This window comes from Anaerocolumna sp. (genome assembly GCF_032079385.1).
Lineage (GTDB): Bacteria > Bacillota > Clostridia > Lachnospirales > Lachnospiraceae > Anaerocolumna.
On the sequence record NZ_DAMAUC010000009.1, the window covers coordinates 1 to 57,671 of the forward strand.

General features: G+C 36.0%; 44 protein-coding genes (1 of these 44 running past the window's edge). 9 read left to right on the top strand and 35 right to left on the bottom strand.

All coding sequences use genetic code 11. From position 1 onward, the window contains the following. Positions 1-208: 208 nt before the first annotated feature. From RT261_RS08830 to RT261_RS08865, 8 genes are all read right to left on the bottom strand, one after another. The gene (locus tag RT261_RS08830; RefSeq protein WP_313131908.1) at positions 209-2,080 is read right to left on the bottom strand and encodes an alpha-amylase family glycosyl hydrolase; all 1,872 of its coding nucleotides are present in this window, start codon (positions 2,078-2,080) and stop codon (positions 209-211) included. A gap of 64 nt (positions 2,081-2,144) precedes the next feature. Then, complete coding sequence (locus RT261_RS08835; protein WP_313131909.1) at positions 2,145-2,996, bottom strand: carbohydrate ABC transporter permease; 852 nt, start codon at positions 2,994-2,996, stop codon at positions 2,145-2,147. A 7-nt stretch (positions 2,997-3,003) separates the two neighbouring features. After that, entirely contained in the window at positions 3,004-3,891 is an 888-nt protein-coding gene (locus RT261_RS08840; protein WP_313131910.1) for a carbohydrate ABC transporter permease, read from the bottom strand. Positions 3,892-4,098: 207 nt separating this feature from the next. Next, positions 4,099-5,412 (bottom strand): extracellular solute-binding protein, encoded by a 1,314-nt coding sequence (locus RT261_RS08845; protein ID WP_313131911.1) that lies wholly within the window; start codon positions 5,410-5,412, stop codon positions 4,099-4,101. Position 5,413: 1 nt separating this feature from the next. Beyond that, positions 5,414-7,213, bottom strand: coding sequence for an alpha amylase N-terminal ig-like domain-containing protein (locus tag RT261_RS08850; protein WP_313131912.1), 1,800 nt, complete (start codon positions 7,211-7,213; stop codon positions 5,414-5,416). A gap of 22 nt (positions 7,214-7,235) precedes the next feature. Continuing rightward, a complete protein-coding gene (locus RT261_RS08855) occupies positions 7,236-8,255 on the bottom strand; it encodes a LacI family DNA-binding transcriptional regulator (RefSeq protein ID WP_313131913.1) in 1,020 nt (339 codons plus the stop codon). A gap of 306 nt (positions 8,256-8,561) precedes the next feature. Further along, a complete protein-coding gene (locus RT261_RS08860; protein WP_313131914.1) occupies positions 8,562-9,158 on the bottom strand; it encodes a biotin transporter BioY in 597 nt (198 codons plus the stop codon). A 176-nt stretch (positions 9,159-9,334) separates the two neighbouring features. After that, the gene (locus RT261_RS08865; RefSeq protein ID WP_313131916.1) at positions 9,335-10,333 is read right to left on the bottom strand and encodes a biotin--[acetyl-CoA-carboxylase] ligase; all 999 of its coding nucleotides are present in this window, start codon (positions 10,331-10,333) and stop codon (positions 9,335-9,337) included. A gap of 487 nt (positions 10,334-10,820) precedes the next feature. Here RT261_RS08865 and abc-f point away from each other — a divergent pair, with 487 nt between their 5' ends. The 3 genes from abc-f to RT261_RS08880 all read left to right on the top strand — a co-directional run bounded on the left by abc-f (position 10,821) and on the right by RT261_RS08880 (position 15,679). Continuing rightward, entirely contained in the window at positions 10,821-12,311 is a 1,491-nt protein-coding gene (gene abc-f, locus RT261_RS08870; protein ID WP_313131917.1) for a ribosomal protection-like ABC-F family protein, read from the top strand. A gap of 208 nt (positions 12,312-12,519) precedes the next feature. Next, positions 12,520-13,398, top strand: a complete 879-nt coding sequence (locus RT261_RS08875; protein ID WP_313131918.1) for a MerR family transcriptional regulator — start codon at positions 12,520-12,522, stop codon at positions 13,396-13,398. A gap of 820 nt (positions 13,399-14,218) precedes the next feature. Next, positions 14,219-15,679, top strand: coding sequence for a uracil-xanthine permease family protein (locus RT261_RS08880; protein WP_313131919.1), 1,461 nt, complete (start codon positions 14,219-14,221; stop codon positions 15,677-15,679). A gap of 155 nt (positions 15,680-15,834) precedes the next feature. Here RT261_RS08880 and RT261_RS08885 read toward each other — a convergent pair whose 3' ends face one another. The 11 genes from RT261_RS08885 to RT261_RS08935 form a co-directional block, all read right to left on the bottom strand. After that, positions 15,835-17,229: a sensor histidine kinase gene (locus RT261_RS08885; RefSeq protein ID WP_313132078.1), complete on the bottom strand. Its 1,395-nt coding sequence runs from the start codon at positions 17,227-17,229 to the stop codon at positions 15,835-15,837. Beyond that, positions 17,222-17,929, bottom strand: coding sequence for a response regulator transcription factor (locus RT261_RS08890; protein WP_313131920.1), 708 nt, complete (start codon positions 17,927-17,929; stop codon positions 17,222-17,224). Before RT261_RS08890 ends, RT261_RS08885 begins: the two co-directional genes overlap by 8 nt. Positions 17,930-17,933: 4 nt before the next feature. Then, positions 17,934-18,056, bottom strand: a complete 123-nt coding sequence (locus RT261_RS08895; RefSeq protein WP_313131921.1) for an LDCC motif putative metal-binding protein — start codon at positions 18,054-18,056, stop codon at positions 17,934-17,936. Between the two features lie 257 nt (positions 18,057-18,313). After that, positions 18,314-18,529 (bottom strand): heavy-metal-associated domain-containing protein, encoded by a 216-nt coding sequence (locus tag RT261_RS08900; RefSeq protein ID WP_313131922.1) that lies wholly within the window; start codon positions 18,527-18,529, stop codon positions 18,314-18,316. Between the two features lie 89 nt (positions 18,530-18,618). Continuing rightward, complete coding sequence (locus RT261_RS08905) at positions 18,619-21,066, bottom strand: heavy metal translocating P-type ATPase (RefSeq protein WP_313131923.1); 2,448 nt, start codon at positions 21,064-21,066, stop codon at positions 18,619-18,621. A 57-nt stretch (positions 21,067-21,123) separates the two neighbouring features. Beyond that, positions 21,124-21,390, bottom strand: a complete 267-nt coding sequence (locus RT261_RS08910; protein WP_313131924.1) for a metal-sensing transcriptional repressor — start codon at positions 21,388-21,390, stop codon at positions 21,124-21,126. A 207-nt stretch (positions 21,391-21,597) separates the two neighbouring features. After that, positions 21,598-22,953, bottom strand: a complete 1,356-nt coding sequence (locus tag RT261_RS08915) for an urease accessory protein UreH domain-containing protein (RefSeq protein ID WP_313131925.1) — start codon at positions 22,951-22,953, stop codon at positions 21,598-21,600. Continuing rightward, entirely contained in the window at positions 22,953-23,582 is a 630-nt protein-coding gene (locus RT261_RS08920) for a DUF2318 domain-containing protein (protein WP_313131926.1), read from the bottom strand. The genes RT261_RS08915 and RT261_RS08920 overlap by 1 nt, the downstream gene beginning before the upstream one ends. Before the next feature lie 277 nt (positions 23,583-23,859). Next, complete coding sequence (mobA, locus tag RT261_RS08925; RefSeq protein WP_313131927.1) at positions 23,860-24,462, bottom strand: molybdenum cofactor guanylyltransferase; 603 nt, start codon at positions 24,460-24,462, stop codon at positions 23,860-23,862. A gap of 13 nt (positions 24,463-24,475) precedes the next feature. Continuing rightward, on the bottom strand, positions 24,476-27,169 hold the full coding sequence (gene fdhF / locus RT261_RS08930; RefSeq protein WP_313131928.1) for a formate dehydrogenase subunit alpha: 2,694 nt from the start codon (positions 27,167-27,169) through the stop codon (positions 24,476-24,478). Position 27,170: 1 nt separating this feature from the next. After that, positions 27,171-29,015, bottom strand: coding sequence for an NAD(P)-binding protein (locus RT261_RS08935; RefSeq protein WP_313131929.1), 1,845 nt, complete (start codon positions 29,013-29,015; stop codon positions 27,171-27,173). A gap of 276 nt (positions 29,016-29,291) precedes the next feature. On the opposite strand from RT261_RS08935, the gene cls reads away from it, so the two are divergent. Then, positions 29,292-30,827 (top strand): cardiolipin synthase, encoded by a 1,536-nt coding sequence (gene cls, locus RT261_RS08940; RefSeq protein ID WP_313131930.1) that lies wholly within the window; start codon positions 29,292-29,294, stop codon positions 30,825-30,827. Positions 30,828-30,869: 42 nt separating this feature from the next. On the opposite strand, the gene RT261_RS08945 is transcribed toward cls, so the two are convergent. The 10 genes from RT261_RS08945 to RT261_RS08990 form a co-directional block, all read right to left on the bottom strand. Then, positions 30,870-31,670: a response regulator transcription factor gene (locus RT261_RS08945; protein WP_313131931.1), complete on the bottom strand. Its 801-nt coding sequence runs from the start codon at positions 31,668-31,670 to the stop codon at positions 30,870-30,872. Positions 31,671-31,729: 59 nt separating this feature from the next. Continuing rightward, positions 31,730-33,067: an ABC transporter substrate-binding protein gene (locus RT261_RS08950; protein ID WP_313131932.1), complete on the bottom strand. Its 1,338-nt coding sequence runs from the start codon at positions 33,065-33,067 to the stop codon at positions 31,730-31,732. A 208-nt stretch (positions 33,068-33,275) separates the two neighbouring features. Continuing rightward, positions 33,276-35,210, bottom strand: coding sequence for a sensor histidine kinase (locus RT261_RS08955; protein ID WP_313131934.1), 1,935 nt, complete (start codon positions 35,208-35,210; stop codon positions 33,276-33,278). A 169-nt stretch (positions 35,211-35,379) separates the two neighbouring features. Then, complete coding sequence (locus tag RT261_RS08960; RefSeq protein ID WP_313131935.1) at positions 35,380-36,792, bottom strand: phosphoglucomutase/phosphomannomutase family protein; 1,413 nt, start codon at positions 36,790-36,792, stop codon at positions 35,380-35,382. 88 nt (positions 36,793-36,880) lie between these two features. After that, positions 36,881-39,271: a GH36-type glycosyl hydrolase domain-containing protein gene (locus RT261_RS08965; protein ID WP_313131936.1), complete on the bottom strand. Its 2,391-nt coding sequence runs from the start codon at positions 39,269-39,271 to the stop codon at positions 36,881-36,883. Between the two features lie 205 nt (positions 39,272-39,476). Continuing rightward, the gene (locus tag RT261_RS08970; RefSeq protein WP_313131937.1) at positions 39,477-41,372 is read right to left on the bottom strand and encodes a TRAP transporter permease; all 1,896 of its coding nucleotides are present in this window, start codon (positions 41,370-41,372) and stop codon (positions 39,477-39,479) included. 35 nt (positions 41,373-41,407) lie between these two features. After that, the gene (locus RT261_RS08975; protein ID WP_313131938.1) at positions 41,408-42,460 is read right to left on the bottom strand and encodes a TAXI family TRAP transporter solute-binding subunit; all 1,053 of its coding nucleotides are present in this window, start codon (positions 42,458-42,460) and stop codon (positions 41,408-41,410) included. Positions 42,461-42,513: 53 nt separating this feature from the next. Next, on the bottom strand, positions 42,514-43,218 hold the full coding sequence (locus tag RT261_RS08980; protein WP_313131940.1) for an RraA family protein: 705 nt from the start codon (positions 43,216-43,218) through the stop codon (positions 42,514-42,516). Between the two features lie 16 nt (positions 43,219-43,234). After that, entirely contained in the window at positions 43,235-43,963 is a 729-nt protein-coding gene (locus tag RT261_RS08985; RefSeq protein WP_313131941.1) for a PIG-L deacetylase family protein, read from the bottom strand. Between the two features lie 47 nt (positions 43,964-44,010). Next, positions 44,011-44,895: a DUF6282 family protein gene (locus tag RT261_RS08990; RefSeq protein WP_313131942.1), complete on the bottom strand. Its 885-nt coding sequence runs from the start codon at positions 44,893-44,895 to the stop codon at positions 44,011-44,013. A 405-nt stretch (positions 44,896-45,300) separates the two neighbouring features. Between RT261_RS08990 and RT261_RS08995 the strand changes: the two genes are divergently transcribed. Further along, positions 45,301-45,942 (top strand): GntR family transcriptional regulator, encoded by a 642-nt coding sequence (locus RT261_RS08995; RefSeq protein WP_313131944.1) that lies wholly within the window; start codon positions 45,301-45,303, stop codon positions 45,940-45,942. Between the two features lie 130 nt (positions 45,943-46,072). Here the strand turns inward: RT261_RS08995 and RT261_RS09000 are convergent, their stop codons facing one another. Together RT261_RS09000 and RT261_RS09005 are read right to left on the bottom strand one after the other, a co-directional pair. Continuing rightward, positions 46,073-47,407: an HAD hydrolase family protein gene (locus tag RT261_RS09000; RefSeq protein WP_313131945.1), complete on the bottom strand. Its 1,335-nt coding sequence runs from the start codon at positions 47,405-47,407 to the stop codon at positions 46,073-46,075. A gap of 100 nt (positions 47,408-47,507) precedes the next feature. After that, the gene (locus RT261_RS09005) at positions 47,508-48,350 is read right to left on the bottom strand and encodes an AraC family transcriptional regulator (protein ID WP_313131947.1); all 843 of its coding nucleotides are present in this window, start codon (positions 48,348-48,350) and stop codon (positions 47,508-47,510) included. A gap of 257 nt (positions 48,351-48,607) precedes the next feature. Here RT261_RS09005 and dapA point away from each other — a divergent pair, with 257 nt between their 5' ends. Next, positions 48,608-49,474, top strand: coding sequence for a 4-hydroxy-tetrahydrodipicolinate synthase (dapA, locus tag RT261_RS09010; protein ID WP_313131948.1), 867 nt, complete (start codon positions 48,608-48,610; stop codon positions 49,472-49,474). A gap of 82 nt (positions 49,475-49,556) precedes the next feature. Here dapA and RT261_RS09015 read toward each other — a convergent pair whose 3' ends face one another. The 4 genes from RT261_RS09015 to RT261_RS09030 form a co-directional block, all read right to left on the bottom strand. After that, positions 49,557-50,933 (bottom strand): sensor histidine kinase, encoded by a 1,377-nt coding sequence (locus RT261_RS09015; protein WP_313131949.1) that lies wholly within the window; start codon positions 50,931-50,933, stop codon positions 49,557-49,559. After that, the gene (locus RT261_RS09020; RefSeq protein ID WP_313131951.1) at positions 50,924-51,583 is read right to left on the bottom strand and encodes a response regulator transcription factor; all 660 of its coding nucleotides are present in this window, start codon (positions 51,581-51,583) and stop codon (positions 50,924-50,926) included. The genes RT261_RS09015 and RT261_RS09020 overlap by 10 nt, the downstream gene beginning before the upstream one ends. A 146-nt stretch (positions 51,584-51,729) precedes the next feature. After that, positions 51,730-52,578: a TraX family protein gene (locus RT261_RS09025; RefSeq protein ID WP_313131952.1), complete on the bottom strand. Its 849-nt coding sequence runs from the start codon at positions 52,576-52,578 to the stop codon at positions 51,730-51,732. Between the two features lie 115 nt (positions 52,579-52,693). Next, the gene (locus RT261_RS09030; RefSeq protein ID WP_313131954.1) at positions 52,694-54,460 is read right to left on the bottom strand and encodes a Na/Pi cotransporter family protein; all 1,767 of its coding nucleotides are present in this window, start codon (positions 54,458-54,460) and stop codon (positions 52,694-52,696) included. A 660-nt stretch (positions 54,461-55,120) separates the two neighbouring features. On the opposite strand from RT261_RS09030, the gene RT261_RS09035 reads away from it, so the two are divergent. The 3 genes from RT261_RS09035 to RT261_RS09045 all read left to right on the top strand — a co-directional run. Continuing rightward, a complete protein-coding gene (locus RT261_RS09035) occupies positions 55,121-56,407 on the top strand; it encodes an MBOAT family O-acyltransferase (RefSeq protein ID WP_331665440.1) in 1,287 nt (428 codons plus the stop codon). Between the two features lie 88 nt (positions 56,408-56,495). Then, positions 56,496-57,617 (top strand): DHHW family protein, encoded by a 1,122-nt coding sequence (locus RT261_RS09040; RefSeq protein WP_313131956.1) that lies wholly within the window; start codon positions 56,496-56,498, stop codon positions 57,615-57,617. Positions 57,618-57,651: 34 nt separating this feature from the next. Next, positions 57,652-57,671, top strand: the 5' portion of a protein-coding gene (locus tag RT261_RS09045) for a GDSL-type esterase/lipase family protein (RefSeq protein ID WP_313131957.1). It continues 1,093 nt past the right edge of the window; only the first 20 of its 1,113 coding nucleotides appear in the window; its start codon is at positions 57,652-57,654; the stop codon falls past the right edge of the window.

Genomic DNA, 57,671 nt, shown 5'->3' on the forward strand with positions numbered 1-57,671 from the left:
ATCGTATTAGAACCATCGAATTTCTATATGGAACAAGCAATATACAATATCCCCCGCTCTCTATGGTCTGAATACCTCATATTGGGCAAAGCGTACTATTGTTAATAACCTAACTTTTTATTATGCTACTAACGAGGATTGAATCCTGTATTGTACAGGGCTCATTCCATTTAGTTTATTTTTAGTGTAATACAACAATAAAACCACCTTAAAAATTCGGATAAATATCGATTGTTTGTCCGCCTACACCAATAAAATTGTTTCCGATTGACCATGTGGTATCATTAATCAATGGTTTGAACTCAAAGACCTCTCCTGCAGCGTAACGCTCAATTTCATAAACCCATACATCCGAAGAAATATTAAGCATAGACCTGCCTTTGTCCCACCAGAGCGGATAAATGCCTCCTCTAAGGTACATAGTATTACCAAGACCAACGTCATAATGCACGCGGATTGTTGTAATTGTTTTTGCCGGCGGTGTATATGGCGATACATTGTCCGTAGTAAATACATAGGCTGTTTTTGCCGGGATGGTCAATGAAATCTGTTTTCCGGTAACAGAGCCGCTTATGACATTTGTTGTGACAGCAGTATCCAATAGGTTGGTAAGCTTGGTTCCGATGGAAATAGAGCTTTCTGCCCGGATTGGAATGTTTCTTGTCTCATTGCTTGTCCCATTGTTAATTACAGTAATGATTTCCTGACCTGTACTGTCATCCCTTCTGGAATATGCATAAATATTATCTTCCACCCACATTTCCCTTTGGGTTCCATTGCTTAAGCAGGCATAGTCCTTCCTGATGCTGGTCAGCTTCTGGATATACTTAAAAATTTCTCCATCCTCTGAAAACCCTGGCATGACTTCCCTGTTTTCCTTATTTGCGATTCCAGCCCATTCCGTTGGCTTTCCTCCACCATAGCACTCTTGCTCCGTGCCATAATATACATCCGGGATTCCCCTTGTGGTGAACAAAAAGGTCAAAGCTAGACGGAGCTTTTGGTAATTATCATTTGCAAGGCATAAAAAGCGGTCCCTATCATGATTATCAATAAATGTTACCAAGCGATTTACGTTATTATACTTGTAATCCTGGTCTAAAATAGCCTTCACATTATAAAAACTTGCATCATTTGCAAATACTTCCCGTGCCTGGAAAAACAGTGGAAAATCAAGCACACCCCATTCATAGTTCTGATAATCGCTGACATAGTCAACATCTCCCACGAAGATTTCTCCGAAACTTGGAACACCAAGATATTCCTCAAACTCCCTCAGGAAGTTCTTGTCCACTGATCTTGCCGCATCTACTCTGACGCCATCCACTCCCGTGTCGTCAACCCACATCTTATACACATCTTTAATTGCCGCCCGTGCATCCGGATTAGAATGGTCGATGTCATCAAGTCCACCCAGATCACAGTTCTGCACCTGCCACTCATTGTTCCAATCTAGGATATCTCCGTTTTGATGGAACCAGGATGGATTATTAAAAGGCGCCGCAGGCTGATAGCTGGGAGATGAATAGGAAGAAGCATAAGGTTCCAGATAATCTGCCATATGATTTGGTACCACATCCAAAATCACCTTAAGTCCCAGATTATGTGCCTCATCTACCAGGTCAATCAGATCTTGTTTAGTTCCGTAATGAGGATCCGGGTTGTAATAGTCCTTTGTAAAATATCCATGGTAACCGGATTCGCTTCCGTCCCGGCTAAACAGCTCATTTTCAGATGGCGGTGAAATCCAGATTGCCGTTACACCAAGATTCTTGATGTAATTAAGCTTTGATTTTAATCCTACCCAATCCCCTCCCTGAGTGTATTTTAACTCACCCGGGCGGTACTCTGCATTCAGTGTTCCATTGTTGGCTGGGTTCCCATCATAAAAACGGTCTGTTAAAACCATGTAAACAATATCTGTCTCATTTAAAGCACTTTTGTTGGTAACTCCTAAGGCCTGTGCAGATACAACCGCACCTTCCGCTGCTGTATTGATTGGTAAAGGATTAATAAGCAAGGACGACAATGAAAGTACCACTACCATTAAAGCAGCTGATATTCTTTTCCTTAAGTTCATAAAAGCCCCTTTCCACCCAAATATGGGATTTCTCTGGCCCGCATACCTGCTGCGGGATTATACGTTACCCTTTTACACTGCCGGTTGTAAGACCGGCCACAAAAAACTTTTGACAAAAGATAAAAACCATCAAAATTGGAATTAAGCTAAGAACAGAAAGAGCAAAAACATATCCCCATTGGGTAAATTGATGCTGTCCAAAGAAGCCTGAAATTGCAATAGGCAATGTCCGCTTTGCATTATCATTGATTACCGTATTTGCCCAGGGAAACTCCTCCCAGGCTGTTAAAAAATTGAAGATGGATACGGAGGCAATCCCCGGTTTTGTTAAAGGCAGTATAATCCGGAAGAACACTGTAAAAACCGATCCTCCATCAATATAAACTGCTTCATCCAACTCCCTCGGTACGGTTTCAACAAATCCTTTAATCATAAAAGTGGAATAAGGGATCACCCATGCAATATAAAAGGGAATCAGCCCCGTAAGCTTACCTATTACCTTGAGCCATACAGCCAATTCGTATTGGGGAACAATCAGCGTCATACCAGGGATAATCATCGTTAGTATGATGAATACGAATAACAGGTTCTTTCCTAAAAAATCAAACCGGGCAATGCAAAATCCCAAGGCTGCTGCTATTAAAGCTGCCGCTGCCACCGTTGTAACCGAAACAACAATGCTGTTCACAAAATTTATGTAGAATCTTCCTTCTCCGATAATATACTGATAATTTTCTAGGGTTACCTCCTTAATCCTTGGGAAAAACCGTGGAGGAAATTCATATAAGGCTCCATTTGGCTTTAAGGAGGTACTTACCATATATATCATGGGCATCACAACGATAAGAAGTCCCGCCGTAAGTAAAAGGAAGAGGAGGATTTCTTTTACTATTTTATGTTTTAACTTTCTTTTCATTTTTTTCCTACCCCTCTTCCCTGTTCTTCATTAACCGGAACTGAACTGCCGCTAAAATCGCCAGGCAAACCGCAACAATGAAGGAAAGCGCCGCCGAATAGCCAAACTTACCGGTACTGAAAGCTTTGTAATACATCCAGGTGAGTATGGTGTCGGTCTGATGCCCCGGTTCGCCCCCGGTTATCATTTTAATGGAGGTAAATACGTTAAAACCTCCGATTGTCAGCATGACCAGAGCAAACAGTATGGTTCCCCTAATGCTTGGAATGGTTACATGAAAAAACTTTTTAACAGCACCTGCACCATCAATTCCTGCAACCTCATAAAGCTCCGTGGGAACAGTCTGTAAGGCCGCCAGAAAAACCACCATATTCCAGCCGATTCCTTTCCATGTCCCAAGCAGCATGGCAACGCTCAGCCCTCCCCATCTGCTGTCCAGCCACCGGATATTATGCTCCGTAAGATGCAGAACATTAAATAGAATATAGTTAAGCATACCTTCGGTGTTGAAAATATACTTAAATACCAGGGACGCAATTACCCAAGAGGTAATTACCGGCAAATAGTAAAGAACCCGGAAGGTCACCTTTAGATGGGTAATGCTATTGATACAAAGTGCTACCAAAAGACCAAGTGCCATCTGTGCCGGTACAGTTACAAGAGTATATACCAGCGTGTTCACAAAGGAAATGCGAAAATAGGAATCCGATATAACCTCTTTATAATTTTGCAACCCGATAAATTGCTGCTCCAGCATAGAACCGAAGTCCCATTTAAAAAAACTCATGATAAAAAGCTTTATGAGAGGGTATACTGTAAACACCCCAAAAACCAAGAACCCGGGAAGGAGCAGCATCGCAATCTGCCACTGCTTCCCCTTTGCTGTCTTATTCATATTTCATCTTTCTCCATTTCTTATGCATCAGTTATACTTACTGCCCTGTTCTGTCTGTTGCATCCGTTCTTCCTCTTTCATCCAGTCTGTCTATGCTTATTACGCCTTCTACTTTGCTCTTCTGTTCCCTTCTCTGCCCATTATGTTTGCCATTTCACATTGACTTGAGGTTTCTATCATAGTATAATGAAATGAGAAAACTCATGTTCATTCAGCTGTAAGCAATGCATCTACCTTTACGGCAAGCTCATCCATTGCTTCTGTTGCAGTCTTATCCCCGTTCATAACGGCTGTGACTGCAACAGACAATTCATTGTCGATTTCAGACCAGCTTGCAACGGTAGGACGTGATTTTGCATTTTTAATGGCTTCCAGGAACGGAGCAAAGTCGGCCTGCTTTACCATATCGTTTTCCAATGCTTTTTTGTTAACAGGAATCTGTCCGCATTTTGCCATCGCTATCTGGGCATATTCATCTGTCATAAATTTCATGAATTTCCATGCGGCCTCTTTGTTGGCCGAATTAAACATAGCAATATCCTCACCTCCAAGTACCGAGTGTGACCCCCCATCGCCGGCCGGCATATCAACAGTTCCATACTTCATATCCGGATATGCTCCTGCCAGCTCTGCAACTTTCCACGGGCCTTCCAGCATCATCATATACCGGCCGGTACCAAACCCATCGGTCATTGGGATATCCCCGCTGTTCCATCCGGTAATTGCCCCGGCTTTATAAAGGTCGGCAAGCATCTGGATTGCTGCAACGGTTTTATCACTGTTAATATATCCGCTGGCCTTTGTTTGTTCCGGGTTGGTCAGTTCCCCGCCGAAACTCCAGATAAAGGGGCAGAGATTCCAGCCTACAAGTGCCGGTTCATTATAACCCCATACTGTCTGCCCATTTTCGTTGGTGCCGGATAATGTCTTTATCGCATTCACAAAGTCCTCCATATTTTGGGGTGCATCCAGCCCCGCTTTCCGGAAGGCTTCTGTATTATAAAATAAGATTTTTGTATTTGTATTTAACGCCAGCCCATATGCGTGCCCGCCTATGTTTGCTGTAGCCATGGCACTTTCCAATAATCCATCTGCCACGGATGAAAAGTCGCTTATTTCTTCATCCAGCGCTACAAGGGTTCCCATTTTGTGGAATTCCGGAATCCATGCGCTGTCAAGCCTTGCAACATCCGGCAATGTATTTGATTTTGCACTGATTAATATTTTTTCATGCAAATCTGCCCATTCATGAGATACCGGGTTTACCTTTATCCCTGGATTCTCTTCTTCAAACTTGGGAATTAAAACTGTCTCAAGAGTTGTATTTTCTGCTGATTGGGCGCTATAATGATGCCAGAAGTTAATTGTAACTTCTTTTTGCCCTGTTTTTTTTGTTTCCGCTGATTCCTTGGTCGTCTGGCCAGTTTCAGATATTACTGGTGATTTTTTGCAACCTGTGAGTGCCGCCAAGCCTATTACGGTTGTCATTATAATTGCCAGTATTTTTTTTCCTTTTTTCATATTACCTACCTCCATTAATTTTTTTTATGATCTTTACAGCATATGGTTCCATGTATATTCCTATCTTTCCCTCATACGCCATAACATCCCCATTATAGAAATGCTCTCCCTTAATGATTTCCTCGGATACAGCCTCTTCACCGGTAACCAGGTCCTGGTAATTCCCTATCTTTCTGACAGGAATGTAATTCCGGTTTTCTTCTTCACTGCGGTTAAAGACAACATAAATGCAGTCTTCTTCATCATAACGGATGAACCCGAACACTCCCTCTTTTTCACCGCACAGGTTCGTTACATAATTTCCTTCCCGGATGCATCTTTCTTTCTTCCTGAGTGCCGCCATCCGGCAGTACCAGCTATAAAGTTCCCTATCCTGCTCTTCTTGCTCCCACTTCATTGCTTTCCGGCAATCAGGATCATTTTCTCCTGTCATGCCGATTTCATCTCCATAATAAATGGCCGGAGCTCCCGGAAATAAAAACTGGAATGCAGCAGCGAGCTTCAATCGCCGCTTATCTTCCTTGCTCATAGTCAAAAAACGTTCCGTATCATGGCTGTCCAGCAGATTATACAATCCATGCTTCGCTTCCCCAAAATAAGCTGAAAGCATCTGGTTTATCCTGTGGTCAAGCTCCCTTGCATCGATAGCTTCATATGCAAAAAAATCTCTGGTAAAATCACGGAACACATAGTTCATCACGCTGTCCATCTGATCTCCTTGCATCATATTCAGCCCATATCCCCAAGTTTCTCCCAGCAAAAGACAATCAGGATATTTTGCTTTTAAGCAAGCCCTTGCTCTTTGCCATACCCTCTTATCCACCTCATCAGCTACATCCAGACGCCATCCGTCAATATGATACTCCCGAATCCAGTACTCCATCACTTTTAATATGTATTCCACCACCTCCAGGTTTGAGGTATTCAGCTTGGGCATCCATTTGTAAGCTCCCACACACTCATAATTGTGGTGGGAAATACTGACCGGATATTCTGTGATATAAAACCACTCTTTATACCTGGAGGCTTCCTGATTCTTTAAAATATCTTGAAAAGGTTCAAAATGAATCCCTGTGTGGTTAAAAACTCCATCCAATATTACTTTGATTTTTCTTTCATGGCAGGCTGCTACCAGCTCCCGGAATTCTTCCTCCGTTCCAAGCATGGGGTCAATCTTATAATAGTCCGTGGTAGCATATTTATGGTTAAAGTCACCCTTGAATATAGGGTTAAAATAAATGCACCCAATCCCCAGCTCTTTTAGATAGTCCAAATGCCGGCGAATTCCGGCAATATCTCCTCCCATGTAATTTTCCCGGGTCGGAGTGCTGCCCCAGGACACACAGCCCTCCGGGTCATTGTCCTTTCTTCCGTTAGCAAAGCGTTCCGGAAAAATCTGATAGAAAATCTGTCCCTTTGCCCAGCCTGGTATCTCATAAATATCTCCTTCATTGGCATAAAGAAACTCAAACAATCCATCCTCCGGTTCTGTGCCGGTAAAACCATTCACTCCCAGATATTCCACTTCGCCCCTTCTGTCTTCAAGGCAGAAATAATATTTTTGGTACCTTGCAACTTTCTTAAAACAAACCTCCGCCTCATAATAATCAAACCACCGGTCCCTGTACTTCCAAATCATATCTACTCGTTTTTTTTCATCCGGATTGGTTCTTGAAAAATATATGAGCTGGCATCGTTTCATATCCTGCCTTCCGACCCGGATGCGAAAGTTTAAGCACTCCCTTGATTTTGCATGTACAAAGCGTATGGTATTTTCATGAGAAATTGCTTCTTTTAACATATCCTATCCTTTCTTTACATCCTTATTTTTTTCTTTTCGTAGATTCTCTAAAGATTAATTCGGTTGCAATCATGGTTTGCTGATTTTCATAATCCGCATTTTGAATCTTTTTTATTAAATCCGTTGCCGCTTGTTCACCTAAACGGAATGTGTCTACATCCACCACAGAAAGAGGTGGATCCATATATTCCGCAAAGGGATAATTATCAAAGGACATAACTGCCATATCCTCAGGCACCGAAATTAAATTATCCCTGAGTGCACGTAATACCTGATAGGCAATCATATTATTTGCACATAAAACCGCATCCGGTTTCTCCTGTAAGGATATCAATTCCCTGACTGACTCATAGGCTGCCTCGCAATTTCCTTTGCAATCAATGATATAGTCCCCATTCACCTTACATCCATTCTCCTCCAATGCTTTCCTATACCCCTGCACACGGTTTCTGGCAAATACCGTAGCCTGGTTCTCCAGAATAAAGGCAATGGACCCATATCCCTGACCCAGCAAATGTTTTGCTGCCATTTCGCCACCCAGCAGATTGTTTACATCCACCCAGCTGGTTTCATTCTTTTCAATCTCCGGTTCTCCCAGGATAATGAAAGGAAAGTCATTTTTCCGTAGCAAATCAATAAGCTTTTGTGTCACGCTGGAACTTGGTAAAATAACTCCGTCCACTCTTTTTTCCAAAATTAGCTTTTCTACGGGAGAACAATTTTTATCCTCCCTATCATTGGTAATTAGCAGGTTATACCCATTTTGCTGTAGAACTGTTTCTATTGCATATACACTTCTATTAAAAAAAGCATTTGAAAATGTATTATCATCCTGTGCGTCAATCACCAGTCCGATTGTATGGGTACTGCCGTTGGCCAAATTCCTTGCAAGGCTGTTTGGATGATAGTCCATCTCCTTCATCGCCGCAAAAATCTTATCCCTTGTTTCTTTTGATATCAGAGTATTTCCATTTACCACCCGTGATACCGTGGATGGAGAAACTCCCACTTTCTTTGCAATATCTTTAATTGTAACTGCCATTTTATCCTCCGTCTCTTTATGCAACCGTTTGCATAAACTTATTCTAACCCTTTTTTCTATTTCTGTCAATAGTTCTACTAAATTTTCTCATTTTTCACAATATTTTCTTCATGCAAAAAAATTTCCCTCAAAATGTAAAGGACGGCTCCTCACAATTCTTGGGAAATGCAGTTTAAACCTATTTAATTTTTCTTATTTTATAACATGAACCACTTCCATCGGAAATACTGGTCAAGGGAACAATGTTTTCAATTGCTACGTACAGCACCAAGATAGAACATCAAATACGTATATGTGTCATTCTATTTATCGTTTATATCCATAATTTCCAATGGATTTTTTCACTTGTATTCCTATCACAAAAGCCAATACTATAGATACCACATCTTTTATGAGGTATGGAATAGAAACCAGTAAGGCCGATTTCCAAAAGGATATATTGCTTAAGAAAGCATAATGGTTAATTCCTAATGCATGACATCCCATAAGCCCCACTAGTCCAATTAAGATTCCCTGTAATATGTTTTTTCTTTTGGCACCTACTCCGCAAAGTATAACCATTAAAAGAAATCCATAAATGAATCCTCCTGTAGGTCCGGCAATTGCTTGTAATCCTGCTTTAAAATTCGCGAATACCGGCAGTCCGGCAATACCTAATAATATGTAAATCAAAGTTGATACAAAGCCAAACTTCCAACCTAAAATGACACCTGTAATTGCCACTGCAAAGGTTTGTAATGTAATGGGTACACCGGTAGGGGTCGGAATAGATAGCTGCGACAGTACAATTAGCAAAGCGGAAAACATGCCTGTCATAACTAGATTTAATGTAACATTTCGGTTTCTACTATTCTTTTTTCTGTTATTTATAAGACTTCTATTCTTTTTCTCTATATGTTCCATTTGCAACTCCAATCCTATGTTCTTGATTTAATTTTCAATACTAATAATTCATGTTACTTAGAATTTCAGATTCATAAGAATCTTGATTTTTATAAATCTTTACATTGACTTTTACATTTTTTGTTATGGTTCTTGCTATTCTACTTAGGCTAATGAAGAAGGCTTTGCATCTAACTTTAATATGGATGTTTTGAGGTTTCCAACATCTGTCTGCTGCCTATACTTACTTCACCAGATTGTATAACGTAGGTTTCTCCTTGTTCATTTTCAACAACCAGATTACCCTGATTATTTATGTCAATGGCTTTGGCGGTATAGGATTCTCCATTCTTATAGTAATTGATTACTTTTCCAAGCACTAAAGAATACTCTTTATACTCTACTATTAAGGATTTATCCTCAAGATTTTCGGACAGATTCATAATTTCATTGATAATCTCTGCCGCAATCTGATTCCGGGTTATACCCTCCGGAAATAGTGAACCTGCTATTTCACGCAATTCTTCTGGGAATTGATTCTCATCAGTTTTAATATTTAATCCAATTCCCAATATAACACTTTCTACCATACCAATTTCAAAATTACTGACTGCTTCCGTAAGGATTCCGCATATTTTCCTATTATCCAGAAATATATCATTAACCCATTTTATTTGAGGTTCCCTACCTGTTAATCTCTTTATTACCCTGCATACTCCTACCGCTGCTGCAACTGTAATCAACAAAAAATCATTCAGTGATTTTTGAGGTTTTAAAATAATACTCATATAAATTCCAGTTTGTGCAGGAGAAAAAAAGTTTCTTCCAAGCCTGCCTCTTCCTTCTGTCTGCTCTTCTGCTAATATAACGGTTCCATGTTTTGTACCGGTGGCAGCTATTTTTTTCCCTTGCAGGTTAGTAGAATCAATCTGTTTGTATACAATAATCGGATTATTTTGATATTCCGGCCTCAAATAAGTTTTAATTCCCTCTCCTGACAATATATCGTTGTTATCCAAAAGTAGATAACCCTTATTGGTTGTGGCTTCGATCTGATAGCCTTCTTCCTTTAAGGAACGAATCGCTTTCCAGATAGCTGCCCGGGATACAGACAAGTAGTCTGCCAATTCTTGTCCTGATATGGCTTTGGAACGATTCTTCTCCAGTACTTCTAATACTCTGCTCTTTACCGACATCTTTATTTCCTCCAATAAGGAAATTATAACATTAACTTTTTAAATTGTAAACCATTTTTTTATTTTGGTTTACAATACTGTGTTATAATTTATATTGACTTCATATTTATTCTTTGTTAAAATGACCATAATGATATAAAATGATTGGAGATGAAAAGATGGAGAATACTTCTTGCAAATAATGAATGAAATATAGGAGCATATTTGATAGCAGATACCGCTGCTTCTCTTTTTATGCTTATTGCAAGAAACTGTCTTCTAATCTTTTCATAAATAAATATATATATATATTACGAATATATAGTTTGGTAATTTACATGGTTCAATATTTTATTTAGTGTAAATATAATGACTGTGTAAATCCTTTATGAAACCTCAACATGGATTTATAAGACCTTATTAGGATGCAGATTCTTCTTGCATCCTATTTTTTATTCTAATAATCAGAATAAAATAAAAGGTGTTAAGCACCGGAATCGAGGTTATTATGTCACAGATTAATGTAAGCAATTTAACATTCTGCTATGATGGCAGTTATGATAATATTTTTGAAAATGTTTCTTTTCAGATAGATACAGAATGGAAACTTGGATTTATCGGGCGAAACGGAAGGGGTAAGACCACTTTCCTAAATCTACTTTTAGACAAATATGAATATAGCGGCCATATCAGTGCCAGCGTTTCTTTTGATTATTTTCCTTTTAAAATACCAGAAGAAAATAAGAAGAATAATACCATTGATATTATAGAAGAACTTTATCCCGATTATGAATTATGGAAAGTCTGCAGGGAACTGACACTAATTGAAGTGGATGCTGAGGTTTTATATCGTCCTTTTTCCACGCTAAGTAACGGAGAACAGACAAAGGTTATGTTAGCTGTTTTATTTTCCAGAGAAAACCAGTTTTTACTGATAGATGAACCTACCAATCACCTTGATATGCCCACAAGAGATGTGGTAAAAGACTACCTTAACAGCAAACAAGGTTTTATCCTGGTATCTCATGACCGAGATTTCTTAGACTCTTGTATCGACCATGTGCTGGTTATTAATAAAGAAAATATAACTGTAGAACAAGGTAATTTTAGCTCCTGGTGGGAAAATAAGAAAAGGCAGGATGAGTTTGAACTAGCTGAAAATGAAAAACTAAAGAAAGAAATCCGACGATTGAATCAATCCGCCAAAGCTGCTGGTAATTGGGCGGATAAAGTAGAAGCAACCAAAATCGGCCGGGATCCAAATACAGAAAAAAACATTGACACCCGTTGTTATATTGGTGAAAAATCAAGGCGAATGCAGCAGCGACGAAAAAATCTGGAACGCAGACAGGAACATGCAATAGAGGAAAAATCTAAGTTATTGAAAAACATTGAAACGGTTGATAATTTAAAGATTATCTCATTAATCCATCACAAAGATATTCTGGTAATGGCAAAAGACCTTGCAATATATTATGATGATAAGAAGATAACAAGGGATCTGAATTTTTCCATTGGTAATGGTGATCGTGTTATTTTACAAGGCCGGAATGGATGCGGCAAATCCAGTATTATTAAGAAGATTTTAGGTGAGGACATTAAAACTACCGGCACCCTGGAAATAGCAAGTGGACTTAAAATCTCCTATGTATCTCAGGATACTTCTCACCTAAAAGGAACTTTAGACGATTTTATTTATAATAAGGAATTAGATGAAACCCTGTTTAAAGCCCTTCTTAGAAAACTGGATTTTGAACGTGTGCAGTTTGAAAAACCAATGGAAAACTATAGTGGGGGGCAGAAGAAAAAAGTCTTAATTGCAAAAAGCCTTTGTGAGCAGGCACATCTGTATATATGGGATGAACCTTTAAACTTTATAGACATCTTCTCACGTATGCAGATTGAACAGCTAATTAATGAATTTCAGCCAACTATACTGCTAGTAGAGCATGATAGAATCTTTACAGAAAATATTGGGACGAAATTCGTTGAATTTTAAAATCCTAAAACTACTATTAATCTAAAAGTACAAAAAACATTTAAATGTTTTAAATGTTTAAATGTATTTAAATGTATTAAAAGTTGTTGACCCTCACGTTGCGTGATAGTGTATTATATGAATTGGGATGGTTAACCAATAGAAGACTTAAAGCCGGCAAAGCCTTTTATGGTTTGAAATCCTAAAAATTAGTTTAGGAGTGATGAGCATGAAAACAGTGAAGCAAGTTTCACAGTTAACCGGGATTAGTATCCGAACATTGCAATACTATGATGAGATTGGTCTATTTAAACCAAGTCAAGTTACCGATGCCGGATACAGACTTTATAATGACGATTCACTTGAGGTTTTACAGCAGATTTTATTTTTTAAAGAACTGGATTTTCAGTTAAAAGATATAAAAGAGATAATAGAAAATCCAAATTACGATAAAATACAAGCCTATAGACAACAAAAAGAGCTTATTCAGGCAAAGAGAGATAGGCTTAATGGATTATTGGAATTATTAGAAAGACTGGAGAAAGGAGAAAAATGTATGAGTTTTAAAGAATTTGATATGAGTGAATATTTTAATGCATTGCAAAAATTTAGAGAAACCCACACAGACGAGATTATTAAGCAATGGGGAAGTGTAAAAGAATTTGATAAAATGACAGAGCTTTTCGAAAATAAAGAATCAGAAATAGCCAAGATAGCAATAAAGCAATATGGCAGTATTGAAAAATATACAGAAGCAATGAAGAAAAATCTAGATAACTTTTCAGAAACAATAGAAAAAATAAATTCTTTAAAAAATAGCGACATTGATTATGTAGCTAAAAATACAGAGTTAAATAAGAAACTCACTTCGGATTTGACAAGAGATGTTTCATCGAAAGAAGTACAGGATATTGTAAAGGATATTGTAGACTTATTCAATGAAACTACTTTTGGCCTTGATATGGGAGATAATTATTGGGATATGGTGGCGGAAGGCTATCTTACTAATGAGGCGATTATTGAGGCTAATGACAAAATATATGGTGAAGGCGCCGCAAAATTTGTGGGTAGTGCAATAAAATCATATATCAATTTATGTCCTTTATAAATCTTTGTTTTTAATTTATGTCGTTATAAATCTTGTTTTTAATTTATGTCGTTATAGATCTTGTTTTTGGCAGATATCCTACTTTTTGAAGCAGGATATCTGTCAACTGTTTTTCATATCTCATAGGTTAATCAACTCTCAAAAAGTCAGAAAAATCGAATACTTTTCTTTTTCATTCTTTTCTTATCTATCCTATCTCATATATTTATAATAGTTCTTTTAAATCAAATCACTAAAAAAGCAAAAACCGTTAAGCATAGTAGTAAGATTAGACCAACATTGTGAATATTCCTTTCGTTCTAACAATTAATATATTTAAAATAATATTTAAATAATATTTTTTAAACCCATAAGTGATTGCTTTTATTAGCATAAATACACCATTATCATTTCATTTACCAATAACAAGATTATTTTTTGTATTAAATGGTAAGATTATCCCCTTTCGGATTTTTACCAATGTGATATAATTAACATGATATTCTTAGGGGGAATTTAGTAAAAATGTTATTACAAATTGTGTTTTAAGGAAATACTTGTTACAGAAAAGACACAAAACTTAATATTATGGAAGGAGGTTATATACTATCTGCATATATTGCAGGAATTTTTTGGGGCATTCCGTATTAAACCAAATATGAAGTCATTAAATATTGGGAAAAGTCATATTAGAAAGTTTTTAGATGATTTATGTATGTTAAATACTTGTCAAAAATCATCATATTATACATGGTTAGATAAATAAACGGATGATATAAAGAAAATATTAGAGATAGAAAGATAGAAAAGGTATTTTTTTGTTTGAAAGGAGAAGCTTTAAATGGGTAATTCAGAAGATAAAAAATTGATCTATCAGATGGAGGGGAAACCTAGTTTATCAGTAGCATTTCCACTCGGTCTTCAGCACATCCTCGCGATGTTTACAGGTAATTTGGCACCCATACTTATTATTGCAAGTATATGCGGTCTTGCACCAGAAGATAAGACTATTATGCTTTCTTCGGCTATGATAGTTTCAGGACTTACAACATTAATTCAGTTATATCCTATTAAACTTGGAAAAAGCTATAGGATTGGTGCTAACTTGCCAATTGTAATGGGAACCTCCTTTGCTTTCGTAGCAGTAGCAAGTATAGTCGCAACAGAAATAGCTCCATCCATAGGGCTTACCGATCCTAGAGATATATATGCTTTAGTTCTGGGATGTTCAATTGTTGGTAGTATGACAGAAGTTTTGATGGGGTTCTTTTACAAAAAACTTTCAAATTTATTTTCTCCAATTGTTGTTGGAACTACCCTTATTGCTATAGGACTTAATCTTTTAAGTGCTGGTGCAAATTATTTTAACGGCGGTTCAGCCGCAGCGGCAGACAGTGCTGCTTTTGCTGCTAATCCAGATAAATATCGATTTACAGGTATATTTGGATCGGCACGAAATTTGGGGGTTGCATTTTTTGTATTTGTACTTGTACTTGTGCTTCAAAAGTTTGGAAAAGGAATTGTAAAGAATTCTGCTCTTCTTATCTCTTTAGCTGTTGGATACATTGTAGCAATACCTCTTGGAATGGTTGACTTTAGTGCTATCAATGCAGCAGGGATTGTAGCAGTACCCCTTCCTTTCCACTTTGGATTGAAATTTTCTATTTCCGGCATATTGAATTTCGCATTGTTCTATGTAATTTCAGGGCTTGAAACTATAGGAAATACAGGTGGTATCACTATAGCCGCTTTTGACCGTGAGCCAAGTCCAGAAGAAACATCAGGAGCTATTTTAGCAGATGCACTTGGTTCGACATTAGCAAACTGCTGTAATGCTATGCCTAATACCGCTTTCGGACAAAATGCCGGAATCATTGCAATGACTAAAATCGTAAACAAATGGTGTATTGCTGTTGGTGCAATCTTTCTCGCAATTTGCGGTTTGTTTCCAAAACTTGCAGCTGTGTTTCAGACAATACCGGATGCTGTATTGGGTGGTGCTATCATATCCGTATTTGCTATGATTACATTAAATGGTATTAAAATGATAGCTAAGGCAGGCTTCTCTGAAAGAAACGCAACTATAGTTGGTATTACATTCTCTTTTGGTATCGGCCTTACCGCTATGAATCTTGCTATTGATACATTTCCACAGTTTTTACAGCCATTCCTTGTTGCAGTACAACCTCTTATAAGTTCACCAGCGGCTGTATGTTGTATTGTTTCAATTTTAGCAAGTCTTCTTTTCCCAGCGAGTAAAGAAGATAAAGAATTAGCTAAATCAGCGATGCAGGAAGATTAAAAATATAAGTAATTAACTTAATGTAGCAGCTAATAAGTGTCATTCTAAACCTGATTAAATGAAATTTATTAATTAAGATTTTCATCTTACAGGTTAAGAATGATACTTATTTATTTACAGTCTCTATTACTTTTATTTATTCTTTAGTTTATTTCTCAACGTTGAAGTATTATGATAAATTCCGTTCCTTCTCCTAACTTACTTTCAACATCTATAGTCCCTTCATGGGCTTCAATAATGGTTTTGGTAATAGTTAAACCTATACCTATACCGCCCGTATTTCTGTTTCTTGATTTATCTGCACGGTAGAAACGTTCAAATATATGTGGAAGATCCTCTTGGCTGATTCCTTTTCCGATATCTTTCACCCTAATCTCAACCTTCTTATGAGAATCGGAAATATGGATTTGGATTTTGCCCCCTTTATCAGAATACTTGATTGCATTGGATATTAGGTTATTGAATACCTGGCTCATTTTGTCCTGGTCAGCATTAAGGTATACCGATCGGCGGTCATAATCCACACTTATATCCTTTTCCGCTAATTCACTTTCAAAATTATTTAACAGCCTTATAAGTAAGTTTGATAAGTCAAAGTTTTCTTTATGAAGAAGTGCATTTTCATTTTCCACTTTGGATAAATCTTCGATACTTCCTATTAGTCGTTTGATTCGCATGATTTCATCATAACAGCTTGTCAGTCTTTCTTTATCCACTTCCCAGATTCCATCTAACATGGCTTCCATCGTACCCTGTACAGAGGTGAGGGGAGTCCTTAATTCATGGGCAACATCCTGAGTCAGCTGTTTACGTAATTGCTCTTTATGTTCTAAAGCATCGGAAAGATTGTTGATGGTGTTCATTAAAATACTTATTTCTTTCGTATTGGATGCATCCGTAAGCTTCTCCTTATATTTCCCCTGCGATAGTAATGCTGCTTTATTGGCTGCCTTATTGAGAGGTTTGCTGATTCGATAGGACATAAGTATTCCCAAACCAAAGGCTAATACCAGAGAACCGATACCGATCCCTATGAATAAATGATTCAATGCTTCTATAAATATTAATTCTTCATCCGTAAAATAATAAGGTCCTACAAAACCGGTTGTAAGGGTACCGATGGTTTCACCCTTACTGATAATTGGATATACCTTTTCCTGGTATCTGCCTTCCCATTTACCAGAATATTGGTTCATATTACTCCACATATTTGTTATCATATCCTGGCATAAACCATGATTATGTTCATTGGCTGACCAAATACTTTGATTATTATTATTTTCTACTTTAATAATCAGACCGTTTTGCAAAGCATTCATTCCTACAATTCCAATGTAGTTGGTGTCCCAGTCCAAATTTTCATCATAGCTCAAAGAAATTTGTTCCAAAATCTCCTGGGTCTGTTTATTCTGTTTGTGTATTACAAAATCCTGAAATTTGTTCTGTACGCTGATATTAGCCATTAAGCTTATAAGGCCTACAACTGTTACAACAATGAATATATAGGATATTGTTAATTTACTTCTTAATGAGAAACCCAGTTTAGTCACCTCCAAATTTATAGCCAACACCTCGGACAGTTAATATATACGTACATTCTTTTGAATTATCTTCTATTTTAGCACGCAGATTTTTAATGTGAGAGTCTATGGTTCTGTCGTATCCCAGATAATCGTCATCAAAAGCAATATGGATTAACTCTTCTCTGGTAAATACTTTGTTAGGGCGGTGGGCTAAAGTATACAAGATCTTAAACTCACTGGGTGTAAGGCTGATAGTTTCTCCTGCCTTTTTAACAGTATAATCAGAGTGATTGATAATTAAGTCATCTTCATGAAAGGCTAAAATACATTTCTTTTGGTCTGAAGCAATTTCTTCCTGAACTCTTCGCAGCAAAGCATTTACCCTTGCAACCATTTGCCTTGGGCTAAAGGGCTTCGTCATATAATCGTCTGCACCAATATCCAGTCCATGAATAATATTTTCATCACCGGATTTTGCTGTAAGCATAATAATAGGAACCTTGGAAATCCTCCTAATCTCATTACAGATTTGCTCACCACTAATATCCGGCAGCATTAAATCTAATAATACAAGATCAATTTTTTGGGTTTGAAATAAGGCAAGGGCTTCCTTGCCTGTGTATGCTTTATATACTTCATAACCACTGTTAATAAGGTAAACTTCTGTAAATTCAACAATTTTGACTTCATCATCTACAACTAAAATTCTTTTGGAACCGGTACCCATAGGATTACCCCTTCTTGGATTTATTCAATTTACAGCAATCCATTCTTTCTTTTCCATAGAGCTGTTCATTTTCTTTCGCCATATCTTGAAAATATTTATCGATTGCCTGTTTTATTCTTTTAAACATAATTTTCCCCTTTCTTAAACTGCCATAGAACTATAAACTATCCTTGCAAAGATATAATTAAAGCTGAAACATAACACCATAAACTTTCTTTAAGAAATTAAAAAACACTGCTTTGCCATTCTAAGCGTGTACCTGAAACAGAATCGTGAAAATTAAGCCAATCAAAACTTTATAATTTCCAATTCAATCTCGTAAAACTTTACTTAGAATGACAAAACAGTAAGAATGACACCGGGGCAATGCCCACATCTACTTTTTTACATGTTTTCTATATTTACAACTTCATATCCAGCATCATCTACTGCAAATTTAATATCCTCATCCTTTACTTCTTCGGATGCTTCTAAAACAGCAGATTTTCCTTCTAAATTAACCTCTACACTTGTAACTCCATTTAGTTCACTTAATGCTTCCTTTACGTGGCTGACGCAATGCTGACAGCTCATTCCTTCAATTGCTATTTTCTTTGTCATAGTAATGTCCTCCTGATTTTAAATTATATAACTATTTAGTGCATCTATATGAACCCTTAATAAAAGGATTTATTTTTACTGGTTTAAATTTATTTTATCGGTTTAAAATTCTTTAATCTTAATGCGTTAGTGAGTACGGATACGGAACTAAGGCTCATGGCTGCTGCTGCAATCATAGGATTTAATAGCGGTCCTCCAAAGAGATGAAGAACACCCATCGCAACTGGAATTCCTAATGTATTATATCCAAACGCCCAGAATAGATTCTGTTTGATGTTTCGTATGGTGCTCTTAGAAAGCTGAATGGCAGTTGGAACATCCATTAAATCACTTCTCATTAATACAATATCTGCAGATTCCATAGCAACATCGGTGCCGGAACCGATTGCAATACCGATATCTGCCTGTGCTAAAGCAGGAGCATCATTAATACCGTCACCAACCATAGCAACCTTCTTGCCTTCTGCCTGAAGTTTTTTCACTTCGTTTGCTTTATCCTGTGGTAATACTTCCGCTAATATTCTGTCAATACCTACTTGTTTTGCAATTGCTTCTGCAGTTCTCCTGTTATCACCGGTAATCATGGCAACTTCAATTCCCATCTGGTGGAGTCTGCCAATTGCCTTCTTACTGTTTTCTTTTACCGTATCTGCAACTGCTACGATTCCAGCTATTTTTTCATCAATTGCAATATACATAGGTGTTTTACCTTCTGAAGCAAGTTTATCAGAGATTTCCTCCAAGCTTTCTAAGGATATATTTCTATCCTGCATTAGTTTTATATTACCAAGAAGAAGTTTTTTAGTTTCTACTGTAACTTCAATTCCTAATCCAGGAATTGCTTTAAAAGCATCCAATTTCTTAAAGGTAAGGCCCTTCTCTTCTGCACCTTTTACAATGGCTTCACCAAGGGGATGTTCCGAACCTTTTTCAGCAGAAGCTGCTAATTGTAATAAATCATCTTTAGTAATGCCATTTGTCACCACTACATCAGTTACCTTAGGTTTACCCTCTGTAATAGTACCTGTTTTGTCGAATACGATTGTTTGTATCTTATGTGCTGTTTCTAAGGCAACACCGCTTTTAATTAATACTCCATGTTCTGCGCCTTTACCGGTACCTACCATGATAGCCGTTGGTGTAGCAAGACCTAAAGCACATGGGCAGGCTATAACAAGAACAGATATAAATATAGTAATTGCAAATATTGCTGATTCGCCGCCAAAGAAATACCAAGCCAAACCGGATATTACAGCTAATGTGATAACAATTGGAACAAAGTATCCGGATATAATATCCGCCATTTTAGCAATAGGGGCTTTGGAGCCCTGAGCATCTTCTACCAGTTGAATGATTTGTGCAAGTGCGGTATCTTTACCGACTTTAGTTGCTTTATATTTGATGGAACCATTTTTATTAATACTTGCGCCTATGATTTTATCACCAACATTTTTTTCAACGGGAATACTTTCACCGGTTAACATGGATTCATCAACGGAAGTCATGCCTTCGATTACTTCACCGTCTACCGGCATCTTTTCACCTGGTTTTACGACGATAATGTCTCCTGCTTCCACTTCATCAATAGGCATCTCAACTTCTACTCCATTTCTGATGATAATGGCTGTTTTAGGCTGAAGTCCCATAAGTTTCTTAATAGCTTCTGAGGTTTTGCCTTTTGACACCGCTTCCAAATATTTACCCAGTGTAATTAAAGTAATAATAACACCTGCGGATTCAAAGTATAAATCCATTGCATAGTGACTTTCTCCTCCCAGTATTTTGTAGGTAGCAAATATACCATAAAGGATAGCGGCGGAAGTACCGATTGCGATCAGGGAATCCATATTGGGGCTTCCTCTGAATAAGGATTTAAATCCAACTCTGTAATATTTGTTGCCTGCAATAACAACCGGAATTGTTAATGCTAATTGCACTAAAGCAAAGGTTACAGGATGCATATCCGGATGTAGGAATCCAGGAAGGGGAAGACCTACCATATGACCCATGGCTATATAAAGCAATGGCACAGTAAATATGGCAGATACAATAAATTTCTTCCATAATGTCTTTATCTCTTTTTCTTTTCTTTCCTTATCTGCGTCTACTGAAGTTTCTTCTTCTATCAGCTTATACCCTGCCTTCTCAACAGCCTTTTTTATATCTGACATTCTGAGTTTAGAAGAGTCATAACTGATGGTTAGTTTCTCAGTGGCATAGTTAACATTGGATTCTTCTACACCCTCCAGTTTTCTTGTAACCCTTTCAATGTTCTTAGCACAGGATGCACAAGTCATTCCCTGTACTTTTAATGTCTTGGCAGCATTATCGTTTAATGCCTTATAGCCTGCTTTATCAATTGCTCCCTGAATATCTTCAACAGTAACTTTAGCTTCATCAAAGCTGATACTTAACTTTTCTGTTGCTAAATTAACGCTTGACTCTGTAACACCCTGCAGTTTTTTCGTTGCTCTTTCAACTGCCTTTGCGCAAGAAGCACAGGTCATTCCTTCTATTTTTAATGTTTTACTTGCCAAATCTTTTCCCTCCTTTATAGTTCTATATCAGGCAATGAATCACTACCTGACTTTATATTACTTACCTATTACTTTTGATAAAAGGTCTATTACTTCGTCTATCTTCTCACTTCCTTTGTCATGTTCAAAAGCTTCCATAACACAGTGATTCATATGCTGCTTTATAATCAATAGATTCGCTTTCTTTAAAAGAGATTGGGTAGCTACGATCTGATTGGATACATCTACACAGTAGCGCTCTTCTTCAAGCATCTTTATTGTTGCTTCAATTTGACCCTTTGCGATCTTTAAAGTTTTTAAGGCATTCTCTTTTTCGCCATTCATTCTTTCACCTCATCCCATACCCCCTGGGTGGGGGTGTCTTTGATGATTTCATATTACACCTATTGTATTTGTATGTCAAGTGCTTTTATTAATAAAATTTATCAACTACTGTATCGCTTGATTACTTTCCCTTGTTGGAACCTACAAGTGGAAGCTCACCTGATGTGAATCAGAAATTCACTTCAAGTGAGCCAATTATACAAAAATTTATTCTACCACTGTTATGGTGCTTCGTATCATACCCATCCAACAGCTATAGCCTATCTGGCCAGCTTCCGTAGGAGTAAATTCGATTAGATTCTCTCCTTCATGAAGTTTTATTTCAAGACCGTACTTTGGTATAATAAATTCATTATTACATCCATTAATTTTGCCTTTTTCTGCTTGAATTATCCACTTAACCGGAATACCTTTTTTTACGGTTATCTGAGGATATGTACCAAAATCCAGAGGAGTGATTATGGTTTGAACACCGTCTTTTATCTGTGAAGCTGCAGCCTCACCACCGCTATTTTGAAACGGTAATGCCACACCGGATAATGCCAGCCCGTTGCTTAACATTCCAATTCCTAAAACAACAACTAAAACAGCACAAATGGACATCATTTTATCCGTGAATTTCTTATTTAGTTTACTGCTTAATGCTCCTAGTCCAAACATAAGAGGAACGGTTCCTAAACTGAACAGGAACATGGATAATGCGCCATAGAAAAAGCTTCCGGTGGATAGTGCAAATAATTGCATACTTTGCAATGGCCCGCAGGGCATAAGTCCATTTAAAAGTCCGATATAAAAGGAGGAATGACTTTCTTCCTTCTTCTTACCTATTTTTCTTCCAAGGAATTTTGGCATCTTAATAGTAAATCTTCTTAAAGAAGGAAATACATTCATCATGTTAAGTCCCATTATCATCATGAATACACCTGCAAATATTGCTACTGCACCACGAAATCCGCCCCCAAGACTAATAACGGAACCCAATGCACCTACAATACCGCCTATTACAGTATACGAAATGATACGCCCCATATTATACAGGAGGTTAGGGTATATGGCAGATGCACCTTTTTTAGATGCATTTGCACTTTGGGCTAAATTAATACCGCCACACATGGCTATACAATGCAAGGAGGTTAGTAAACCGATAACAAACATCATGCCAAATCCCATGTTGCTTTGAATCCTAGGGAAAAAATTTGTAAAGTTTAATAGTCCCAAACGTTTTAAAATAATGTAACCACCAATTAGTATAATTAATATATAAAGAGATTGAGATTGCGAATTATGGGATATTTTTTCTATTTCTGCTTTACTTTCTTTTGCATCTTTATTTCCTTTTACAACTTTGTTTTCCTCTACCACCTTGTAACCCAGCTTATTAATTATGTTCTTAATTTCATCCAAACTTACAGCTTCACTGTCATAGGTGAAAGATACTTTTCCTTTGCTATAACTGGCATTTATATTCTCCATGCCAGTTAGCTTCGATAGCCCATTCTCAATTGTCAGCTCACAGTGGGCACAGCTCATACCCGAAATAGTTAAACTTTTATTTTCTTTCATTAAAATTTCTTCCAGTTTGCAAATCTTTCAGCATTATCTTTTATCAGTTTTAAAGGTATGGTAATTTCTGTGTCTGTCTGTGTTTTTTCATCTGCCATAATTGGAACCGGATTACATCCTCCACGTTCTTGTTCAATCATTTCCGCGCTATAGATGTTACCGCAGTTCTGGCATTGGAATTTATCTCCCTGTTGAGTGAAAAAGGCATAGGGGCTCCCGTTACAGATCTGACAGGTATCGAATGCGGTTCGTATTGTTCCGTCAGAAGCTTTTAGAGCAAAGAGTCCCATTGTAGTTCCTTCTACGTCCATGGTATAAAAAGTAGCTGTTTCTGAGATGTCTGCTGTTTGAATGACTACATCTCCATCTTCGTTAAAAACTGCCGGAATCGCATTCTCACTGGAGACAACGGTGGAATCTGCCAAGTCGGAAGTGTCAGCTGAAGTATTGGAAGTATCTGATGAATTAGAGGCATTCGTTGAATTAGGTGCATTATCGGGAAGTATAGTTTTCTTTTCAGGAACTAAAAGTACAATGGCAATAGCCACCACACCTACCGCTATTGCTGCTATTAACAGCGGATTTGTATTTTTTTTCTTAGGCTGATTGGTTTTCTTATTATTAGACATGGTAAGTTTCCTTTCTTTCATTAATACATTTTAGTAAAGTATATCTTTGTTTTATGGAGATTTTATGGAGATGAAATATAATAAAGAAATATTAATTCATGAAGTATAAGCAGCAGGCTTTACTTATTTGCAATTTCGTCTTTATGTAAACTAACAAGCAAAACCATCTCTTACTATGGGGTAATAGAGATGGCTTTGTTTTTAGAAAGAAAACTATTATTTTTTAATACGTAATTTGCACAGATTATAGATTATATAAGAATTACCTTTTGCTTTTCTAATTTATGTCTATGATTTTTTTATATTCCTCCTGTGTATTAATATTGGTTATAATCTGTTTTGTATATCCTAAATCTTCAATATCTATATACTTGGTATATACCCGTTCATACAATATCCTTAGTTTATGCTCCTCCCTTTCCCTCATTTGTTCTATGTAGGGTAAAGCCTTTCTGGCATATAAACTGCATAAGGGCTCCAGCATATTATCAGCACATAAGACAATACAGTATGGCATTTCTCCCTTCCCATTCTTTAGCAGTTCAGGATTATCCAAACAACTACAGAACTTATTTAAGAAAATTCTATTAACATATGGCATATCTGCAGCCAGTATTAGAGCAAATTCTGTATCCGCTTTTTTTAGAATCTGATAAACCCCTTCTAAAGGCCCGAATCCCTCTTTTTCATCCCGTACTAATTCATAACCAATATTTTTATAGGCTTCTAAATCATTGACTGAAAGAATGATCTTGGAGAAATCTTTACATTCTTTTGCAATGCTTTCTATAAAGGAGGTTTGTTTAAATGGGAGAAATGCTTTATTTGTTCCCATACGAGTACTTTTTCCACCTGCAAGAATTCCTACACTTATCTCCATATTTATTCCCCATCTACATCTTCTCAATTTTTATTGCACACACCTTATACTCCGGTATTCGGGCATATTCATCCAAAGCAGCATTGGTTAACCAGTTTGCATTACCATCTTGAAAATGAAATGGCATCCAGCTTTCCCCCTGAGATACTTTTACACCAACTCTTGCTGTAGATTCAATTATGCCCCTGCGGGAGGATACTTTTACCCTGTCTCCATTTTGAATGCCCAATTTTAATGCATCCTGTTCATTCATTTCAATAAAGGACTTTCCTTCTATTTCATTTAATCCCGGAGTTCTGCTGGTCATGGCTCTCCCATTATAGTGTGCTAAGATACGTCCCGTCATCATAATAATTGGATATTCATCATCTGGTAATTCTGCGGATGGCCTGTATTCTGCCGGGAAAAACCAACCCAGACCCCTTGAGAACTTTCCAACATGCATAATAGGAGTACCTGAATGACTTTTTCCGGTACAGGGCCACTGCAAGCTCTCTCCTGCATCCAGCCTTTCATGACTGATGCCTGCAAAACTTGGAGTTATGGAAGCAATTTCCTCCATAATTTCAGATGCTGTTAAATAAGGCTGACAATATCCCATCCGGTTCATTAAATCCATAAATATGTCCCCGTCCAAACGCATCTCACCTTCTAAGGTTACTGCCTTGCGAACCCTTTGTACTCTTCTCTCTGTATTGGTGAAGGTCCCTTCTTTTTCTGCGTAGCTGACACCGGGAAGTACCACATCTGCATACTTGGCAGTTTCCGTCATAAATAATTCCTGTACTACTAAGAAGTCAAGGCTTTCCAACGCTTTTATTACATGATGAGTATCGGGGTCGGAAACAACCGGGTCTTCTCCAAAGATATAAAGTCCCTTGATTCTACCTTCCACTGCTGCCGGAAATACATCCGTTGCATGGGTTCCCTGCTTGTGATTTAAAGGAACTCCCCAGGCTCTTTCGAATTTTTCCATTACTTCCGGATTCTTAACCTTTTGATATCCCGGGAAATCTCCCGGCATAGCACCCATATCACAGGCACCCTGTACGTTGTTTTGCCCACGTAGAGGATTAACACCACAACCTGGTTTTCCCAGTTTGCCCACCGCCATAGCTAAATTGGAAATGGACATAACACCTTCTGTACCTGTGGAGTGTTCCGTTACCCCTAAACAATATATAATTGGCGCTTTCTTTGCTGCAGCGTACATTCTTGCTGCTTCTCTCAATTGTTCCGGATGGATATGACAAATTTCTGCTACTCTTTCCGGTGTATAATCTTTTACTAATTCAGCAAGAACCTCATAACCTTCCGTACGTTCTTTAATGAATTCTTTATCTTCTAATCCTTCAGACAAAATTACATGTAACATACCATTTGCAAATGCCACATTGGTCCCCGGTTTTAATTTCAAATGAATGTCTGCTTGTTTTGACAAACCAATATCACGGGGATCTACTACAATAAGCCTTGCGCCCTCTGCAACTGCCTTACGAATCTGCATACCCACAACAGGATGGGCTTCCTCTGGATTGGAGCCAATAAGTAAGATGCAATCCACATCCTGAGTAATATCATGAATAGGGTTAGTCATAGCACCGGAACCTAGAGTCATAGCAAGACCGGCTACAGATGCGGAATGGCATACACGGGCACAATTATCCACATTATTGGTACCAAAACAGGTTCTTACCATCTTTTGCATCATGTAAATATCTTCATTCGGGGAACGTGAACATGCAAAGCCAGCTAAGGAATCTGGACCATATTGTTTCTTTAATTCCATGAATTTGGATGCAACTAGGTCCAAAGCTTCCTCCCAGGTCGCCCTTTGGAATTCACCAGTTTTTTTATTTTTTATTAATGGATATCTTAATCTCTCCTTGGAATGTATAAAATCAAAGGAGCCGGAACGTCCTTTTACACATAATCTTCCTCTGTTGGCAGGACCATTAGCCCCTTCCACATCAACGATTTTATTGTCTTTTACCACTAGATAAAATTGACATCCTGTACCGCAATGAGGGCAGGTGGTTAAAACCTTACTTACTTCCCAGGGCTGGTACTTCTTTCTTCTTCTCTCTGTTAATGCTCCGGTAGGACAGGCCTGTGCACAATTGCCACAGGATTCGCAGATCGTATTCTTCCAGTCCTCTCCAAAAGGTGCATCAATAACGGTGAACATTCCATTTTTTCCAGAGGTTATGGCTTCTCTTCCTACTGTTTTAGAACAGGTATTAATACACCTTTGACAATGGATGCAAAGACTTGGATCGTAGGATAGAAAGGGATGGGAACGACGAATTTCCTTTTTGATTTTACTTCTGCTGCCTTCGTAAGAAGTTTTTTCTATTCCATATTCTTTACAGTAACTTTGCAGACCACAATCTCCATTCTTAGGGCAGGAAAAGCAATTGGTTCTATGATTGGATAAAATCAAATCTAAGGTCATTTTTCTTGACTTTATTACTTTTTTACTTCTTGTATGAACTACCATGCCTTCTCTTACAGGGGTATTACAGGAAGTAATTAATTGTTCCATTCCCTCTACTTCTACTACACAAAGTCTGCAAGAACCTACATTACTGACTTCTTCCAGATAGCATAAGGTAGGTATCTTAATTCCTGCCAAAGCCGCAGATTCCAAAAGGGTGCTCCCCTCCTTAGCCTGAATATTCTTCCCGTCTATTACTATATTCACCATGTTAGTCTCTGCCTCCTTCCAGTACACCACATCCATAATGATCACACCGTAAACATCTGGATACTTCCTGCATGGCTTCCTCATAAGACATTTCATTCTCTACATGTAGAAAATCATGTTTACGAATACTTGGCTTTCTTTCTGTTATATTTACACGTCCCGTTGGAATTCGGATATTGGGATTTGCATCCGGCACCTTAATTCCAAGATTCATTTTATGGTGATAGCCCAAGTATTCATCAATACTAAAGGCTGCAACTTTACCTGCCGCAACTGCCTTTATAACAGTGGAAGGACCGGTAACACAGTCTCCTCCTGAGAACACTCCTTCTACTTCTTTTACAGCACCTTCTGGTGTAGTAATAAAGCACTTACGTTCTGTGGGCATTCCCAAGCCTTGAAAAGGTTCACTTATAATATCCTGGCCAACTGCTATTAATATTACATCGCATGGAATTCGTTCCGGTTCTTTCTTAGCATCTACAGGGCGGGGCCGTCCTTCCTTATCATATGTTCCAATCCTTTGAGGCTGTGTCCAAAGAGCTGTACAATTGCCGTTCTTATCAGCCTCTATCTTAAGAGGTGCCTGTAAAGTAGTTAATTCAACACCTTCCATAACAGCACCTTCTATTTCACTGGCTAAAGCAGTCATATCCTCCTGCCGTCTTCGATATACTACGGTAACTTCTGCTGCTTTACAGCGAAGGGCACTTCTGGCACAGTCCATTGCCACATTTCCCCCTCCAATTACCACTACCCTTTTGCCGGAATAATCCGGATAATTTCCATAACCAATTTCTCGAAGCATATCCACTGCTGATGTTACATTACCACAATTGGCTCCTTTTATTCTCAGGTTCTTTCCGGTTTGGGCACCAATAGCAACGTATAGGGCATCGTATTCTTTATTGATATCTTCTATGGAAATGCCTCTTCCTACAGGGCTATTATAGATTACATCAATATTACCGGCGGATAGTATAGCCTTTATATCTTCATCCAAACGTTCTTTGGGAAATCTATAATTGGGTATTCCATACCTTAACATTCCCCCAAGTTTTTCATTCTCTTCAAATATCACTGCTTTATGCCCCATAAGTGATAAGAAATATGCTGCGGTTAGTCCACTTGGACCGCCTCCCACAACAGCAACCTTTTTACCTGTTATTACATTACTTTGGGGTAAAGGTACGGTATCTGCCGCCACCTGGTCTACAGCAAATTTCTTTAGACCTCGTATATTTAGGGGACTGTCAATGAGGCTTCGTCTGCATCGTTCTTCGCAGGGATGTTCACAAATCATGGCACAGGCAGTGGGAAATGGATTATCTTTACGAATTAGATGGATAGCTCCTGCATAATCCTTTTCACCAATCAGGGCAATGTAGCCGGGTATATCTACATGGGCCGGACATAGAGCTACACAAGGCAGCTTCTGTTCTGTTCCTTTTTGGCAGCTGTTATCCTCTATATGACTTACATACTCGTCATAAAATACTTCCATACCCTCCAGCATATCTCCTGCAGTCTCATAACCGATAGCACAATCAGAATTATCCCTAATATACTCTGCTAAATTTTTCATTTCCTCCAAAGTATCTTTTGTTCCTTCTCCGTCTAAAACCAGTTGCAATAATTCTTCCAGCCGGGGCAGCCCATCACGGCAGGGAACACATTTACCACAGGTCTGGTTTTTTGATGTATGTAGTAATGACATTTGTACTATTAAAGGACAAACTCCTATTGGATATGCCTCTAACTTACGTCTGAACTTTTCTAAGATCTCATCTATTTGTTTCTTGGAACTACCTTGTTCCAATGTGTATCCAGCCATCTTTACACCCATTGTACCTTCCTCCTTCGCATCATAACATGCATTTGTTTTTATTATACAAATAGGAATATGAGATTGCAACGAATGATATTTTTTTCACAAGTTTGATAACGAAAAATATAGCTTTATTGTGTATAATGACTATATGCTTCTCTTATAAGAATCGCTCCTTATTTTATTACCCAGTTGAAACAGCGTATTTTTGTTAAAATTATGCTAATACTATAATTTAGTAATTCTATCAAAACCTAAACTTTAGGATATAAGCCGGAATGGAGTGAAGCAATTTTGAAAAAAATAAAATTTATATTCAGTAAAGTACTGATTCCTTTTATCGCAATTTCAATGCAAGTGTTTCTTTTCTTTGTAATGCTTATTAAATACAACCAATATTTTTCGTTATATTATATAGTCAATTTCATTATCAGTCTTGCTGCTATGCTTTGGATTATGAATAAGCGTATGAATCCGGCATTTGTAATTGCCTGGTTAGTTACTATTTTCCTCTTTCCTATCTTTGGAATATTGATTTATATTCTTTACGGTGGAAAACTAACCGGTAAAAGAATGCAGACAAAACTAAATTCCATATATTCTAAGATGCACTCTGATCTCTCACAGGGAAATGATACGATCCTTTCAGAGTTAAAAGAGATAGACAGCCAGGCTTACCGTCAGGCAAATTATATTAAGAATAAGTCTATGTGTCCCATATATAAAAATAGTTCCTGCACTTATTATCCTTCCGGTGAGGCTTCTTATAATGACATTATAAATACCTTAAAATCAGCCAAAGAATTCATTTTTATAGAATTCTTTATTATAAAAGAAGGGGTATTTTGGAATAACATACTGGATATTCTTATTCAAAAGGCAAAGGAGGGGGTAGATGTACGAATTATATATGATGAAGTAGGCTCTCTATTTACGCTGCCAGCTCATTATGATAAAGAATTAAGATCCCTGGGGATAAAATGTCATGTTTTTAATTCCTCCAGCTCACTTTTTTCTACAGAGAGTACTAATAGAGACCACCGTAAAATAATATTAGTTGATGGCGAAGCAGCCTTCACCGGAGGGTTTAATCTTTCTGATGAATATATAAATGTTATTACTAAATATGGTTATTGGAAGGATTCTGTTATTCGTGCAAAAGGTGATGCGGTTTGGAATTTCACTGTTATGTTCTTATCTACCTGGGATTATTTAGATGACACAACAGAGGATGCTTCCAAATTCCACAAAATTACTCCTCTTTCCATAGAGGATAATCCTGCCGGATTCGTTCAACCCTATGACGATACTCCTCTGGATTACGAAGGAGTAGGAGAAACCGTATATCTTAATCTTATTAATAAAGCCACAGATTATATCTATATTACGGCTCCTTACCTTATAATAGACAGCGAGATGGTAACCGCCTTGCGTAATGCCGCTAAAAGCGGTGTAGATGTTCGAATTATTACTCCTTATATTCCGGATAAAAAGTTAGTTTTTATGATGACTTGCTCTTTCTACCCTGTGCTTATGGAAGCCGGAGTTAAAATCTATGAATTTACCCCAGGCTTTATTCATGCCAAAAACATTATAGTAGATGATATCTACGGTGTTGTAGGTACTATTAATTTAGATTACCGCAGTTTATATCTTCATTATGAATGTGGAGTATGGATGTATAAATCAGACTGTATTATGGATATGAAAACGGACTTTCTTAAGGCTATAGAAGAAAGTAAACTTATTTATTACGAGAAAAGTAAATATAAGAACTGTTTTAAACGCTTTGCAAGTTCTATTCTAAGAATATTTGCACCCCTTTTTTAATCGAAAGCGGCGGCTTTGAAATATATCAAAACCGCCGTTTTGTTAACCTTTTTTATAAGAAGTTTTTTTAATATCAGAACTTTCCAAAATCGTATTACGGTATTCATTTGCAGATATGCCCATCTTTTTCTTGAATATTCTTGAAAAATGGGTCAGATCTACAAAACCTACTTTTTCAGATATATCTCCGATTCTAAGAGACGGATCCCGCAGCAATTCTATAGCTTCCCGGATTCTAATATTATTTAAAATCTCAGAGAAATTCTGTCCCAGGTTCCGGTTCAAAAGTTTACTTAAATGCCATTGGCTGACATATGTTTTTTCAGCCACCTCAGATAATGTAATCTTGTGAGCATAATTCTGTTCTATGTATTTAATTGCGTTATTGACAATAAAATTATTTGCCTCGCTATCTAATCGGGTATTTTGGGTACCCTCATTATCCTCACTATCTGGTAAGATATTATGTGATTTCAGGCTATTAACCATGGTCTTAATTGCTTCTTCAATCTCCTCCATAGAAGAAGGCTTTAACAAAAACCTGGATACACCCAGATTAATTGCCTGCCTTGCATATTCAAATTTGCGATATCCTGTCAGAATACTTATTTCCAGATTCGAAAATTCGGATTTTATACCTGCTATCATGGTTAACCCATCCATGTCTGGCATTGCAATATCCGTGATAACAATGTGGGGCTTGTATTTGCGAATAACTTCCCCTCCTTCATTGCCATCATTGGCAGTTGCCACAACCGTACAATTATATTGTTCCCATGAAATCATACGGGATATTCCTTCCACAATAATCGGTTCATCATCAATAATTACAACTTTATACATACACCATCCCTCAATTATTTTAAACTGTTAACTAGCTCCCATCCTTTTACTGTATAAATTTATTTTTTACTATTAACTCTTAATACTTCTTCTATCAAATCCGCAGGAGTTCTAGCTCCGGTCGAGACATCTACAATACCAGCAACTAATGTATTATAAGCCTCTTGCGAGATTCTTGCATCAGTTGCAGCAGAAATACTGGTTGCTGCACTACTGAAATTCAATCCGGAAATACCAAGTGGTGTCATATCCCCAGGAGGTTCAACCTTTACGGCAGCCCGACCGTTTCCATTCCAATATTTTTGCACGGCCTCACTACCGGTATGCATCGTAACAAATTTTACTGCTGCATCTCTCTTATCAGGATCGTTCCATGCCTTTTTAGTAATATAGAATCCTGATGATATACCCGCTACCAAAGCTCCTGGTTTTGCTTTTCCGCCAGGAATAGTTGGGAAGGATACTAACACTGTATTATCCTGATCCGGAATTCCACCAGCATACCACGAACCCTCAAGCTGCATGGCTGCTTGCTTATTCTTAAATAATTCACGTGCAAAGTCATTATCAATAGCGTCTGTATCTGCGGGAAATGCCCCTAAATCTCTTAATGTCTTAAACATTTCCAAACCTTTAATCCAATCCTCAGGAACACTTTCCGGCACGGTAGCATAGCCTTCCGGACCTGCTGCAGAAAGTATTAAGTACTCGATCCAATAATGAGGAACATTATTTAAAGATACAGCAATTGGAATAACATTATTCTCTTTAAAGGTTTCGATTGCTTTCAACATCTTATTCCAATCTGTTGGAAGTTCAAGATTATATTTATCAAATAAGTCTTTGTTACAGAATAAACCTTCCCAGAAACCAGTAGTTGGTACTGCTCTTCGTACACCATCCGGGTTAGTTGCTCCTTCTAACGCATCTGGAAGAGTATCTTTTGCATAGTCAGGATATACTGCTTTGATTTCATCGATGGTAACGAATTTATCAGCAGCAAGAACATCAGAAGCATTGGCATCCGTAAAGAATAGTATAACATCCGGTTCATTACCTACAGCAAAATCTGCTGCTATTCTTGTCTTCCAATCCTGATCGGAAACCTGTGAATCATCTTCTATTGTTATATAAGGATATTCATTCATGAATTTCTTATTAAATTCCTGATAATTAGGAGCATTCGTATCTGTTCCACCATAAAAGGAAGCCGTTCTTAAAGTTACCGGATTGGGTTTATCGCTTTCCGTTTTTGTTTCCAGTTTACTTTCATTTTCCTTTGTTTCTTGTTTATTCTCTACTGTTTCTTCTACTTTTATTTTTTTACAGGAAGCTAAAAGAGACATCATAAAAACTACCGTTAGTACAAGATAAACCAGTCTTTTTGATTTCCTCATAAAAATCCCCCTTACTATTATTATACAAATATAAGTGATAAAAATCTTTAGTTCAACTTGATATTTTTTGTATATTCTTGCTGACTTTAATTTTATATGCATTTTTTACTTTGTATATATTGTAATTTTTTTATTCATTATTAATTTATTTTTATACTTTTCAGATAGGATAACTGGATATAATATTCCAGGATAAGGTAAAACCAGCTTAGTTTTCAACGAAAGGTATGGTTATAGTTGATGCCGTTTCTCCTTCTCCCACCGGTTCTATACTAAGTCCATATTCTTCACCGTAAATGAGTTTAATCCTTTCATTTACGTTCTGAATTCCAAGGGATTCATGATTTGGTTTTTCACCTGGGTTCTGGTTTCTCATTCCATTCAATAAATATTCTACTTTTTCTATGTCTTCTTCCGTCATTTCTTTACCAGTATTTATAATCTGTAAAATAACATGGTTATTTTCTTTATCCTGATAAATCTTAATCTGGATAGTTCCGCTTTTTACAGTTTCAACACCGTGAACCACTGCATTCTCAATTAAAGGTTGTAGTATCAGCTGAGGAACTTTAATCTGTAATAAGTTTTCATCCACTTCCTTTTCCACTTTCAACCTCTTGCCAAAACGCATGGATACAATATAAAGGTAAGCCTCCACGCATCTTAATTCTTCTGCCAGATTGATCATCTTCCTGTTGGAACGATCCATGGAGTAATTAAGAAGTGTTCCCAGGGCTTCTATCATCTTTGATACCGTAACATCTCCTGCCATTCTCGCCTGCCAGTTCATCATCTCCAAAGTATTATTTAGAAAATGGGGATTAATCTGGGACTGTAATGCCTTGATTTTTGCATCCCTTCTAGCTATTTTTTCATTATAGGCATAGTCAAATAAATACTTTATCTCCGAAGACATATGATTAAAGGCATCCTGCAACACATCAAACTCCAGATTAGGCATGATATTACTTTCAATCTGCATACCGATTCCGCCCTGTTCGATTTTGTTTGCCGCTTCAATCATTCTGCTCATTGGTTTTGTGATATGATGGGCAATAAAATATATCATATAAATAAATATGGGAATAATGATTAACATAATAAAAAGCATAATGGTATAAAGATTATATATTTCCGAGAAGATTACATTCTTATTAGCAATAAGAGCTGCTCCAAAGTGAAAATCATCGTATTTCTGCTGATATAATAATCCAACAAATGGATTGTCATTTTCTTGAAGAACTTTTCTGTTTATTTTTGGAGAATATATATTTGATAACTTATCCAGGATACCTGCCCTGCTATCCTCCTTAAGCCCCTTATTGTAGGATATCATAGAGTTTGTATCATTAACAAAAAAGCCCATTTCATAGTCTTTATTTAAGTTGATTCCATCAATAAGCTTATTCTTATTCAACTCAAGGACCAGTGTACCAAACTTTGTGTATTTGGTAGTTGTATATAAATTACGAATAATATAAATCTTTCCGTCAATAACGCGGACATGGGCATCGGAAGTGTCCTGACTTGTTATGGCATGGGCAGCTTCAGCCACATTTTCTTTATAAGTATTTTCTACATTTTCTCTTGAAGTATAATAAATTTTATCAGGTTCATCGCTTAGATAGAATACAGACATTACAAACCGATTATCTATGTAAAATCTGCTTTTTAAATTGCCTGTTATCTGACGGTATAAGTCTGATTTCTTTATATTTCCTGCCTTATATTCTTTCCATGCGTTTTCAATAACCTTTTCGTAGGAAATTTTTTTGGATATGCCAATTGCCTCATCTATTTTTTGAGCACTGAAATAAGTAAAATTCTTCAAGTTCTCTTCCATTATGGTAATGGTTTTTTCAATTATGTTGTTACGATAGGAAATGGTCATAAACATATACATAATTAAGACGGGCAGCATCCATATAATTACAACAAAAAAGAGCAGTCTTCTTCGTAAGGATACCCTTTTCTTTACACTTTTTATTTTGCCATTCATCTCTTCATTATCTTTCATAGCTGCACTTTCACTTTTTGCCGCATCCTTTATTTCTTTTCTTATACTTTCTTTATGTTCCTCCAATAGCATATTTCCACCCCTAAACGTAATATGTAAGATTATAAAAAGAGGCTGCTGAATCATAAGGATCGTCTATATGAGAACTCTTAAAGCTACAGCAGCCTTCTATGGTTTTCTTTATTTTACCATATTTTTATGAAATTTTCTATGTACTTATACAATAATCTTAATAATTTTTTTAAATTATTTGACGAAGGTTAAAATATAGGAAAGGGACACATGTATATTCCTTTTAAATCTTAAGGAATTCTTCAAATATATTACACACCTGTTTTGCTTCATCATCTTCAGGCATTTCACAAAACATTCTAAGAAGCGGTTCTGTGCCGGAGAACCGGATTACAATCCACCCTCCATTGCTAAAGTATATCTTACAGCCATCTAAGTAGGAAATCTTTGATATTTCAAATGGAATATCCGGAATCAGCTTATCAATTAACAGGATTTGATAAATTTCCTCCTTCTTTTCTTCATCAAAATGGTAATCCTTTTCTTCCATGTAATATCGTCCGTATTCCGCTTCGATATCTTTTACTATCTCAGAGAGCTTTTTACCTACAACAGCGATCATTTCAACTAAAAGCATAGCTGCATAAACACCGTCTTTTCCTTTAATATGGCCGCGAACTGTAAGTCCCCCTGAGGACTCTCCTCCGATTACCGCATTGGTTTCATTCATTTTAGCTGAAATATGTTTAAATCCAACCGGAACTTCATATCCTTTTTCTCCAAAGCTTTCCGCAACCTTATCAAGCAGATGGGTAGTGGCAATATTTCTTACCACTGCTCCATGCCAGCCTTTATATTTTACAAGATAATAATAAAGGAGTACTAAAATATCATTGGGATGAAGAAATTTACCTGTATCATCAATTACTCCAATTCGGTCTGCATCTCCGTCTGTTGCTATTCCAATATCGCAGTGATAGTCCATTACATAATTTTGCAAACTTTTTAGAGTACTGGCGGAAGGCGAGGGAAGCTTTCCGCCAAACAGGGTGTCATGTCTGTCATGGATGGTAGCAACATCACACCTGGCCGTCAGCAAAATTGTTTTTAAGGAGGTTTCACTGACACCATACATAGGATCCAATGCAATTCTAAGTCCTTTATTTCTGATAGCCTGCATATCAATTTTCTTAATAATACTGTCAATGTATTCATTTAATGGATTTATTTCATAAATCAGTCCGGCATTCAAAGCTTTATCATAATGCATGGCACTTACATTTTCATCATCAGTATCAGAAAGATAATTTTCTATCTCTTTTGTCTGAAATTCATCTGCATCCCTGCCACCGGAAGTAAATACTTTGATTCCATTATAAATTGCCGGATTGTGGCTTGCCGTTACCATCATTCCGTAAGGCATTTCATATTTCATAACATAATACATAATTAATGGAGTTGGTGAGGACCGGTTAATCAGATACGCCTTAATATCTTCTGCGGCAAATACCTCTCCTGCCCATTTCATAGCTTCTTTAGAAAGGAATCTTCTATCATACCCAAGGACAATTCCCTTGTCTGTAACTCCTTCATCTTTCATTTTCATTGCAATACCTTTGGAAAGCTTTTGAATATTTGCTTTTGTAAAATCTTCTCCAATTACTGCTCTCCAACCACCGGTACCAAACTTTATCATCGTAATAGCCTCCTCTAGCAGTCATATGCATATATCCGCTTATGGCAGATCATTCTGTCATTTTCTTTATATTTATATTGATTAAGTATTAACCCATAATTACAAGAATCTGACTTATACTGTCTTGCTTCTGTGCGGGTATCTTATCAATTTTTTTCCCATTTAATCGGATTTCTTTTACACCTTTCATAACACCTTCCGGATTTTTGACAGTGATATAGTACTGTGCCCCTCTCCATTCACGGCGTATACGAAATTCTTTCCAATCCGATGGAATACAAGGATCAATCAATAAATAGTCAAACTCCGGACGGATTCCAAGAATATAGCGGGTAGCCGAAAAGTATGCCCAACCTGCTGTTCCAGTCATAAATGGATGTCTTGCACGTCCAAAAGCAGTGTGATCCCTGCCCACAATAAACTGACAATAGGAATAAGGTTCTGCTTCCCGGATTTCTATGTTGTCGTTTTGATTATAAGGGCATAAGGCATTATAATACTTCATCGCCTTGTCACCTCGCCCTAACATACATTCTGCAGCCCATGCCCATGGATTGGGATGGCTGAATATTGCTCCGTTCTCCTTCAGTCCCGGATAAACCCTTGTGACAAATCCAATATCCTCATCCGGCACGGTATAGGAAGGGCCGTTTAACATAATTCCATAAGGTGTATATAAGTAATGGTCTACACTGTCCATTGCTTTACTTCCTCTATCCTTAGATGCTAAACCGGACAGTACTGCCCATGTATTGGATTCCAAATGGATTCTTCCTTCTTTATCCTCATCTGTTCCAATCTTTTTCCCGTTCTTTGTAATACCTCTGATATACCATTCCTTATCCCAAAGTACTTGTTCACAAACTTCCTTCACTTTGGAACGTATCTCTTTATACTTTGCAGCATCTTCTGTCTTGTTTTGATATTCTGCAATTTCAATAAAGTTATCCAGTGCCCAGTATAATAAGAAGGAAACCATAGCACTTTCGCCGCCTCCAAGATTAAGACAATCATTCCAGTCTGCCCGCAGTCCCTTACAGATACCGTTCTCTCCTATCTGCTCATTAGAGAAATCCAGTATTCTGGTCATATGCTCATAAACAGAGCCACTGCCGCCGTCTGCATAAGTAATTTCTTCATCCAGGAAAGATATTTCACCGGTTTCTTTTACATATTCCGTGATTGCGCTAACCAGCCACAGGGCATCATCGGAACATGCATCTTCTATGCCATGGATAATATCGGCATTATTAGGAGAAGGAACAACCGTTGGTGATTTAAATGGTTTTGTCTCTGTATCCGGTTCAAACCATTCCGGCTGGAATAAATGCAATCCATAACCTTTGGATACTAATGCACGTAATAATTCCACTATCCTCTGCTTACATTTTTCAGGATTGGAGTGAGGAATTGTCATTGCATCCTGAGAAGTATCCCTGAAACCTAATCCGGTTCTTCCACCAACTTCAATAAAAGAAGCAAATCTGGAAAACATAACATTGATTTCTGCCTGATATATATTCCATATATTAATTAATGTGTTCATACCTTCATTTGGGGTATGAATAATTAATTTATCTAATTTTCTATTCCAAAAGTCTGCCATTTGCTTATAAGCCGCGTCTATCTTACTGAAATCCGAATATTTTTCTCTGATTCTCTTACCTTCCGCCCGGTTACCTTCTCCTAACATAAAGACCAAGCGAACTTCTTCTCCCGGGTGGATAATTAATTTTTTATGTAAGGAACCACAGTGATTACTTCCCTTTTCAAAGCTGCCCCCTAAGGTACCTTTTTCTACTGCAATAGGATTGTTTTCACTTCGATAAAGTCCGATAAATTTATCTCTTAGGCAGTCAAAACCATCGGGAGCAAAATTCGCAGTAAAATACTGATATCCAAACTCTTCATAGAATAGGTCATGTTCTATAATTCCATTTTCATAAGAGGAACCTGCTGCATAATTACTCATTTGAAAGTTCTGATTATCCATGGCAATATGGTGATAGGAGAATTCACAATAGGAGAAAACACTTAACTCTCTGGTAACGTCACCTGTATTTTGTATTTTTACATCCCACAGCTCTACCGGATCATTTATTGGTATAAATAATGTTTGTTCTGCTTTAATATCATTGTATTCGCATAAATACTTTGTATAAGACAAGCCATGTCTACATTGATACTTGGCTTTATCCAAAGGTTTTCCCACAGGCTGCCAGGATACGCTCCAATAGTCACCGGAATTATCATCCCTTAAATAAACATAATGTCCCGGTCTGTCCATTGGTACGCTGTTGGCACGGAAACGGGTAATCCGATGATATTCCGGTGATTTATAAAATACATACCCCCCGGCAGTATGGTTAACCACTGCACACATATCCTTTACTCCTAAGTAATTTGTCCATGAAGTTGGCAAATCCACTTTTTCTACTACATACTCTTTATTATCATTGTCAAAATAGCCGTATTTCATAATTGCTGCACCCCCTGAATAATAAGAATTCATTATATAATAAGATACTTTAATTATATCTGAGAATAGCTTTTATACCATTGCTAGGAATGTCAATATTTGATTTATATTGCTATTCTGCAAAGTAAAAAAAGGATCTTTTGCTCCATAGCTTATATAACCATTTGCAAAAGATCCTTTTATGTATCTAAATCATTCTATTTTTTTAATTATTCTGCTGCAACATGCTTTCTTTTTCTCTCTTGACAACTTTAATTTCAAAATATAATACTACTATGCTAACAGCCAATCCAATAATATTAGCATAGACAGGTTTTGGCATAATCAAAAGTATTGAGCAAGGTAATAATATGATTCTGCTTATAATTGATAAATTAACTTTAAACCAGCCACCCAGGGCAATAGAAAGTATAATACAGCCGATTAGTGCCGTAATTAAAGCAAATGCAATATCACCTGCGGTTCCAATTAATAAGAGTTCCGGTGAAAAACAAAATATAAATGGTATAATAAATCCTGCAGCTGCAAGCTTCATGGCCGCTAATCCGGTTTCCCACAAGCCTGATCCCGCTATACCGGCCGCTGCAAAAGTAGATAAAGCAACGGGAGGTGTAATGGTTGAAAGGGCTCCAAAGTATAGGATAAATAAATGTGCTCCCATCTGTGGCACTCCCATATTAACAATGGCCGGAGCAACTAATATTGCAAGTATCATATATGCAGCAGAGGTTGGAAGACCCATTCCAAGAAGTAAACTGGTTAACATGGCAAGAATTAAAGCAACAATTAATCTTCCATCTGCAATACTCATAATAATTCCGCTTATTTTAAGCCCAAGACCGGTCATGTTAATGATTCCCATAACAATGCCTGCTAACATACAGGCTGCTGCAATTGGTCCAATGCCATCTGCTGCTTCTTTTAAAGCTTGTAAAAATCGTTTCAGGTTCATATTCTCACGATTTTTAATAAATCCAATTACGATTGACATAAGAATTGCGTAAAATGCTGATTTCTGAGCACTGTATCCAAGAATAAGCATGGACATAAGTACAATTAGAGGTACCAGATACAGCCATCCTTCTTTCATTACCTTACCAGCTTTTAATCGGTCTTCCTTGGGAGTTACCGGTATATTCTGTTTATTGGCTTCCACATATACTGACATAGAAAGTGTTACATAATATAATGCTGCCGTGGGTAATGCTGCCAAAGCAATTTTTCCATACTCAATTCCTGTCATTTCTGCCATAAGGAACGCCACTGCTCCCATAACCGGAGGCATAATCTGCCCGCCATTAGAAGCCACTGCTTCAATTGCACCTGCCATAGCCGGTTTAAATCCTACTTTTTTCATCAATGGTATGGTAAAGGTTCCTGTGGTCACAACATTAGCAGCACCAGAGCCATTGATGGTTCCCATTAACATACTAGAGTAAACTGCTGCCTGTGCAGGGCCACCTCTAACTTTACCGGTTAATGAAAATGCTATATTTACAAAGAATTCACCAGCACCAGTCATATCCAGTATGGCTCCGAACAAAACAAACAAGAAGATAAATTGTGCGGATACATATAATGTCTGTCCATACAGTCCATCAGAAGATGTATATAAGTATGGAGCGATTCTTTCAATAGAAAATTTTACTGTCCTGAATATTCCTGGTAAATTAGAGCCAAATAATGCATATATAACAAATAATATTGATATTACCGGTAAAATCTTTCCTATGGCACGGCGTGAAATTTCCAGAGCCACTACAATACTTATAATGGATAAATATATCTCAAACTTTGAATACACCCCTGCAGTTAGAATGAATTTTTCCTGAATTACTAATTGATAATAAGACAAAAATATATTAATAATAATCAGTGCATAGTCAATTAGAAATCCGCCTTTAAACTTTAAGGGATGTCTGATAATAATATAGGATCCAACTAATCCCCAGTGAATAGCAGATTGTGCATAAGCTGGCATAATTCCAAAGGACGCGGTATACATATGATACAGAGCAAGGGATATTGTGATCAACAATGCAATGGTATCAGCTATTTTTAGTAAGGTACTTTTTGGAGATGCACTATCAACTGTCGCCATTTCTGATTCCTCCAATCTTATAGTTTACTTCCTCTTTAATTAATAATACCGATTTCCTTAAAATATTTTGCAGCACCCGGATGAAGTTCTGCACTGGTAAAGGATGCTGTTACCGGGTTAATCTCATCACATACAATATGAGAACCACGGTACTCTTCAACATTCTCAAGGGCTTGTTTAACAAACTCATATACAACATCTTCAGGCAGGTCTTTGTTTACGAATATTTCTGTCATGATTTTAAATGTATTAATATCTTTGTCTGTGCCCTTATATGTTCCGGCTGGGATCTTATAAGGAATATAATATGATTTTTCAGAAGTAATTTTTTCTATAATTTTCTCGTCTACATCAACTAATGTTACATTACCAGTTGAAGTAGCACTAATCATAGCTGCCGTAGGAACACCTGCAACAAAGAAAGAAGCATCAATTTCACCATCTGTAAGTTTTTGCAGGCCTTCATCAAATGATAAATAATATGGTGTAATATCTTTCTCAGGGTCAATTCCATATTCCATTAAGATTGTTTTTGACATTTCTGTAATTGTTGTACTTGGCGGTCCAAGGCATACCTTTTTACCTTTTAAATCACCATAGGTTTCAATTCCAGAATCTTTCATAGTAGCAATTTGTCCTGCACTCATGTAAAGTGACATAACACCTGCAATATTCTGTACTCCGGTTTTTTCATACATATTTGTTCCGTTAGCAGCAAAATATACACCATCTGCATTTGAGAATCCCATTTGGATATCTCCTGTATTGGTGAGGTTTATATTTTCAACAGAGCCTTTTGAAGGCTGCGCAATTACATTTAACAGATCGGAATGATTATTGATTGTGGAAGCCATAGCTGCTGCCACTACATAATAAGTACCTGCGGTACCACCGGTTCCAATTACGATATCTGTCTTTTTAGCTGGTTTCTTTGTTTCTTCTGCTGCTTTTGTTTCCTCTGTATCTTTTGTTTCAGCGGTAGTTTCTTTGTTGTTACTTTCATTGTCAGTTGATTTCTTACATCCTGTAAAGATTACAGATGCGGTAAGTACACTTACTAATAAAATACTTACTAATTTTTTCTTCATATGATTACCCTCTCTTGTATAATAGTATTTGATACACCCTTAATGTAAATTATTTAAATATTCCCTAACATTTCTGTTACCCATGCTGGTGCTATATTAGGTAACTCTTTTCCCTGTTCCTTACATCTGGCATATTCTTCAATGGTTTCACGACGTTTTAATTCATAATCATTTTTTCCCTCCGCTTTCTCAAGAACTTCAAGAATACGTTCTCTGGGAATTACCGTTATACCGTCATAATCTCCCATTACCAAATCTCCTGGATTAACTGTAATGCCACCACAGGTAACCGGAACATTGATTTTACCAGGTCCTTTTTTGGTTGGAGTACGCTGCATAATACCTCTGCTAAATACAGGCAGTTCAAGTTCTTTCAACCCTTCTCTATCTCTAACAAAACCATCAATTACTATGCCATTAAATCCTATGGCCTTTGCTGCCGATGTCATAAGATCCCCCATGTAAGTTCTCTCTGTATAGCCTTTACCATCAACAACTAACACATAACCTGGTTTTCCCTGATAGATTGCAACATGGATTGGGAAATTGTCTCCATCTTCGGTTTCAACAGTACATGCTGTACCTACCATACGCATAGAAGATTCAATAGGCATTACAGCGCCATCCATACAACCATTTCTAACAACTCCAAGCCCTTCCATTCCATCACAGAGCTGAGCAGTACTAAGAGCCGATACACGCTTAATAATATCCTCGGAAAGTAATTCCGGAAGTGAATTATAGTCTTTTTTATTCATCTAGCTGCCTCCTTAATTAGTACAACTCCGGTCCAACCGTCGGAAAATAATTAGAAAAACTCTCAGCATATTTATATGTACTATTGCCGGATAACCTTCTCGCATGATTTCCACGCATAAATGCACGCTGAGTATAATATTCGATTAAATGACTTTGTGCCTTAAAACATTGCATTGCAGCTACTTTCTGCTCATACGCATCTGTAATATCAATAAAGCTTCCAGGTTTATAGTCACTTAATTCTGTTTGATGTGGTTCAAACCCAAATATTCTCATTTGCTTTGTTGTGTTTGTTCCATCGATTTTCACACCGTTTGAATTAGACATTACACTGCATCGAAATACAAAATCACTTACTTTATTATGATCCGGATTAAGAATATCAAAACGGTCATGAGTTAATATAATATCAGGCTGCATTTCTCTGATCTTATGAACTAAACGGTCTTCTAAGTCTCTATTAAATTCCATAGGATAGTCCTCTAAATCCCAGAATTCAATATTCTTTAGTCCCAGTATTTCAGCTGCTGCCATTGTCTCACCCTTACGGATTTCCTTAACAGATTCCGCTGTTGCATTGGGCTGCTTCCATAAATCATTGGATTCTCCCCGAACACCAAAGCTAAGTACAACAACACTTACCTCTGCACCTTCTTTTATATATTTTGCAATGGTACCACCTGAACGCCATACATAATCAGCTGCGTGGGCACTAATAACTAACATCTTTTTTCCTGCTATCATAGTGATATTCTCCTTTTGTAAATGATAAAATTATTTAATAAGTACAATTATCTAACTAGCATTCCAGGATTATCTACTGTCATCTTACGAACTTCACTTTCTGAAAATCCATTCTCATATAATCTGGTTGCAAAATCCAACAAGCCTTCATCCGGATATATAGCTGTTTTCTGTCCCAGGTCCGTGCTTAATATTACTTTATCTGCTCCCAGTGCTTTAATCTGCTCCAGAGTAGTGTTAAAGTCAATCTTGCCGGTAGCATAGGTGGTATAACAGTGTTCCATATAAGCACCGTATTTTGCAAGTTCTTTCTGTTCCTCAATGGTATAAAAAGTTGTAGGAAAATCAACATGAGTGATGATTATCTTCTCCACTTTACGTTCATAAGCAGCTTTAACCAGAGCAAATGTTTCCTCATGAGAAGAATGGCTGGTTGCAAGTATGATATTATTCTTTTCTATTACATCTATAACCTCATATACTTCATCTTTTAGTTTACCATTCTCATTTAACAATTTAATGGTTGGTGTATGTATCCCATCTTCTTTTAATTGAGTTATAATCTGTGCCCAGTAGGGAAGTTTCTTATTGGGATCACCATTAAAAACATGGGATAGTTCATATTCCGAATCACAAGTTGGAAACCATACAATCTTAGCTCCGGCACGTGCTGCCATCTCAACGGCAGTGGGATTAATTCCTCCTACCGAACTGTTTAAGGTAATTGCACCGAGTGCATTGCATTGGGGATACATCTTGTTCACCAGTGCAGCACGTTCTGCAGTACAGAAATAATGGGATTTAATCGCATAACCTGCCATACCTGCATCTATAATTCGCTGTGCCATCTCAATGTCATCCATCTTACGGGGAAGAACATCCGGAGCCGAATGAACGTGTAAATCATATGCACCTTTTATAAGGTCTTTCATTTTATTTCTCCTTCCATGTTGAATATTTGGGACGCATTATATATTTTCTTGCGTTTACAATATTGTTCAACAATATTGTTGTCATATATGATAAGTTCAGTATAGCACCGGGAAATATCTATGTCAATGGAAACATCAGGTTTTTTATATATTTTGTATATTTCTAATATATTTAGTCCTATTTGTTTGTGCATAGTGTGTTCTTTTTTGTGAAATTAATAATTATTGTTACTTATTTATCCATATTCTTACTTGACAAATGGGAATATCATGTTATTATATTATTATTAATATTGTTTAACAATATTGTGACATTTTGTTTATCAACATAATTAAGATTATCTTGTTTTGTGATTATATGATTATCAAATTAATAATACATTTTTAACAGAGGAGTAGCAGCCTATGGCAAATCAAACAACTGAAGTATATAATTCATTAAAGAATAAAATAATTAAAGGGGAATACTTTCCATCGGAAAGCCTTCCGGAGCAGGAACTATCCAATCAATATGGGGTCAGCAGGAATACCATAAAAAAAGTCTTACTTATGCTGGAAAAAGAGCGGCTGGTTACTATTGAATTAAATAAAGGTGCGAAAGTGCGTTCCTATTCTTTAAGTGAAGTATTGGAATTCTTAGAGCTAAGAGCCTGTCTTGAGGGATTTATAACAAGAAAAGCAGTCCCCGCGATTACAGATGAGCAGATTACTGAATTAGGTAATATACTTAAGATTATGAAAGGGCATTATGACAACCAGCAGCTTTTGTTATATTCTCAGAATAACCAACTATTCCATAATATTATATATACCGCTTGTCCTAATAGAACTGCTGTAGAGATGACAATTAATCTGAAAAACCAGATGAGTAAATACAACACAAAAACAATTTTAGTTCCGGGCCGGGATAGTCAATCCTTTGCAGAACATTCAGCTATCTATGATGCCATAAAGAATAGGGATCCCGAATTAGCGGAAGCCCTGATGGTAAGACATATCAGTAATGTTAGAAAAACTTTTGAAGAAAACTATACTTTGTTATTCTAAGAAAGTATATAAATCTTATTTGTGAAATTGATTACTTAATTTGAGTTAAAATCTCAGATATGAAAAAGAAATATTATATGCAAAAAGGACAGTCAATCTATAATAGTTTGACTGTCCTCTTTGCATAATATTACTTTGTATTTTCTTTAAATTTAGATTCGCATATTTCTTTCTTCTTTTTCTTCCAGATAAAAGGTTCATATATTTCTTTCATCCTTTTAACTACCGTATTCTGATTGCTATCCTGTACTAAAACATCATACTTTCCCGGAACAGTTCCGAAAGTTATAGTTTTTTCCAAGCCGGTTATGGCTTTTAATTCAGAAAGCATATCTTCTTTGGAAGCATCTTTGTGATATATATTTAAATAAGCATATCCCGGATAATCCCTGGAAGTGCTTTGCACCATGCGAATGTCTTCCCCTATCGGAAGCTCCTGGATTCTCCCACAGACTTTTGTTATCCGTTCCTGTTTACAGATACACATTATTTGAAAACATTCTGCCTCATTTCCTATACTCCCTTTTATAAAATTACGATGGGGTGAAGTTCTTCGTTCATGATACTCTTTTTCTTCCACCTGCTGAAAGAATTCTTCATAATATATCATTAAAGTTTCTTGCAGCAATGCAGTAGTAAAACAGCAGATCTTTTCTTCTCTTAAAAGTTCTTGTATGGATTTCACTATTTCTTTATCCATTATCTTTTTTCTTAGAATTTCTTTCTTTTCCACATCGTATAAAACTGCCCCATGAAAGGCAATGACCGGTAGTTTTAAAGGTACTTCCTTTACAAATTCCATTACCTCGGCAATAGTTTTTTCTGTGAATATGGTAAAATTCGCTCCCCGTTCAATCATTCGGTTTAATTCAACCCTGCTGTATGAAGGAACTTCTTCTTTATCGTTGAGCAACGTCTCCTCCAATTCGCTGACAAACAATATGCTGTTGTTGTATCTGCGGGGCAATGAAATATGATTTACCATAATGGATACTCCAACTCCTATAAGGGTATCCAACACACGGTTTAGAACAAACAAATAGGGATTGCTATCTGTTAAATGGTTTACCGTAATACTCAAAAATACAACCCCTGAAAAGAAGGAAACTGCTTGCTTCTTTAAAAGGACTGATGTGTATATAACAGGAATAACAGAAGCAGAAATAAATAAATACTTCCACAATATAGGTGTATCTTTTAGTACATAGGTATTAATCACTAAAACAATACATCCCCAAAAAGCCCCGTTAAAGGTACCAAAGGTCCGGGCTTCTGCATTACTTTTACTGTTTCCTATGTATGTTTCCATACAAAATATAGCTGCAATTGCAGAATAAAATGGAATTCCTTTCTGGCCTCTCAGTATGTATATAACAAGGCAGATAAATACGGCCATGGCGGTCTTTACCATTCGAAGGCCAACGGGCATTATTCTAAACTTTTTCTCTTTACTTTGGGAAGACATAAGTAAACTCCTTATTCTTTTAAAATAGGTACTAAATTAATCTCCAATACCTTAAACTAATAGGTATTCTAACCGTGCATACAGGGCTTGTCAATATACATTAATCAATAAAGGGAACATTTTTTGGCATAGTGTTATAAGCCTTTTTAAAAGCTCTGAAAAATGAAGAATAATTCTTAAATCCGCATTGATAGCAGGCCTGTGTAAGGGAGCTTCCATTTTGGACAAGGTTTTTGGCCAATAACAGCCGCTTTTCCGTAATATATTTTCCAATGGTATAGCCTGTTTCTTCTTTGAAAAAATGCATTAAGTAATATCTGCTTAAATAAAAATATGATGATAATGTATCAATGGTGATATCCTCCGTAAGATGTTCATTGATGTAATCTATAATCTGCAGAAGTTTTTCATTTCCAACCACAGCATCAAGATAATTAATGTGATTGGATATAGCAGTTCGGTTTAGATGGATCATAAATTCCAAAAACAATATTCTTTGATACAGCTCTTTGCCATAGGCATTATCCGAAAATGAATACTCCAGTTCCTGACATACCTGATAAAGCTTACTTTTATCAAGAGCAGGTATTCTAAGTACATTGGAATGCTCTTCTTTAGCACGCTCAAAGCAATACTTTAAATCATAATCTTTATCGGAATAAGTATTCAGAAACTTAGTTGAAACATATATTATAACTCTTTCATAAGGCGAACTATCCAATATGGAAGGTCTATGTATTTCTCCCTGATTCACAAGAATAATATCATAGGGCTTTAGTAAATAATCCTTCCCTTCTATGGAGTAATTAATATTTCCACTTAGAAGAATCATAATCTTATTAAAATCATGGTAGTGATAATTAAATTCTCTTTTCTCTCTATCCGTAATATGAAACATTTTATAATCGTTATTCAAATATCCGGTTTTTTCAACGTCGTTCATATTAACCTCATTTCTGACAATTAAGTGCTTCTTAATGATAAGGAGGATTTGTGTACCAACACAAATTTCCTGGTTGAAAATCTTATTGTTCAACCTGATTTCAAGTTCCGATACTTAACATTTTTAAACTATAGATAATTATACAGCACTATTTGCAATATGAAAAGCATTATAATGCTATTTTTATAGAATTCTATTATGTAAAATAGTATTAAAGAATAAGATGCATGTTATATGGAATTCAGGAGGATATTTTTATGCAGATGACTGGTGTATGGTTACCGATTATAACCCCATTTAAAGATAATAAACTTGACTATCCGTCATACGAAAGATTAATCAATCATTATACAGAAAAAGGAATTAGTGGTTTTATTCCATTGGGTACCACAGGGGAAAGCCCCGTGTTAAGTGATTATGAGTTTGAAGAAATGATTGAGAAAACTATGGAATATAATAAGAACCGTCTGCCTGTTTATATCGGTGTCGGTGGAAACTGTACTTCACAGGTAATTAAGAAAATTAGAATTACTGAATATTATGATATAAAAGGAATCCTTTCCGTTTGTCCTTACTATAACCGACCAAATCAGGAAGGTATATATCAGCATTTTAAGAGTATTGCCGAAGAAACACCTTTAAATATTGTAATGTATAATATTCCTTATCGAACAGGTGTGAATATGGAAAACGAAACGGTACACAGACTTTCTGAGATAAAGAACATAGTAGGACTAAAGGATTGCAGCGGTAATATAAAACAAACGACAGAACTGCTGATGAATCCTCCTAAAGATTTCTCTATTCTTACCGGAGAAGACATATTATTCTTCTTAACCCTTACTATAGGCGGTCAGGGAGGAATTCTTTCTTCTGCGCATTTAAAGACTGAGAAATTTGTGGAAGTTTATAATAAGATAAAAGAAAATGATTTAGAAGCTGCTCTGCAATTATGGAAGCCTTTATATGAATTCATTCCATTATTATTTAAAGAACCAAATCCGGCTCCTGTTAAATATTGTTTAGAAAAGCTATCCCTGATAGATTCTGATGAAGTGAGACTTCCTTTAACACCGATATCCGCTCAATTGAAAAAGGAAATAAATCGTGTGATTTTAAAGTAAGAAATAATAAAATATAGATATTTAAAATTTATTTAAAAGGCCATCTACCGGCATAACTATTGCTGATAGATGGCCTTTTCATTTATACTCTTTCATTACTTTCAGGGAGAACTGCTTTAAAAACAACCACAGCCCCTGTTTTATTCGGTTTATTGTAATAAGTTACGCTGCCATTATATTCTTCCGCAACATTACTGGCAAAATACAACCCCAGTCCATAATGTTCTTCATTTCGTTCTGTCTTATCTGTGTAAAATTGATCTTTAGCATACTTTAATGACTCATCGGTAAAGCCTTTACCATAATCTTCAATTGAGATAACAAGCTTATTATTTTGATACTCACAATACAATTTAATGATTTTTCTAGAAGCAGTGTATTCTATTGCATTCTTAATAAGGTTTAGTATGGCTCTTTCCAGCAAATCTTTATTAAGAGCAATCTCTGCCTCTAATGTTTCGTTTTGTGTTATAAGTTCTATATCTTTTAAACTGCACATAGCTTCGCTTTCTTTAATAATATCATTTAAAAGTGCAGTTAATGTAGTCTTTTCTTCATTTCCTTTTGTTAAATTATCCTTTGTTTCATCAATCAATAACTTGATATATCTTTCTATTTTATCCGAGTTACCATTGATGATATGAGCCAGTTCATATATTTCAGTTATATTATCCTCTTCCAGGATAAGTTCCGAATTGCCTTTTATAACGGTAAGGGGAGTTTTAATGTCATGTGCAAGGGCAGAGATATTACTCTTTCTTTTCTGTTCCGTTTCCCATTCCATTTTTAATGATTGTGATAAAGCAGCTTCCATATCATAAAGGGATAATAAGATTTTATTAAACTCATTAATCTTGGAGGTTTTTCGTTCCATATTAAGTTCTCTGTTTTGAATCTGACCTATTTCTTCAAGTACTGGCTTAAGTTCTTTTTTTAATTTCCTGCCAAAATGCAATGCACTATTTATAACAATAAGAATAAAAATTATAAAAAATAAGATTAAATACATCATCTCAAACTTAGGGAATAGTTTATGCAGCATGGGGGATGAAAAATGTGCGGAAATATCGTACTGAACAACACAATATTCGTTGGCTCTTTCAAGCAATATAAATAGATTATTATTCTTTTTCCCATCTTTGATGAATTCTTTTGCATCATCTATAATGTCTTCACTGAAATTACCTGTTAAATAATTTTCGTCTAAATCAAATAATCCATACTTACAAGTAAATGGTATTAAACCTTTATCAAAAGGCTCACTTTTAGAAATTACATCTTTATTCATTCCAAGATAATGTTCGGAATAATTTGCAGGTAAAATAAAGCCACTGTTGATTGCTAAATTAAGCAGTAAAATAAATGCAAAAATCTCAATAAGAATACAGGCAGAAAGCCATAATAATTGCTTTAAAAAAAGCCAAAAAAGTGTAGTTGATTTATTTTTTTTTAATTCCATTTGTAGCCTATCCCCCAAACGGTTTCAATGGGTATTTTACCGCATGATTTCAGTTTCGCTCTAATGTTTTTTACATGCTCTCTTATTGCAGTACAATCGCTTTGAAAATCAAACCCAAATACCTTCTCAATTATCTGTTCCAGAGAAAATACCTGCCCTTTATTTTTTACTAAGAACTCACATATTTCATATTCACTTTTGGTTAATTTAATTTGTTCCTCATTATAAAATAATATTTTTTCTGAAACATCAAATATAAAATTATCACTTATAATCCGGTTATGATATTCTCTTTTCTCACGTCTTAGATGCGCATTTACTCTGGCTCTAAGTTCAGCTAAGCTAAATGGTTTCTTTATGTAATCATCAGCGCCAGCTGCAAAGCCTTCTGTTAGGTCTTTATCCATAGTTTTGGCAGTTATAAAAAGAATCGGACAATCAACCATAGCACGAATTTCTTTGCAAAAAGTAAATCCATTTTTTTTAGGGAGCATTACGTCAAGTAAAATTAAATCATATTTAGAAAGATTGCCTTTATTTATAGCTTCTATATTATCCAGAATATCAACTGAGTGATTATCCTTTTCAAGTGCTTTTCTTATGATTGTTAAAATCTGAACATCATCATCAATTGCAAGTATTTTTGACATATTACTTCCCACCTTTACCTGGTCAGTATACCTTATAATCTAAAAATTGTCCAAAACTCTTTTTTCACTGCTGCATGAACTTTCATTTATACACCTGTCTGTTCACAAAAATGCCAACTCAGGATACAGCTTTAATTATACTTTCATTAATGCATCTGCCTGTTCAAAATCAAGTACAGTACAAATGACAACCCATATAGAATATAAACATGTGCAGGATAGAACCAATAAAATAATTTTTTACTGCCATTACCCCTCTGACCGTTGTACATCAACATCAATAAAGCTGAAAAGGCTCCCATCCATTCAAATGCAACTGTAAGCAAAAGTTCCATAGTAACACCGGGCATAGTTACAGCGGGCATAACCGCATATAATAAAATTGTCGAAATAAAGAAGACAAGTGCCTGCCACTTACGGTTTTTACGAAATAAATACATGAGAATGCCCTGCAGAATAAAAAAGGTACCTCCATCGATAATCCAACTATGTAATGGAAGGATGGAATAATGCAAAATACTAATGATAAACCACGCACCTGGCACCCTGCTGCCAACAAATAGTGCAAAATATGGAAGGATTATTGGTATAATAATAGCCAATAGACCTTTCACCCACTGTTTTTGTGCGCACCAATCAAATCCCTGTAAGATAATTAACAATATGGAAAAGGTAGCAAGCATCTGATTTTGGGGGTAAAATCCATCCGGTCTGCTAAATCCAAATTGCATAATTGAAAATTGTATAATTCCCATAGCAACAGCAATGGTATAAATTTGTAAAAAGTATTTCTTACGGTTATGAGTATGCGTAAATCCTTCAATGATACAAAATAGAAATAAAGGTGCAGATAACCGTCCCAACATAGAAAACCATATTGGTACTTTTCCTGTAAATTCAAAGAAATAATGGATATGGTCTAATACCATAAGAAACATTGCTATGTATTTTAGCTGAAATCCAGTAAGTCCTTTTTGTTTTATTATTTGATCCATCATAAAACTCCTTTCATATTTAATATAAGTATAATTGCTAAATATAAGGATTTTATAAGGATTAAAAAAAGGCACTATCATTTTAAAATGAAAATGCCTTGGCTTATATTTAATTTTATGGCAATTGATAAAGCTTTTTCACAGAATAATAATCCTCTTTAAATCCTTTATTATCCTCATGCTTTAGTACATCTAAATATTCATGTATATCAAAGTCTTCCATGCTTAGTTGTATAACATCAACCGCAATGTTAGAGCAATGATCGGATACTCTTTCTAAATTAGTTGTAATATCAGAAAGTATAAAACCTAATTCAATGGTACACTTTCCTTCCATAAGCCGATTTACATGTCTTTTCTTAATTTCATTATGCAAATAGTCAATAACCTCTTCTAAAGGTTCAATTGACTTAGCCGTTTCAACATCACTATCCGCGAAAACGGTTACTGCCTTATCCATAATATCTGTAACCGCTTTGATAAATACTTCTAATTCCTGCCCGGCTTCTTTAGAAAAGCTAATTTTCTTCTCTCTCATCTCTTTTGCTGTCTGGGTGATATTTAAAGCATGGTCAGAAATTCTTTCAAAGTCCCCAATACAGTGAAGTAATAATGATAATGTTTTACTATCCTCATTAGAAAGATACCTGCTGCTTAATTTAACCAAATAACTTCCTATTGCATCTTCGTATCTATCTACTCTATTTTCTGTCGAAATTATCTTCTTTGCTATTTCTTCATCATATTTTGTTAATAATCCTATGGAAGATAAAAGAGCTTCTTTCGAAATTACAGCCATTTTATCTGCCATGTCCTTACAAAGTTTAAGGGCATAGGAAGGCGTTTCTAAAAAGCGAATATCAAGAGTTTGAAATTCATTTTCTTCATTTGCTTCTTTCTCATCTTTACCATCCCTGATGGTTTTAATGGCAAGCTTCTCAAGCAAATTGGAGAAAGGCAGTAAAGTGATAGTAGCCGCTATATTAAATGTACTATGAACCACTGCAATTCCCGCAGGACCTGCAACTTCTCCTAATACACTAAAATGCATAAACGAATTCAGTCCATAAAATACAGCCATAAATAGAACGGTACCAATCAGGTTAAAATACAAATGCACTGCTGCTGCTCTTTTTGCGTTCTTATTGGCTCCAATACTGGATAAAATAGCGGTAATACAGGTTCCTATGTTTTGTCCCATTATGATAGGTAAGGCAGTACTATATTTAACCGCACCGGTTAAACACAATGCCTGAAGAATACCTACAGAAGCTGAAGAACTTTGAATAATAGCTGTAAAAATCGCACCTGCTATCATTCCAAGAATCGGGTTGGAAAATGCAGTTAATATATTAGTAAATGCAGGTAGTTCTGACAAAGGTTCTACTGCACCACTCATCGTTTCCATTCCAAAAATCAATATAGCAAAACCAATTAAAATCGTTCCTATATTTTTCTTTACTTCTTTTTTTGAAAACATTAAAAATGCAATACCAATTGCAGCTAATACCGGTGTAAAAGAGGAGGGCTTTAAGAATTTAATAAAAAGATTATTACTTTCTATTCCTGCTAAACTTAAAATCCATGACGTAACCGTCGTTCCTATATTGGCACCCATAATAACTCCAATTGCCTGTGATAATTTCATAATACCGGAATTAACAAAACCAACTACCATTACTGTAGTTGCCGATGACGATTGAATAACGGCTGTAACGCCTGCTCCAAGTATGACAGCTTTTATCTTGTTTGAAGTAAGTTTCTCAAGAATTGCTTCTAATTTTCCACCGGAAAGCTTTTCAAGACCTTCTCCCATTGCATTCATTCCGTATAAGAATAAAGCTAGTCCACCAATCAATGTTAATACACCAAAAATATCCATTTTTTATCTCCTCTTTAAACACCATCAATCTAATTTCATACATCTCAAGATTATTAAGTTCCTGTAAAGTCTATACTAATGTTTTGTAAAGTTTTTGTAAAGTTTTTAATTATAACATTATTGGGGTTAATTGGGTATAAAACATTATTTTTATAAACCATAGATTACCTCTTCCCAATCCTATTCTATTTAGAATATAATAACCATTTTTATGTTATTGTAACTTCATATTTTTCATTATATTATAGGTATAGTCAGAGATATAAAGAAAGATAAAATATCGTGGTATAACTTAAAATGTTCTGTAATATTTTAGTAAAAATGGACATTCCTAATTAAATACTAATTTGTAATTAAAATTTAAAATCTATGTAATGATTAAATCTTTTAGATGTGTTAAAATTTTCATAGCTAGTAAAACGACAAAATCTTTTATAAAATTTTATATTTCTACTAATTTGTATTGATTTTAACCTTTTTTTATTTATTTTACTATTTTTTATAATTTTTAAAACTTTTTGGGACACTAATTAGTCTAATATAGTGTCTCAATTAATAGTTAAGGAGTATATTATGCTTTTCAGTAGCTTACTATTCATTTTTCAATTTTTACCGATATTTTTTATTTTATACTATTTGGTGCCAATACGTTTTCGAAATTTGCTGTTATTTTTAGGAAGTGTCTTTTTTTATGCATGGGGTGAACCTCGATTTGTTATTTTGATTTTAATTTCTATTCTGATAAATTATATAGCTGGAAATTTAATTGAACATTACGAAGGAAAAGAAAAGATTCGGATTACTATTTTAGTGCTCTCTATTATTTATAATATTGGAACATTGATGTTCTTTAAATATTTTAATTTTATTATTGAAAATTTAAATTTTATTTTTAAGGGAGATATTAGTTTTGTAGATATTCCTCTTCCTTTAGGAATTAGTTTCTATACGTTTCAAATTATGTCATATACCATTGATGTATATAGAAGAGATACCAAAGCAGAAAAATCATATATTAATTTAGGAGCATATCTTTGTATGTTTCCTCAATTAATTGCAGGTCCTATTGTAGTTTACACACAGGTCTCAAAAGAGCTAAAAGAAAGAAACTATTATCTTAAAGACATTGAAAAAGGATTAAGAATCTTTATTTTAGGACTGGGCTCTAAGGTGTTGATCGCCAACAATGTAGGCGGTTTGTGGAACGATATGGTACAAATAGGATATGCTAACATATCGATGCCTCTGGCATGGCTGGGACTTATTTCATTCTCTCTACAAATATATTTTGATTTTAACGGATATTCCTTAATGGCTATTGGACTTGGTAAAATGCTTGGTTTTGAATTTCCTCAAAACTTCAATTTTCCCTATGTCTCAAAATCCATTACAGAATATTGGAGAAGATGGCATATAACTCTTAGTACATGGTTTAAAGAATATTTATATATTCCTCTGGGAGGTAATCGGAAAGGGAAATTAAGAACCTATATTAATTTATTTATTGTTTGGTCAATCACCGGTTTATGGCATGGTGCTAGTTGGAATTTCGTTTTTTGGGGAATTTATTTCTTTGTTTTACTATCACTAGAAAAGTTATTTCTAAAAAAATGGTTAGAGAAGAATGTGATTATAGCTAGAATCTATACCATACTGGCTATTTTACTGGGTTGGATGATATTTGCCATTACCGAATTAGAGAATATAAAGATTTACTTTGGCAGATTATTCTCTTTCTCTATAACAAATGACTGGATATACTATTTAAGAAATTACGGAATTATTCTTATAATCGGTATCCTTTTATCCACTCCATTCCTGAAAAAATGGTATGACAAACAGGAAAATAAGATATTATGCAATATTTTAATGTTAATAATATTCTTACTTTCCATTGCCTATCTGGTAGATGCAGCATATAATCCATTTTTATACTTTAGATTCTAGAGTGAATTGTGGAACAATTCCTTATGTATGTTCAATTTTTGACATCTTGATTTATACGCATGCTTAACGCATGCAGATGGGAGTTTTTATGAAAAAAATACGGGATTATCCCTTTTTAATTATTATGGTTATTCTGATTCTTGGAATATCCTTTATAAATTTTGCAAAAAAAGATACGGAATTTTCTGAAATGGAAAATCGATTTTTAGCACAAAAACCGGATCTTACTTTTGAAAATGTATTGGACACTTCATTTGGAACCCAATATGAAACTTATGTAAATGAACAGTTTCCTTTTCGGAATCAATGGATTGGCGGAAAGGCGATTGCAGAAACTCTTTTGGGCAAACAAGAAAATAACGGCGTCATCAAAGGAAAAAATGGATACTTGTTTAATAAGCAATTAAATGTGGATAAACAATTAAAAAAGAACGTAAATGCCATTATGGATTTTGGTAAAAATACAAACACCAAAACCTATGTATCCATAGTACCTAATTCTTACGATATCCTAAAAGACTATCTTCCAAAGGGAACTCCAAATATTGATCAGGAAGCCCTGATAGAGGAATGTTATAAAACACTTAATCAGGAAAATAGCATTATAAACATTAAATTAAATAACGTTTTAAAAGAACATAAAAATGAATATATTTATTATCGTACAGACCACCATTGGACAACTTTAGGGGCGTACTATGGATATCTTCAATTTTGCAAAGAACAAGGATTAACACCTGTGGATATTAATACTCTTACTGCCGATTATGTTGAGAACTTTTATGGAACTTATAATTCCAAATATAAAGGCATCGGTATGAAACCGGATACTATTACCTACTACCCTATGCCAATTGAAAAAATAGTTATAGGTAATGAGGAAAAATCCGGACTTTATGATCTTGAAAAAACGAAAGTAAGGGATAAATATGCTATGTTTTTGCATGGCAACAACCCCATCAGCATAATATATTCAAAAGAAAATGAACAGAATCAAGGAAAAAAATTATTACTACTGAAAGATTCATATGCAAACAGCATGATACCTTATCTGACCTATAACTACCAGGAAATTTATGTTGTAGATTTAAGATATTATAACGATAGTATAGGTAAGTTAATTGAGGATAACGGTATTCAAACCACATTCATATTATATAATTTTGATACAATAATGACAGATAATCACTTTTATCGGTTAAGCCGATGAATTGACGGGCTTTAAAAATAATGGAGGACATAAAGTGGTACAGCAATCACAAAG

Coding starts and splice junctions, on each gene's coding strand:
- RT261_RS09030 (WP_313131954.1), bottom strand. CDS start 54,460: ATGGATATTTTTGGTGTATTAACATTGATTGGTGGACTAGCTTTATTC.
- RT261_RS08900 (WP_313131922.1), bottom strand. CDS start 18,529: ATGACAAAGAAAATAGCAATTGAAGGAATGAGCTGTCAGCATTGCGTC.
- RT261_RS08880 (WP_313131919.1), top strand. CDS start 14,219: ATGGGTAATTCAGAAGATAAAAAATTGATCTATCAGATGGAGGGGAAA.
- RT261_RS08835 (WP_313131909.1), bottom strand. CDS start 2,996: ATGAAAAGAAAGTTAAAACATAAAATAGTAAAAGAAATCCTCCTCTTC.
- RT261_RS08965 (WP_313131936.1), bottom strand. CDS start 39,271: ATGAAATACGGCTATTTTGACAATGATAATAAAGAGTATGTAGTAGAA.
- RT261_RS08955 (WP_313131934.1), bottom strand. CDS start 35,210: ATGATTCAGCAGCCTCTTTTTATAATCTTACATATTACGTTTAGGGGT.
- RT261_RS08935 (WP_313131929.1), bottom strand. CDS start 29,015: ATGGGTGTAAAGATGGCTGGATACACATTGGAACAAGGTAGTTCCAAG.
- RT261_RS08845 (WP_313131911.1), bottom strand. CDS start 5,412: ATGAAAAAAGGAAAAAAAATACTGGCAATTATAATGACAACCGTAATA.
- RT261_RS09005 (WP_313131947.1), bottom strand. CDS start 48,350: ATGAACGACGTTGAAAAAACCGGATATTTGAATAACGATTATAAAATG.
- RT261_RS09020 (WP_313131951.1), bottom strand. CDS start 51,583: ATGTCAAAAATACTTGCAATTGATGATGATGTTCAGATTTTAACAATC.
- RT261_RS08970 (WP_313131937.1), bottom strand. CDS start 41,372: ATGGCGACAGTTGATAGTGCATCTCCAAAAAGTACCTTACTAAAAATA.
- RT261_RS08975 (WP_313131938.1), bottom strand. CDS start 42,460: ATGAAGAAAAAATTAGTAAGTATTTTATTAGTAAGTGTACTTACCGCA.
- RT261_RS08860 (WP_313131914.1), bottom strand. CDS start 9,158: ATGGAACATATAGAGAAAAAGAATAGAAGTCTTATAAATAACAGAAAA.
- RT261_RS08995 (WP_313131944.1), top strand. CDS start 45,301: ATGGCAAATCAAACAACTGAAGTATATAATTCATTAAAGAATAAAATA.
- RT261_RS08960 (WP_313131935.1), bottom strand. CDS start 36,792: ATGATAAAGTTTGGTACCGGTGGTTGGAGAGCAGTAATTGGAGAAGAT.
- RT261_RS08875 (WP_313131918.1), top strand. CDS start 12,520: ATGAAAACAGTGAAGCAAGTTTCACAGTTAACCGGGATTAGTATCCGA.
- dapA (WP_313131948.1), top strand. CDS start 48,608: ATGCAGATGACTGGTGTATGGTTACCGATTATAACCCCATTTAAAGAT.
- mobA (WP_313131927.1), bottom strand. CDS start 24,462: ATGGAGATAAGTGTAGGAATTCTTGCAGGTGGAAAAAGTACTCGTATG.
- RT261_RS08865 (WP_313131916.1), bottom strand. CDS start 10,333: ATGTCGGTAAAGAGCAGAGTATTAGAAGTACTGGAGAAGAATCGTTCC.
- RT261_RS08910 (WP_313131924.1), bottom strand. CDS start 21,390: ATGAATGGCGAAAAAGAGAATGCCTTAAAAACTTTAAAGATCGCAAAG.
- RT261_RS09000 (WP_313131945.1), bottom strand. CDS start 47,407: ATGTCTTCCCAAAGTAAAGAGAAAAAGTTTAGAATAATGCCCGTTGGC.
- RT261_RS08920 (WP_313131926.1), bottom strand. CDS start 23,582: ATGTCTAATAATAAGAAAACCAATCAGCCTAAGAAAAAAAATACAAAT.
- RT261_RS08915 (WP_313131925.1), bottom strand. CDS start 22,953: ATGAAAGAAAATAAAAGTTTAACTATTTCGGGTATGAGCTGTGCCCAC.
- abc-f (WP_313131917.1), top strand. CDS start 10,821: ATGTCACAGATTAATGTAAGCAATTTAACATTCTGCTATGATGGCAGT.
- RT261_RS08985 (WP_313131941.1), bottom strand. CDS start 43,963: ATGATAGCAGGAAAAAAGATGTTAGTTATTAGTGCCCACGCAGCTGAT.
- RT261_RS08830 (WP_313131908.1), bottom strand. CDS start 2,080: ATGAACTTAAGGAAAAGAATATCAGCTGCTTTAATGGTAGTGGTACTT.
- RT261_RS09040 (WP_313131956.1), top strand. CDS start 56,496: ATGAAAAAAATACGGGATTATCCCTTTTTAATTATTATGGTTATTCTG.
- RT261_RS09025 (WP_313131952.1), bottom strand. CDS start 52,578: ATGGATCAAATAATAAAACAAAAAGGACTTACTGGATTTCAGCTAAAA.
- RT261_RS08945 (WP_313131931.1), bottom strand. CDS start 31,670: ATGTATAAAGTTGTAATTATTGATGATGAACCGATTATTGTGGAAGGA.
- RT261_RS08990 (WP_313131942.1), bottom strand. CDS start 44,895: ATGAAAGACCTTATAAAAGGTGCATATGATTTACACGTTCATTCGGCT.
- RT261_RS08890 (WP_313131920.1), bottom strand. CDS start 17,929: ATGGGTACCGGTTCCAAAAGAATTTTAGTTGTAGATGATGAAGTCAAA.
- RT261_RS08850 (WP_313131912.1), bottom strand. CDS start 7,213: ATGTTAAAAGAAGCAATTTCTCATGAAAATACCATACGCTTTGTACAT.
- RT261_RS08855 (WP_313131913.1), bottom strand. CDS start 8,255: ATGGCAGTTACAATTAAAGATATTGCAAAGAAAGTGGGAGTTTCTCCA.
- fdhF (WP_313131928.1), bottom strand. CDS start 27,169: ATGGTGAATATAGTAATAGACGGGAAGAATATTCAGGCTAAGGAGGGG.
- RT261_RS08980 (WP_313131940.1), bottom strand. CDS start 43,218: ATGAATAAAAAAGACTATAATTCACTTCCGGAATTACTTTCCGAGGAT.
- RT261_RS08950 (WP_313131932.1), bottom strand. CDS start 33,067: ATGAGGAAATCAAAAAGACTGGTTTATCTTGTACTAACGGTAGTTTTT.
- RT261_RS09015 (WP_313131949.1), bottom strand. CDS start 50,933: ATGGAATTAAAAAAAAATAAATCAACTACACTTTTTTGGCTTTTTTTA.
- RT261_RS08840 (WP_313131910.1), bottom strand. CDS start 3,891: ATGAATAAGACAGCAAAGGGGAAGCAGTGGCAGATTGCGATGCTGCTC.
- RT261_RS08895 (WP_313131921.1), bottom strand. CDS start 18,056: ATGTTTAAAAGAATAAAACAGGCAATCGATAAATATTTTCAAGATATG.